General features: G+C 34.4%; 56 protein-coding genes and 1 tRNA gene. 8 read left to right on the top strand and 49 right to left on the bottom strand.

What is annotated here, in order from left to right; genetic code table 11:
• Positions 1-8: 8 nt before the first annotated feature.
• The 18 genes from HHH54_RS11285 to bshC form a co-directional block, all read right to left on the bottom strand.
• Positions 9-194 (bottom strand): hypothetical protein, encoded by a 186-nt coding sequence (locus tag HHH54_RS11285; protein ID WP_232796221.1) that lies wholly within the window; start codon positions 192-194, stop codon positions 9-11.
• Between the two features lie 464 nt (positions 195-658).
• Entirely contained in the window at positions 659-3406 is a 2748-nt protein-coding gene (gene ileS / locus HHH54_RS02865) for an isoleucine--tRNA ligase (RefSeq protein WP_198617332.1), read from the bottom strand.
• 188 nt (positions 3407-3594) lie between these two features.
• Positions 3595-4185 (bottom strand): DivIVA domain-containing protein, encoded by a 591-nt coding sequence (locus HHH54_RS02860; protein WP_198617331.1) that lies wholly within the window; start codon positions 4183-4185, stop codon positions 3595-3597.
• A 22-nt stretch (positions 4186-4207) separates the two neighbouring features.
• Positions 4208-4978 carry a YlmH family RNA-binding protein gene (locus tag HHH54_RS02855; protein ID WP_232796220.1) on the bottom strand — a complete coding sequence of 257 codons (771 nt, stop codon included), beginning with the start codon at positions 4976-4978 and terminating at the stop codon, positions 4208-4210.
• Between the two features lie 192 nt (positions 4979-5170).
• Complete coding sequence (locus tag HHH54_RS02850; protein WP_198617330.1) at positions 5171-5461, bottom strand: YggT family protein; 291 nt, start codon at positions 5459-5461, stop codon at positions 5171-5173.
• 10 nt (positions 5462-5471) lie between these two features.
• On the bottom strand, positions 5472-6050 hold the full coding sequence (locus HHH54_RS02845) for a cell division protein SepF (protein WP_198617329.1): 579 nt from the start codon (positions 6048-6050) through the stop codon (positions 5472-5474).
• 4 nt (positions 6051-6054) lie between these two features.
• A complete protein-coding gene (locus HHH54_RS02840) occupies positions 6055-6729 on the bottom strand; it encodes a YggS family pyridoxal phosphate-dependent enzyme (protein WP_198617328.1) in 675 nt (224 codons plus the stop codon).
• 18 nt (positions 6730-6747) lie between these two features.
• Positions 6748-7539, bottom strand: coding sequence for a purine nucleoside phosphorylase YfiH/LACC1 family protein (locus HHH54_RS02835; protein ID WP_198617327.1), 792 nt, complete (start codon positions 7537-7539; stop codon positions 6748-6750).
• Positions 7540-7670: 131 nt separating this feature from the next.
• Positions 7671-8840, bottom strand: coding sequence for a cell division protein FtsZ (gene ftsZ, locus HHH54_RS02830; protein ID WP_198617326.1), 1170 nt, complete (start codon positions 8838-8840; stop codon positions 7671-7673).
• Positions 8841-8869: 29 nt separating this feature from the next.
• The gene (gene ftsA, locus HHH54_RS02825) at positions 8870-10264 is read right to left on the bottom strand and encodes a cell division protein FtsA (RefSeq protein ID WP_198617325.1); all 1395 of its coding nucleotides are present in this window, start codon (positions 10262-10264) and stop codon (positions 8870-8872) included.
• 239 nt (positions 10265-10503) lie between these two features.
• A complete protein-coding gene (locus tag HHH54_RS02820) occupies positions 10504-11388 on the bottom strand; it encodes a cell division protein FtsQ/DivIB (protein ID WP_198617324.1) in 885 nt (294 codons plus the stop codon).
• Between the two features lie 14 nt (positions 11389-11402).
• Complete coding sequence (gene murD / locus HHH54_RS02815) at positions 11403-12752, bottom strand: UDP-N-acetylmuramoyl-L-alanine--D-glutamate ligase (protein WP_198617323.1); 1350 nt, start codon at positions 12750-12752, stop codon at positions 11403-11405.
• Entirely contained in the window at positions 12753-13718 is a 966-nt protein-coding gene (mraY, locus tag HHH54_RS02810) for a phospho-N-acetylmuramoyl-pentapeptide-transferase (protein ID WP_198617322.1), read from the bottom strand. It abuts the gene before it with no gap.
• A gap of 155 nt (positions 13719-13873) precedes the next feature.
• Positions 13874-16027 carry a penicillin-binding protein gene (locus tag HHH54_RS02805; protein WP_198617321.1) on the bottom strand — a complete coding sequence of 718 codons (2154 nt, stop codon included), beginning with the start codon at positions 16025-16027 and terminating at the stop codon, positions 13874-13876.
• Positions 16008-16409 (bottom strand): cell division protein FtsL, encoded by a 402-nt coding sequence (gene ftsL, locus HHH54_RS02800; RefSeq protein WP_198617320.1) that lies wholly within the window; start codon positions 16407-16409, stop codon positions 16008-16010. Before ftsL ends, HHH54_RS02805 begins: the two co-directional genes overlap by 20 nt.
• A 15-nt stretch (positions 16410-16424) precedes the next feature.
• Positions 16425-17360: a 16S rRNA (cytosine(1402)-N(4))-methyltransferase RsmH gene (rsmH, locus tag HHH54_RS02795; protein ID WP_198617319.1), complete on the bottom strand. Its 936-nt coding sequence runs from the start codon at positions 17358-17360 to the stop codon at positions 16425-16427.
• A 15-nt stretch (positions 17361-17375) separates the two neighbouring features.
• The gene (gene mraZ, locus HHH54_RS02790) at positions 17376-17807 is read right to left on the bottom strand and encodes a division/cell wall cluster transcriptional repressor MraZ (RefSeq protein WP_198617318.1); all 432 of its coding nucleotides are present in this window, start codon (positions 17805-17807) and stop codon (positions 17376-17378) included.
• Between the two features lie 144 nt (positions 17808-17951).
• Positions 17952-19565: a bacillithiol biosynthesis cysteine-adding enzyme BshC gene (gene bshC, locus HHH54_RS02785; RefSeq protein ID WP_198617317.1), complete on the bottom strand. Its 1614-nt coding sequence runs from the start codon at positions 19563-19565 to the stop codon at positions 17952-17954.
• Between the two features lie 132 nt (positions 19566-19697).
• Between bshC and HHH54_RS02780 the strand changes: the two genes are divergently transcribed.
• Entirely contained in the window at positions 19698-20156 is a 459-nt protein-coding gene (locus tag HHH54_RS02780; RefSeq protein ID WP_198617316.1) for an N-acetyltransferase, read from the top strand.
• Positions 20157-20288: 132 nt separating this feature from the next.
• On the opposite strand, the gene HHH54_RS02775 is transcribed toward HHH54_RS02780, so the two are convergent.
• The 3 genes from HHH54_RS02775 to HHH54_RS02765 all read right to left on the bottom strand — a co-directional run bounded on the left by HHH54_RS02775 (position 20289) and on the right by HHH54_RS02765 (position 21407).
• The gene (locus tag HHH54_RS02775) at positions 20289-20975 is read right to left on the bottom strand and encodes a YjjG family noncanonical pyrimidine nucleotidase (RefSeq protein WP_198617315.1); all 687 of its coding nucleotides are present in this window, start codon (positions 20973-20975) and stop codon (positions 20289-20291) included.
• 124 nt (positions 20976-21099) lie between these two features.
• A complete protein-coding gene (locus tag HHH54_RS02770; protein ID WP_198617314.1) occupies positions 21100-21231 on the bottom strand; it encodes a beta-class phenol-soluble modulin in 132 nt (43 codons plus the stop codon).
• A 44-nt stretch (positions 21232-21275) separates the two neighbouring features.
• A complete protein-coding gene (locus HHH54_RS02765) occupies positions 21276-21407 on the bottom strand; it encodes a beta-class phenol-soluble modulin (protein WP_198617313.1) in 132 nt (43 codons plus the stop codon).
• Between the two features lie 704 nt (positions 21408-22111).
• Between HHH54_RS02765 and HHH54_RS02760 the strand changes: the two genes are divergently transcribed.
• Both HHH54_RS02760 and HHH54_RS02755 read left to right on the top strand, forming a co-directional pair.
• Positions 22112-23416 (top strand): TrkH family potassium uptake protein, encoded by a 1305-nt coding sequence (locus tag HHH54_RS02760; RefSeq protein ID WP_198617312.1) that lies wholly within the window; start codon positions 22112-22114, stop codon positions 23414-23416.
• 306 nt (positions 23417-23722) lie between these two features.
• Positions 23723-23796 (top strand) — tRNA-Arg (locus HHH54_RS02755).
• 141 nt (positions 23797-23937) lie between these two features.
• Here the strand turns inward: HHH54_RS02755 and HHH54_RS02750 are convergent.
• The 15 genes from HHH54_RS02750 to zapA form a co-directional block, all read right to left on the bottom strand.
• Entirely contained in the window at positions 23938-24180 is a 243-nt protein-coding gene (locus HHH54_RS02750; RefSeq protein ID WP_198617311.1) for a hypothetical protein, read from the bottom strand.
• A gap of 21 nt (positions 24181-24201) precedes the next feature.
• Positions 24202-24291: a hypothetical protein gene (locus HHH54_RS11600; RefSeq protein WP_490707402.1), complete on the bottom strand. Its 90-nt coding sequence runs from the start codon at positions 24289-24291 to the stop codon at positions 24202-24204.
• Between the two features lie 729 nt (positions 24292-25020).
• Positions 25021-25332: a hypothetical protein gene (locus HHH54_RS02745; protein ID WP_198617310.1), complete on the bottom strand. Its 312-nt coding sequence runs from the start codon at positions 25330-25332 to the stop codon at positions 25021-25023.
• Between the two features lie 404 nt (positions 25333-25736).
• A complete protein-coding gene (locus HHH54_RS02740) occupies positions 25737-26240 on the bottom strand; it encodes a YfcE family phosphodiesterase (protein ID WP_198617309.1) in 504 nt (167 codons plus the stop codon).
• Complete coding sequence (locus HHH54_RS02735) at positions 26240-26821, bottom strand: XTP/dITP diphosphatase (protein ID WP_198617308.1); 582 nt, start codon at positions 26819-26821, stop codon at positions 26240-26242. The genes HHH54_RS02740 and HHH54_RS02735 overlap by 1 nt, the downstream gene beginning before the upstream one ends.
• The gene (racE, locus tag HHH54_RS02730; RefSeq protein WP_198617307.1) at positions 26814-27632 is read right to left on the bottom strand and encodes a glutamate racemase; all 819 of its coding nucleotides are present in this window, start codon (positions 27630-27632) and stop codon (positions 26814-26816) included. The genes HHH54_RS02735 and racE overlap by 8 nt, the downstream gene beginning before the upstream one ends.
• 214 nt (positions 27633-27846) lie before the next feature.
• Positions 27847-28662, bottom strand: coding sequence for a succinate dehydrogenase iron-sulfur subunit (sdhB, locus tag HHH54_RS02725; RefSeq protein WP_198617306.1), 816 nt, complete (start codon positions 28660-28662; stop codon positions 27847-27849).
• The gene (gene sdhA, locus HHH54_RS02720; protein WP_198617305.1) at positions 28662-30428 is read right to left on the bottom strand and encodes a succinate dehydrogenase flavoprotein subunit; all 1767 of its coding nucleotides are present in this window, start codon (positions 30426-30428) and stop codon (positions 28662-28664) included. The genes sdhB and sdhA overlap by 1 nt, the downstream gene beginning before the upstream one ends.
• Positions 30429-30460: 32 nt before the next feature.
• Complete coding sequence (locus tag HHH54_RS02715; RefSeq protein ID WP_198617304.1) at positions 30461-31072, bottom strand: succinate dehydrogenase cytochrome b558 subunit; 612 nt, start codon at positions 31070-31072, stop codon at positions 30461-30463.
• A 159-nt stretch (positions 31073-31231) separates the two neighbouring features.
• Complete coding sequence (gene uvrC, locus HHH54_RS02710) at positions 31232-33022, bottom strand: excinuclease ABC subunit UvrC (RefSeq protein ID WP_198617303.1); 1791 nt, start codon at positions 33020-33022, stop codon at positions 31232-31234.
• A 406-nt stretch (positions 33023-33428) separates the two neighbouring features.
• Positions 33429-33743, bottom strand: coding sequence for a thioredoxin (trxA, locus tag HHH54_RS02705; RefSeq protein WP_198617302.1), 315 nt, complete (start codon positions 33741-33743; stop codon positions 33429-33431).
• A gap of 81 nt (positions 33744-33824) precedes the next feature.
• The gene (locus tag HHH54_RS02700) at positions 33825-36173 is read right to left on the bottom strand and encodes an endonuclease MutS2 (protein ID WP_198617301.1); all 2349 of its coding nucleotides are present in this window, start codon (positions 36171-36173) and stop codon (positions 33825-33827) included.
• Between the two features lie 15 nt (positions 36174-36188).
• On the bottom strand, positions 36189-37898 hold the full coding sequence (gene polX / locus HHH54_RS02695) for a DNA polymerase/3'-5' exonuclease PolX (RefSeq protein ID WP_198617300.1): 1710 nt from the start codon (positions 37896-37898) through the stop codon (positions 36189-36191).
• 74 nt (positions 37899-37972) lie between these two features.
• Positions 37973-38491, bottom strand: coding sequence for a CvpA family protein (locus HHH54_RS02690; protein WP_198617299.1), 519 nt, complete (start codon positions 38489-38491; stop codon positions 37973-37975).
• A gap of 1 nt (position 38492) precedes the next feature.
• Positions 38493-38759, bottom strand: coding sequence for a cell division protein ZapA (zapA, locus tag HHH54_RS02685; RefSeq protein ID WP_198617298.1), 267 nt, complete (start codon positions 38757-38759; stop codon positions 38493-38495).
• 149 nt (positions 38760-38908) lie between these two features.
• On the opposite strand from zapA, the gene rnhC reads away from it, so the two are divergent.
• Positions 38909-39826, top strand: a complete 918-nt coding sequence (gene rnhC / locus HHH54_RS02680) for a ribonuclease HIII (protein ID WP_198617297.1) — start codon at positions 38909-38911, stop codon at positions 39824-39826.
• A gap of 56 nt (positions 39827-39882) precedes the next feature.
• On the opposite strand, the gene pheT is transcribed toward rnhC, so the two are convergent.
• The 5 genes from pheT to HHH54_RS02655 all read right to left on the bottom strand — a co-directional run bounded on the left by pheT (position 39883) and on the right by HHH54_RS02655 (position 45310).
• Positions 39883-42288, bottom strand: coding sequence for a phenylalanine--tRNA ligase subunit beta (gene pheT / locus HHH54_RS02675; RefSeq protein ID WP_198617296.1), 2406 nt, complete (start codon positions 42286-42288; stop codon positions 39883-39885).
• Entirely contained in the window at positions 42275-43345 is a 1071-nt protein-coding gene (gene pheS, locus HHH54_RS02670; RefSeq protein WP_198617295.1) for a phenylalanine--tRNA ligase subunit alpha, read from the bottom strand. Before pheS ends, pheT begins: the two co-directional genes overlap by 14 nt.
• A gap of 331 nt (positions 43346-43676) precedes the next feature.
• Positions 43677-44423: a TrmH family RNA methyltransferase gene (locus tag HHH54_RS02665; RefSeq protein ID WP_198617294.1), complete on the bottom strand. Its 747-nt coding sequence runs from the start codon at positions 44421-44423 to the stop codon at positions 43677-43679.
• A 128-nt stretch (positions 44424-44551) separates the two neighbouring features.
• Positions 44552-44725 (bottom strand): 50S ribosomal protein L32, encoded by a 174-nt coding sequence (gene rpmF, locus HHH54_RS02660; RefSeq protein WP_198617293.1) that lies wholly within the window; start codon positions 44723-44725, stop codon positions 44552-44554.
• Positions 44726-44779: 54 nt separating this feature from the next.
• Complete coding sequence (locus HHH54_RS02655) at positions 44780-45310, bottom strand: YceD family protein (protein WP_198617292.1); 531 nt, start codon at positions 45308-45310, stop codon at positions 44780-44782.
• Between the two features lie 126 nt (positions 45311-45436).
• Between HHH54_RS02655 and HHH54_RS02650 the strand changes: the two genes are divergently transcribed.
• Entirely contained in the window at positions 45437-46567 is a 1131-nt protein-coding gene (locus HHH54_RS02650; protein WP_198617379.1) for a nucleotidyltransferase, read from the top strand.
• A gap of 92 nt (positions 46568-46659) precedes the next feature.
• Here the strand turns inward: HHH54_RS02650 and coaD are convergent, their stop codons facing one another.
• Complete coding sequence (coaD, locus tag HHH54_RS02645) at positions 46660-47154, bottom strand: pantetheine-phosphate adenylyltransferase (RefSeq protein WP_198617291.1); 495 nt, start codon at positions 47152-47154, stop codon at positions 46660-46662.
• Complete coding sequence (rsmD, locus tag HHH54_RS02640) at positions 47147-47698, bottom strand: 16S rRNA (guanine(966)-N(2))-methyltransferase RsmD (protein WP_198617290.1); 552 nt, start codon at positions 47696-47698, stop codon at positions 47147-47149. Before rsmD ends, coaD begins: the two co-directional genes overlap by 8 nt.
• Positions 47699-47759: 61 nt before the next feature.
• Here rsmD and HHH54_RS02635 point away from each other — a divergent pair, with 61 nt between their 5' ends.
• Entirely contained in the window at positions 47760-48149 is a 390-nt protein-coding gene (locus HHH54_RS02635) for a DUF7147 family protein (protein WP_198617289.1), read from the top strand.
• On the opposite strand, the gene HHH54_RS02630 is transcribed toward HHH54_RS02635, so the two are convergent.
• On the bottom strand, positions 48141-48404 hold the full coding sequence (locus HHH54_RS02630; protein WP_198617288.1) for a DUF2129 domain-containing protein: 264 nt from the start codon (positions 48402-48404) through the stop codon (positions 48141-48143). The two genes, HHH54_RS02635 and HHH54_RS02630, sit on opposite strands and share 9 nt — an antisense overlap.
• 152 nt (positions 48405-48556) lie before the next feature.
• Between HHH54_RS02630 and HHH54_RS02625 the strand changes: the two genes are divergently transcribed.
• Entirely contained in the window at positions 48557-49495 is a 939-nt protein-coding gene (locus tag HHH54_RS02625; protein WP_198617287.1) for a lysophosphatidylglycerol phospholipase D, read from the top strand.
• An 88-nt stretch (positions 49496-49583) separates the two neighbouring features.
• Here the strand turns inward: HHH54_RS02625 and HHH54_RS02620 are convergent, their stop codons facing one another.
• The 4 genes from HHH54_RS02620 to cyoE form a co-directional block, all read right to left on the bottom strand.
• On the bottom strand, positions 49584-50024 hold the full coding sequence (locus HHH54_RS02620) for a YlbF/YmcA family competence regulator (protein WP_198617286.1): 441 nt from the start codon (positions 50022-50024) through the stop codon (positions 49584-49586).
• Entirely contained in the window at positions 50017-51090 is a 1074-nt protein-coding gene (locus HHH54_RS02615; protein ID WP_198617285.1) for a CAP domain-containing protein, read from the bottom strand. Before HHH54_RS02615 ends, HHH54_RS02620 begins: the two co-directional genes overlap by 8 nt.
• Before the next feature lie 202 nt (positions 51091-51292).
• On the bottom strand, positions 51293-51748 hold the full coding sequence (locus HHH54_RS02610; RefSeq protein WP_432813788.1) for a DUF420 domain-containing protein: 456 nt from the start codon (positions 51746-51748) through the stop codon (positions 51293-51295).
• Between the two features lie 34 nt (positions 51749-51782).
• Positions 51783-52694, bottom strand: coding sequence for a heme o synthase (gene cyoE / locus HHH54_RS02605; protein ID WP_198617283.1), 912 nt, complete (start codon positions 52692-52694; stop codon positions 51783-51785).
• A 207-nt stretch (positions 52695-52901) separates the two neighbouring features.
• On the opposite strand from cyoE, the gene HHH54_RS02600 reads away from it, so the two are divergent.
• Complete coding sequence (locus HHH54_RS02600; protein ID WP_198617282.1) at positions 52902-53810, top strand: COX15/CtaA family protein; 909 nt, start codon at positions 52902-52904, stop codon at positions 53808-53810.
• A gap of 76 nt (positions 53811-53886) precedes the next feature.
• Here HHH54_RS02600 and HHH54_RS02595 read toward each other — a convergent pair whose 3' ends face one another.
• Positions 53887-57330 carry a pyruvate carboxylase gene (locus HHH54_RS02595; RefSeq protein ID WP_198617281.1) on the bottom strand — a complete coding sequence of 1148 codons (3444 nt, stop codon included), beginning with the start codon at positions 57328-57330 and terminating at the stop codon, positions 53887-53889.
• Between the last annotated feature and the right edge of the window lie 341 nt (positions 57331-57671).

Below are 57671 nucleotides of genomic sequence, written 5' to 3'. Positions count from 1 at the left end.
CCAATTTGTCATTTCATCTTATCTTTATAATTATACACTAAAGACGCAATACCCATACTTACGATTAATAAAATCAATAAGTATATGGACATATCGTTAGATTTTAAATAAAACTTAAAAAGAAGAAAAGCTAGGAAAGCAACTATAAAATATACGGGAATAAATTTCTTTTTCCAAAACAATGAATTTTCCATTAAACCACCTCGTTCTCATTTAAAACTATGTTCTAATGTACTAGTTACTTCGTCATAACTCATCTCATTAATTGTGAAGCGATATAGTCAGTGCGTCATATCTATATAGTTTGTGCTTCACTTTAACTACTTAAATCGCACAGCTAGCACACCCATTTAAACTAAAATGCACGCTAATTTTTTATTTTATAAACACAACATTTTTAAACTTGTAACGTAATCCTAACACAACAAATAATATTTTTTAAGATTATCAACAAGTAATTCAAATGCTTTGTTAGGTACATTGACTCAATGTATTTATATCATGAATATGATGGAAATATAATTAGTTTACTGTATATTACATATGATCGAACATATTCTTTATCCTCTAATGATGTCTTTTCACATCATAAAAAAGGCGACACCAATATTCATATCTCTATGAATATTGCGTCACCTATTAGTTATATTCTATAAACTTAACTTAATGACTTCACAACTTCTTGACAGCGCGGACATAAATCTGTGAGTTCTCCTACTGAACCTAACGATTCACTATAATTCCAGCAACGAGCACATTTTTCACCATCTGCAAAAGTAATTTCGATATTTGCATGTTGATAATCCGTACCATTAGGCTGATCAACAAGCTCAACTTGAGAAACGATAAATAATTGATGTAAATCATTAAATGATTTTAAGAAAGATAATGTATCAAATGATGCACTATTTCCGATTTTCACTTTTGCTTCTAATGATTTACCAATCACTTTTTCATTACGTGCGACTTCTAATGCACGATTGACATCATCGCGTAATGCCATAAATGTCGACCATTTTTCAAGTAATTCCGTATCAACCTCTTCTTTTTCAGGTATATCAGAAAGATGAACACTTTCTTCTTCAACGTGATTAATATATGACCATACTTCATCAGCAGTATGCGGAATGATTGGTGCTAATAATTTTGTCATATTAACTAAAATACGATATAACACTGTTTGCATACTACGACGTTTATGTGCATCTTGTTTTTCAATGTATAGAATATCTTTACCATAGTCTAGGTAGAAGTTACTTAATTCTACATTGATAAAGTTTTGAACTTCTTGATAAATATCTAAGTAGTCATAATTGTCATAGTGTTCTAATGTACTATTTGTAAACTCACGTAAACGATTAAGTACATAACGATCTACTTCTAACAAGTCAGCTTCATCAATTTGATCTGTAGCTGGATTGTAATCATTGACATTTCCTAGCATAAAGCGCAACGTATTACGTATTTTACGATAAACATCAGCAACTTGTTTTAAGATATCATCTGAAATACGCACGTCAGCAAGATAATCTACAGAACTTACCCATAAGCGTGCAATATCTGCACCTTTTTGTTTAACAATCGTATCTGGCACAATCACGTTGCCTAGAGATTTACTCATTTTCTTACCTTCACCATCCATTACGAAACCATGGGATAGCAACATTTTGTATGGAGATACACCTCTCGTTGCCACTGCTGTCGTAATTGACGAGTTAAACCAACCACGATATTGGTCACTTCCCTCTAAGTAAAGGTCAGATGGGAAACTCAATTCTGGACGTGTTTCAAGCACACCACGGTGAGATGAACCAGAGTCAAACCATACATCCATAATGTCTTCTTCTTTAGTAAATTCTCCATTTGGACTACCAGGATGTGTGAAACCTTCTGGTAATAAATCTTTCGCTTCACGTTCAAACCATACATTAGAACCATGCTCTTCAAATAAATCTGCAATATGCATGATTGTTTCTCTAGTCATAACGATATCGCCATTTTCAGCGTAAAATACTGGAAGCGGTACGCCCCAAACACGTTGACGTGAAATAACCCATTCGCCACGGTCACGAATCATGTTATAAATACGTGTTTTTCCCCAGTCTACTTTGAAATGTGTTTTTGTAATCGCATCTAAAATATCTTGTCTTACTTTAGAAATTGATGCAAACCATTGAGGTGTAGCTCTAAAAATAACGGGTTTTTTCGTACGCCAATCATGCGGATAACTATGAGTAATAAAGTCTAGTTTTAAAAGCGCACCCTTCTCTTTTAATAAATCTGTAATCGGTTTATTCGCTTTATCATAAAACATACCTTCAAATTGACCCGCTTCTTCAGTAAATACCCCTTTCGCATTGACAGGACTGATGACATCAAGATCGTATTTTTGACCGACAATATAGTCATCTTCCCCGTGACCTGGTGCTGTATGAACACATCCTGTACCTGCATCTGTTGTAACATGTGTTCCGTTAATAACTAAAGAAATACGATCGATAAATGGATGTTGTGCTTCTACATATTCAAGTTCGTGACCTTTAAAGTCTTTTTCGCGAACTACAGCTTCTTTATCCCATTCTAATTGGTCAGCTACTGCATCCACTAGAGCCTCAGCAATGATATATTTTTTACCTTCCACATTCATTTGTACATAAGTTAAATCAGGGTGCACAGTAATTGCGACATTAGAAGGTAATGTCCATGGTGTTGTTGTCCAAATAATAAATTTGGCATCTTCATCTACAACACCTTTACCATCTTTTACATCAAACGCAACATATATTGATGCCGAACGTTTATCATGATATTCGATTTCTGCTTCTGCTAGTGAAGATTCACTTGATGGTGACCAATATACTGGTTTTTTACCTTTATATATTAAACCTTTTTCAGCCATTTCACCAAAGACTCTAATTTGAGCTGCTTCATACTCAGGTTTTAATGTAATATATGGATTTTCAAAATCACCATTAACACCTAAACGTTGGAAATCTCGCTTTTGATTTTCAATTTGTTCCATCGCAAAAGCTTTACATTTATCACGAAACGCTGCAACAGACATTTCTTTACGTTTAACACCTTTTTTTGTTAATGCTTGTTCGATAGGTAATCCATGTGTATCCCATCCAGGTACGTAAGGGGTATAAAAACCAGACATTGTTTTATAACGCACAATAAAGTCTTTTAATATTTTATTAAGTGCGTGCCCCATATGTAAGTTACCATTAGCATAAGGGGGACCATCATGTAAAATAAATGGGGTATTCCCTTCATTTTTAGCTAACATTTTTCGATATAAATCTTTATCACGCCATTCTTGTTGAATTTGTGGCTCTTTATTTGGCAATCCACCACGCATTGGAAATTTTGTTTTTGGCATGAGTAACGTTTCTTTGTAATCCATTTTTTAACACTCCTTTAACTGAAAAGAACTCTAAGCTCAGATAATAGGGACGGCGAACAACCGCGGTACCACCCTACTTAACTCAGCTTAGAGTTCTCTCATAAATTAATATATTAATGATGAGGCAGTGATACAAGAAAATGCATTCATTAGGCTCTCACTATCCCTAAATCGCTGTGTCCTGACTTTTATTTTTCTTGCGTGTCTGTCTCATTAATTTGTTTAGATTCATTAGCTTCCTGCTTTTCAGTAGCTGTAATATCTTTTTCATTAAGATGCTTGAAATTTTCCTCTGTAACTTGTTGTGCATCGAGATCGTAATTTAATAGGTAATCCCAATCGTCATTTTTCAATAAATCCAGTTGCGCTTCCACAAGCATACGAAAACGTGAACGGAAAATTTTAGATTGACGCTTCATATCTTCAGTTTGGAAAGATAAACGTCTCGCTTTTTCAATCCCATCGTTAAGAATTTGATCAGCTTCAGCTCTGGCTTTAGCAATAATCGCATCATGCTCTTTTTGAGCTGCTACTTTAGTTTCATCAGCTGCACGTTGAGCACTTACAATTGCTTCGCCTACTGATTTTTCAACTTCTTTAAAGTTTTGAATGTGTCCGTCTCTTTCTTCAAGCACTTTTTCAAGTTGTCTTTTATCTTCTCTTAATCGTTGCACTTCTTGACTTAACTGCTCTAAGTATTGCTCTACTTCTTTAGGTTCAAAACCATTTTTGATATACGTAAACGACTTATTTTTTATTTCACTGGGTGTAAATGCCATAAATACACTCCTCCATCATACACTATTTGAATAAAGTTTGATAGCTTATCTTTAATTTATCTTTTTTTGTTCGCTCACCAATATGTGTAATTTTCGCTCTGCCATAACCTTGAATCGATAGCAAATCTCCTTCTTCCAGTTGAAAATCATACGCTTCGATAACAGTATGATTCACTTTAACCCGCTTTCGATTAATATATGTTTTAGCAATCTCTCTCGATTTACGAATCATTTCTTTAAGAACGACATCGAGTCTTAATGCACTCACTGTTGCATTAAAACTTTGCCACTGTTCTTCTGATTGTATCATATCTTCAATAGATAAAACATGGTGTTGTACAGTAGCACCTTTTATTTTAGTTAATTCCATTATAATATATGATTCTAACTGCTTTGTCAAAACAAATTGAATACGCTCACCAGCAATAATATCGCCAACTTGTTCACGATGAATTCCTAATGACATGAGCGTACCTAAAACATGTTGATGTTGGATTGTCACAAACTTTTTAGGATATTTAAGTTCAATTAATGATAATTCATAGTCTTCAGTTGTAGGCACGAAATATTCTGGTGCGATAATCGCGCGTTGTCTTTCAGCATTGGGTCCCCCGTAAAAATGTACAGTTAAGTCCGGGTATCGTCCAACAAGTGTTTTCAAAATATATTGTGCTCGTGGATCTAAGAAGTAGGTCAATATTGGGGCATATTGCTGTTCTGCCATTCTCAATTTATCTAAAAGTTGATCAATCAATTCTTGCTCTTCTTTTCGAAAATGTTGATATAACTCCAATATATCACCTCTTTTAAATCATCAAATTTTTATCGTATAAAAGATGAGACAGCTTAAAATTGTTGATTCTAGAAATTATTGCTAATTTCAAATCACATTCATTCTAAAACTCGTCTCACCTAGAACTTACTTATAAAATTAAGGATCTTTTAAACATTCACAGATAAAAGGTAATACTTTCAAATACGATTCCTAGACCAAATGCGGCACAATGAGTTGATAAATCGCGATAAGTCCACGTTGAAATAAGTTTAATACGATAAATGCAACAATTGGAGATAAATCAACCATCCCTAATGGCGGGATTATTTTACGAAATGGTTCTAAGAAAGGTTCGTATATTTTAGCCATAAATTGTCCAATTGCACTTCCTCTTGCTCCGGGAAGCCAAGACATAAAAATATAAATAATCATTCCAAATGTATATGCTTGCACTAAAAATAGAATGATATTAAAGATTGTAGAAATTAATTGTATGCTCACTTATGTCACCTTATTCATATTGGTTTTCCATTGTTTCGATATGTTCTGTAATACTACCGGCTACTTCAACATTATCAGGCGTACATAAAAATATGTCTGCACCCACACGTTGAATATCGCCACCAATCGCATACACCGTTCCGCTTAAGAAATCGATAATACGTTTAGCTGAAATTGGGTCAATACGTTGCAAATTGACCAAAGTTGCACGTCTATTTTTAAGTTCGTCTGCAATGTCTTGTGTATCTGAGAAGACACGTGGTTCAAATAAACACATTTTTGAACTGCCGTTCTGATACGTATTTTGATCTTGTGTCATACTAATCACATTCCCTTGATTATGATGCTCTGATGGTTGTGATGCCACTTGAAATCGACGTTCTTGTTGGGATTGCTTAGTACGTGTCGATTGTTTTTTTGGCACTGATTGGATTGCACGTGGTTGTGATTTAGGTTGTTGTGAAGCTGATGTATTACGTACTTCAGCTTCTTTTTCTTTACGCTCTTCTTCAAGACGTTCTTCTTCAATTAAATCTTCATCATCTTCTTCAATTGTAAAAAAACCATTAAATAAATCTTTAATAGCCATTAACTCACTCCTCTTTTCCAACTAAACGTGTACCAATTCTAATATATGTCGCACCTTCTTCTACCGCAATTGGATAATCATTACTCATTCCCATTGATAGTTCCGTGCAAGGTGCATAAGGTAAATTTAATGCTTGAACTTCATCACGCTTAGTTCGTAATTGTTTAAATATGGATTTAAGTTGTGTTTCATCTTCTGTAAGTGGTGCCATAGTCATCAGTCCTACTACTTCGATGTTTTGATAGTTTTCAAGTTCTTTTACAAATGGAATGAGTTCTTCGACTGATATCCCATGTTTTGAAGATTCACCAGATACATTTACTTGAACAAAACACTTAATTGTATGTGTTGCACGTTTGCTGATTTCTTTTGCTAGACTTTTTCTGTCTAATGCATGTAAATAATCAATGTCATTAATAACTTCTTTGACTTTTCGTGATTGTAAAGAACCTATGAAGTGCATTGTAACGTCATTAGGTAAAGCTTTTTTCTTTTCTAAAAAGCCTTCTAGTCGATTTTCACCAAAGTGACGAATACCTGCATCATATGCTTCTTTAGCTCGCTCTATTGTAACATATTTTGTGACAGCAATCACGTGAGGTAAGGTTGATGCATGTGTTTTATCGATGTGTGCCTCAATTTGTTCGTTGATGTCTTTTAGATTTTCTTTTACAGACATTTAAATACGCCTCCTAATTTATTTTTGCCCGATAAACGCTAACATACGACCTGTTTGTCCTTTTTCAATACGGTAAGAAAAGAATAAATCTAAATGTTCTGAAGTCGTATAATTTGTCATGGTAATATTTTGAGCAGGAACACCGTAATGTTCAAAGAGTAATTGATTGGCAACCTTTAAATCTATGCCATGACGATTCTCTTCTCTTTGTTCAATATATTGATTAGTATCAATTGGTAATTCTTGAAATTGTCGATAAATATCATTATTAATTTCGTATGAATTTGAGGTTGCAGGCCCAATAACAACTTTTAAATCTTTATAATCATATGGATACTTTAATAATAATTGATGTACGATTTGTTGCACTGTCCCACGCCATCCTGCATGCAAGAGTGCAATAAAATGATGTTTAACACTATAGACATAAATGGGTACACAGTCTGCGTAACACATTGTTAACAATGTATCTTTATCAAATGTATACATCCCATCGATCCCATAAAGTTCGTTATCTGAAAGTGTATCTATATTTGTGCCTTGATCTTGAGTGGAAACTTCGATGACATTATGACCATGTGTTTGAATTGGAAACACCCAGTGTGATTTAGGGATTCCTATTTCATGAGCAAGTGTATCTTGATGTGCTGTAATATGATTGGGTTCATCTTTAATATAACGTGCCATATTAAATGCATTTTTCGGAAATGGACTAACACCATCATTTCGAGTTGTAATTCCAATTGTAATATCTTCTTTACGACTAGGTTCATAATACATATGATGTGCTGCTTTTCTAAATGTTTCCATAACAAAGACCTCCAATATTAGTCGCTATAAAATAAAAAAAGCTAGGACAATGAAGCGATGACTTTTGTCCTAGCGTATCATACGTAGGTCCAAGTAGACTACGTAAAATCAACAATCCAAATATTTATGAATTAACGACGTGTTCTTCTTGAACGACGCTCTTCTCTATTACGAATAAAGCTTGGGATATCATCATCAGCTGTACTGTGACTTCTACCACCTTCTACATCTCTATCGTGTGTTGGGAATGAAGTAGATCCAGTGTTCATTCCAGAATCTTTTGATGCTGGTTGTGATGCACTTGAACCAAACCCAGTGCTACTTTGTTTACGAGCTTGAGGTGAAGGTTTATCTTCAAAACCAGTTGCAATAACGGTTACAACAATCTCATCTTGTAACTCTGGATTGATAACTGTACCAAAAATCATGTTAACATCTTCATCAGCTGCATCTTGAACAATGTCTGCAGCTTCTTGTGCTTCAAATAATGATAATGATTCGCCACCAGTAATGTTCATTAAAACACCTTGCGCCCCAACAATAGATGTTTCAAGAAGAGGAGATGAAATTGCTTTTTTAGCTGCTTCAACTGCTCTATTTTCACCAGATGATACGCCAATACCCATTAATGCAGAACCTTGGTTAGACATAATTGTTTTTACGTCTGCAAAGTCTAAGTTCACTTCACCAGACACTGCAATTAAGTCTGAGATACCTTGTACACCTTGACGTAACACGTTATCTGCTTCTTTAAATGCTTCCATCATCGGTGTAGACTTATCAACAATATCTAATAAGCGGTCATTCGGAATTACGATTAAAGTATCTACTGCAGCTTTCATCGATTCTACACCCGCTGCTGCTTGAGTTTGACGCTTACGACCTTCAAAACCGAATGGACGCGTTACAACACCTACTGTTAAAGCACCCATTTCTTTCGCGATTTTGGCTACAACTGGTGCTGCTCCAGTACCAGTACCGCCACCCATACCTGCAGTTACAAATACCATATCTGCACCTTGAATAGCGTCTTCAATTTGCTCACGAGATTCTTCAGCCGCTTTTTTACCAATTTCTGGGTTCGCACCTGCACCTAATCCACGTGTTAATTTTTCCCCAATTTGAATTTTAGACTCAGCTTTTGAAAGGTTTAAAGCTTGTCCATCTGTATTTATCGCAATGAACTCAACATTATTCATGCCATGGTCGATCATGCGGTTAACAGCATTGTTACCGCCGCCACCGACACCGATAACTTTGAGTGTCGCTAAATGATTAAATCCTTGTTCAAATTCTAACATTTAATTTTCCTCCTAATCTTTGTAGCCAATCAATCAAACAGAGACTTCATTATCTTTTTGAATTTGCTTTCTTCTTGTTTTGGTTCTTGTACTTGTTCATGTTCATAATCTTCAAATTCATGATGATCATAATCTTCTTCTGAAGTATATGCATCTTCTTCTTCGATTTGCTTTTTAGGTTTTTTCTTGAAGAATGATTCAAAACCTCCTACTTTCTGATCATGACGTTTTGCATCATCTTCAATAACTTCTTCCTCTACATCATCGTAATCATGATTACTAATTGTAACATAATCTAATAACTCATCAAAAATAATACTGCTAGAAATAGTCGAAATTGCAGATGAGAATTCTGGTTTTCTCACACCCATTTGTGAAGGAGTATGAATTCTCACTTTTTCATTAACTAAGTCTTGTAAAAGTTCTTTAACACCTAATAAATTAGCTGATCCACCTGTTACGACAAAACCACCATTTACTTTTGTCAAATCTAATTCTTGTAATACATCAAAAACTTCAAAAAAGATATCTTCAACACGTGCTTCAATCGCGTCACTTAATTCTTTTTGAGTGAATTGTGCTGGTTCTTCTTGGTCTAATTGCTCAACTGTAAAGACATCTTGATCAGATGCTGAGTCGTAAAAAGCATGACCATATTGTTGTTTGATTTTTTCAGCAGATTCATATGTAGTGTTTAAAAATTGTGCAATATCCTCAGTAATATGACGTCCAGCCATTAATACTACATCGGCATCAACGAGTTCTCCACGTTCATAGAATGCAATCTGTGTTAAGTCTTCACCAATATCTATCACACATGCACCAAGTTCTCTTTCAGTAGGTGTTAATATTGAACGATAATTGTAAGAATCAGAATAGACATCAAGCACATCGACTCCTGCTGATTCTACACATTTAATCATATTAATTAAAATAGATTTGTGAATCGCGATAACACCCGCATCAACATGTAGAGAATGACGCGCAACTAATTCTTTAGGATCAGTAACTTCATTCTCATCATCTACTACAAAACGAAGTGGAAACGTATTCACAACTTCAGTATCTGAAACTGTATTCTTTTCACGGATACCTTCTAAAACATCTTCTATATGTGAACCATTAATTTCTGTATCTTGATGAAACTCTATTGTATTAGACTCATCAAAAACTTCTGTACCAACAATTGGTAGTTTTAAGAAAACCTCTTTAATATCCACACCAGAAGCGATAGATGCTTTCTTGATTGTATCCTTAATAGCTTGTTTAGCGACATCGAAATCATCAATTAAGCCATTTTTAATACCAGTTGTATAGGTTTGCCCTGTACCTATCACATTAATACCATTATGAAATTTTTCTCCAACGATAGCCTTTACGCTTGATGAGCCGATATCTATACTAACATAGTAATGCTCTTCCATAGATAGGCACCTCCGACATTATTTACATATCTACACTATTATAAGTTTACAATAACACACTATCAATGTGAACTATAAACACATTGATATTTTAACTTTTTTCGTGAAATTAGATTAATTCTTACTATTTCGATAGGAACGATATTCCGAATATTGACCACAACACTTATAAAATATTTATTATAAATTTAAAACGGTTACTATTTAGCATTGTTATGTGTAATGATTTTATTCATGTATCATTTTTCTTCTTCTTTAATCTTATTTAATGCTTTTTGTAACGCTTCTTTTGCTTCATTTGTTGAAACAGAACTTTTTTGTACATCTTTAGCACTAGCTGAGTTCATTTCATCATTTTTAACGTTTTCATATGGAATAAACGTCGCTCCCACAGATAAATCGATATATCCTGATTTTTTGAGTTCACCTGTTTCATCTCTTTCAAGTGCTTTAGACATACTAGGATAGTATTTTAACTTTTGATTGATAGAGTTTATATTGCCTAGAACTTCAATACCATCTTTCATAAACAATTGTATTAAATGACTTTCATTTTTTTGCGGCGCATATACAATTTCTGAAATTTGAGCACGTGTTTGATTATCCATTTTACTCAATGCTTTGACCATTTCCCTTTTAGTTGAACCTTTAAAACCTGATAAAAATGGTGCATCATTTGGAAGTGTCCCTCTAAATTGCGTTAATGCTTTACCAGTTTCTAAAATGGGTACGTCTTTATTTTTCTGAGCGCTTATTCCTACAATTTTGTATTCATCAATTTCGACTGTTATATGGTTAAATAAACCTTTCTTAACTTGAGCCGATTGAATTAGATCATGAGACTCCAATCTTTTTTCTGCCTTTCTGGATGAGTAGGCATAAGTTCGCGGCTGTTTTTCAATGTTTAACGCTTTTTTTATCTCACTTTCTGATACATTGTGATTCCCTTTTACTGTAACCGAAGTAATTTTACTTACAGGTGTAAACATATATAACAAAATAAATATAACTAATAGGATGAGTAGGGCAATCACATTTCTTTGAATACGACGTCGTTTACGCAATTGTTTTTTACGTTTTTCTTTAAGATATTCATTTTGTATTTGTGGAATCTCTTCACTCATGAACGACACATCCTTTAATGAGATGGTAAATGTTTACGGAAAGCATTTATAAACATTTCACCGCGTTGTTCAAAGGTATCATATTGGTCCCAACTTGCGCAGGCTGGCGATAAAAGTACAACGTCATTGGGTTCAATGACTTCTTGAACTTGATCGACTGCATCTACAACGTCTTTTGCGCGTATTACGTATTTACCTTGGCTCTCACCTAGTTTCACAAACTTTTCTTGAGTTTGTCCAAACGCCACGACCACTCGCACATGTTCCATATAAGGAATAAGTTCATCAAAACCATTTCCACGATCTAGACCACCACATAACCAAATAATAGGTTGTTGGAATGCGTTTAAAGCAAATTGTGTGGCTAGAACGTTTGTAGCCTTTGAATCGTTGTAATATTTATTTGTTTTATTATTACCAATGTATTGTAATCGATGTTCAATGCCTGAAAATGTTGTAAGTGATTGAATAATTGCACTAATAGACACGCCAGCTAAAATTGCTGCAAGTACTGATGCTAAAATATTTTCAAGATTATGTTGACCTGGAAGTACAATGTCGTCTAAATGTATAATCCGAACGTCATTATATACTATATAATTATTTTCAACATAAATACCCTCAACAGGATGTTCTGTCGAGAAATATAATACTTTAGACTTAATCTCAGACGTATCAATTAAGTGACGTTGATGATAGTTGAAAATAAGATAATCACTTTCAGTTTGGTTTTGATAAATTCTTTTTTTCGCATTTTGATAGTTTTCTAAAGTTTCATGGTAGTCGAGGTGTGCAGAATAAATATTAGTGATAATCGCAATATGTGGTCTAAATTGTTGTATTCCTAATAATTGAAAAGAAGATAGCTCTGTAACTAAATATTCATTCGCTTTGACCTCTGATGCTACTTTTGAAGCAACATAACCGATATTTCCTGCTAGGCGACCATTTTCTCGGCTTTTATCGAACATATCTCCTATTAAAGATGTCACTGTTGTCTTCCCATTTGTTCCAGTAATACCAATAATTGGCGCTTCTGATACGAGATAGCTTAATTCAACTTCTGTCAAAATAGTTAGATCTCTGTTTTGTGCTTCCTGAATAATCGGCACTGTATATGGGATACCTGGATTTTTAAAAATCACGGGACTTTCATCTAATAAAGCGAGTGGATGTGATCCACCAACAACTGTAATGCCCATAGCTTCTAAATCTTTAGCATGCGGATCATTTGAGAGGTCTTTGCCATCATTAACTGTGACCTCTGCACCTAGACGATGCAATAACTTTGCTGATTCATAACCACTTTTAGCTAAACCAATAACAAGTACTTTTCGGTCTTTCAAACCAGTATAATTAATCAATTAATTCACTCCAATCCATAATCCAATAAGTCCAGTAATCAGTCCCACTGTCCAAAATACTGTAACCACTTTCCATTCACTCCATCCGACTAACTCAAAATGATGATGGAGCGGACTCATTTTGAAAATACGTTTACCTGTTAATTTAAATGAAGTTACTTGAATCATGACTGATAATGTTTCTAATACAAAAACAAGTCCAACAAACAGTAATGATAGCTCTTGATTTAGCATGATTGAGATTGTTGCAAAAATACCACCTAATGCTAAACTTCCCGTATCTCCCATAAATACTTTTGCAGGATTTAAATTGTATGGTAAAAAGCCAGCTAAAGCAGCAATCATGATAATACAGAAAATACCAATAGCAGGTTGATCAAGCACAAAACTCATAATCGCGTACATTGTAAATCCGATAATGGATAAACCTGTCGCTAATCCATCAAGACCATCCGTTAAATTCACTGCATTTGAAAATCCAACTTGCCAGAAAATAATAAAAATTACGTAAGCAAATGACAATGGAATGCCAGCATCAGTGAATGGAATGTTGATATTCGTTGAGAAATCAAAAGCATTTAACCCTTTAGCTACAAAGAAGAAAATAACAGCTATTAAAATTTGCGCAAGTAACTTTTGTTTACTCGTTAAACCCTGATTATTCTTTTTAACAACAATAATATAGTCGTCGATAAATCCTATTAAGCCAAAACCAATTGTTACAAAGAGTAGCAATAACAATGGACTTGCTGGTTCAACAAATAAACTTGCTATAATCGTTGTAACAATTGCACCAATTAAGAATGTTAATCCTCCCATAGTTGGTGTGCCTGTCTTTTTCATATGACTTTTCGGACCTTCTTCACGAATACTCTGTCCAAATTTCATTTTCTTCAAAGTCGGTATTAAAATCGGAACTAAAATAACTGTGATTAAAAATGCGATAATTGCACTAAAGATACCCATAATTTACTCCTTTAAACTCTGTTTTATTTTTAGACCTAAAATCTATCCCTCATTTAAGGTATCAAACGATAGTTATGATAAGACCCTAGAGGCATGAAGTACTTAAATCGCCTTTCACTCCTCCAGGTTTATCATTTTAACTAAGAATCATTCATTTAAGAACTATTCGTTTGGTCTGAACTCATTTTAATTTGAATATTTGTTTTTGAATCAATAGGTGTTTGAGCTGAAACACTTTGAGAGGTCACGAATCCATTACCTTCAACTTGTACTTTAACCCCTGTTAAACCTTCAAAAGCAATAACATCATCGCGTGTCCAACCTGTCATATCAGGCATTGTCAAGTCACCATCAGTCATAAGTAAGACGTTACTATTTGGTAATCTTTCACCTGAAACTGGTGATTGTTGAACGATTTTGTTTCCACTACCAATAACAACTGGATTAAATTGTTTGCCTTTTAGCGTGTCTTCTCCACTATCAACACTTTTATTTGTAACGTCTGGAACTTTATGAATCGTTGCGCCTGTATCTACTTTATCACTACCAATGTTAAGGTACTGTAGTGTATTTTGCATAATCGATGTAAAAGCTAATCCTGGCCCTAACTCATAAGCTTCTTGGTCATTTTTTTGAGCCAAGCTCATACCTGAATAAACGAGAACTTTAGGGTTTTTACTTGGTGCATGTCCAATAAAGCTTACAAAATAAGGATTCGCACCTTGAACATATCCGCCATTTTCAGGGTCAGCAACTTGTGCTGTACCTGTTTTACCACCAATACGATAACCATCAATACGGAAGTTCTGCGCATGACTGTCTTTACTATTTACAACTTGATCAAGTTGCTCTAAAACTTTGTTAGCCGTTTTTTCTGTAACAGGTTTACCTACTACTTGACGTTCACCTTTATAAAACGTTTTTTTATGCACTGGATCCGTGATAGATTGTACAAAATAAGGTTTTAACATGTTACCTTTATTGAAGAACGCTGATTGCGCTTGAATCATTTGAGCTGGTGTGACAGTTGTCGATTGTCCAAATGCGGAAGTTTTTTGCATTAACTCATTATCCCATGCAATATGGCCAGGTTGTTCTCCATCAAACAAGCTCCCTGTCGTTTTACCAAAACCAAACTTTTCATACCATGATTGCATTTTATCGGCACCAACAAGGTCTTGAAGTTTCATCATTAATGTATTTGAAGAATAGGTAAAACCTAATCCCATAGTGATTTTGCCCCAGCCTTTTTTATTCCAGTCATAAATACGAGACCCTTGAATGTCACGATAACCTGATTGATATTTTTTCTTAGGATCAAATACACCTTCTTGAATTGCAGCAGCTAAACCATATGTTTTAAATGTAGATCCTGGCTCATATGTGTTTTGATATAAGTCATTCGCCCACTTCTCACCAAAGTTTTCTCCGGTATCTGGGTTAAACGTTGGACGTTGACTGTAAGCTAGAATTTCGCCTGTCTTAGCATCCATAACCACCGTAAACAAATCTTTTGGTTTATATCGCTCAACCATTTTGTCTAACGCTTCTTCGACAAAAACTTGGATATTTGAGTCGATTGTTAAATGAACATCGTCACCTCTTTGTGGTGCTTTCTCGTTTTTTGAATTTGGAACGATATAGCCCCATATATCTTTAACGAAAGAAGCTTGACCATTTTCACCTGATAAGTAACTATCAAATATCTTTTCAACACCTAGAGCTCCTTTAAGTTCTCTCGTATCTGGATCTTTTTGTGCCATACCTATGAGATGGGAGGCAAAGTTACCATTTGGATAAAAACGTTGCACTTCTGGATACATCGTAATACCTGGTAATTTCATTTCTTCTATTTTTTCTTTATCTTGATAAGTTAAGTTTTGGCCTGCTTTACCAAATTCGACCTGAAATGCCTTTTTCATATTTAACCTTTTTTTAATATCTGCTTCAGACATATCGATAACAGTTGCAAGTTTTTTAGCTGTTTTATCTTTATCAACGACATGTCTAGGCTTATCAGTATCTTGACTTGCTCTTTTGTCAATTACAGCTGCTAAACGGAAACGGTCTACATCTTCAGCTAACACCTTGCCATTTCGGTCATAAATTGTTCCCCGTTGCGCCTGTTCTTCTAAATTCGATAAATACTTTTCATTTGCTTTTGTAATGAGGTTTTGGCCAGAAGATTGACCTGTAATCATTACAAAACTGTATCGTAAAACCAATAGAAAAAAGAGCAGTCCGAAAAAGCTGATCAGGAGGACTGCTCCTAGTTTATTTTTTTTGATTTTAATTTTTCGTCTCGCCATTATTACGCACTACCTTTACATTGTCGTTCTTGAGACTCATGCCTTGTTCTTCAGCTTTTTTATAGATGCGTTCATATGAAGCGTTTTTCATAGTTTCAGATTTTAATGCGCTATTTTGACTAGATTGTTGTTCAATTTTATAATCCAAATCTGCAATTTTACCTCGTGTATCATATGCATCCATCTTTAATGACAGGAGATAAATGCTAACCACCGCAATCAACGTAACAAGCGTTATGTATAACATTTTTTCAAATTTAGTTAACTTAACTACAATTTGCTTTTTTATCGGCTTTTGATCTACTTTTGGTTGTTGCTTAGGTGCTACTTGAGGCTCTGTTTCGTGTAAATGATAAGGTTCGTATATCTTTTCAACAGCCATTTTATTTTCTCCCCTTTACTTCAATATTTCTGCTACTCTTAACTTTGCACTTCTCGCTCTATTATTTTGATCCAAGTCATCTTGACTCGCTATGATCGGCTTACGATTTACACGTTTAAGCTTAGGTGTATACGCTTCAGGGATCACTGGCAAACCTCTAGGAACCTCAGGACCTTTCTCATATTCTTGAAACATTTGCTTACATAAGCGATCTTCAAGTGAATGGAAAGTAATCACTGAAATTCTTCCATGAATATTAACACGTTGGATTGCTTGTTCTAGTGAATCTTCAAACGCTTTAAGCTCATCATTTACAGCAATACGTATAGCTTGAAAGACACGTTTAGCAGGATGACCACCTGTTCTACGTGCTTTAGCTGGTATTCCTTCTTTAATACACTCTACTAATTCAAAGGTTGTCTCAATTGGGTGTTCACGGCGTTTCGCTTCAATACGACGTGCAATTTGTTTAGAGAATTTCTCTTCGCCATAGCGGAAAAAAATCTTGACTAGTGCTTCATAGGACCACTCATTGACCACTTCATACGCAGATAATGATTGCGTTTGATCCATTCGCATATCAAGTTTTGCGTCATAATGGTAACTAAAACCTCTTTCAGGCACGTCTAATTGAGGACTTGAAACACCTAAGTCGTATAAAATGCCATCAACCTTATCAATATTTAACTCGTCTAAAACTTGACTTAAATTTCTAAAATTTTGGTGTATAAATGTCACTTGGTGATGATGTGCTTTCAACTTTTCTTGTGCATGTTCAATTGCAGTTATATCTTGATCAAAAGCAATTAAGCGTCCTTCATCTGACAATTTACTTAATAAATAAGATGAGTGCCCTGCACCACCTAACGTGCAATCGATATAAATACCGTCTGGCTTAATATTAAGTTGGTCGACGGTTTCCTTTAACAACACGCTAATGTGATGAAACACTGCTATCCCTCCATTTTAAAAATCGAAATCAATTAAATCTTCAGCGATCTCTTCAAAATTATCTTCAGATTCATCATAAAAATCATTCCAAGCTGCTCTATCCCATATTTCGATACGATTCGAAACACCGATTACGGTACAATCCTTATCTAGATTGGCATATTGCCTTAATGTACTTGGAATATTTATTCGTCCTTGTTTGTCTAACTCAACTTCAGTCGCACCTGAGAAAAACATACGTGTGAACTTCCGTGCATCACGTTTTGTCATTGGTAAGGTTTTGAGTTTTTCTTCAATAGTTTGCCACTCTTCAATTGTATAGCCAAACAAACATTTATCTAGGCCTCTGGTGATAATAAAACGTTCATTCAATTGTTGTCTGAACTTAGCTGGTACAATCATTCGACCTTTTGCGTCGAGTTTATTTTCGTACTCTCCCATGAACATCCTATGTCACCTCACCATATTTATAATTTACCACATCTCCCCACTATCCTCCACTAATTATGTAAAATTGATATAAAATTTTTCTTTCAAGTTAAAAAAAGAGCAATCCGTCATTTAACGAATTGCTCTAAACTGTGTTTATATCTATATTTGTATAACGATTTGATCGAAAGTATAACGAAGTGGAGGATATGTGGTGGAGGTAAATATATCCATTCCGTAAATATTAAGTAATTGTAGTGGGTTCCACACTCTTTCTTGTAACCCTCCCATAGGATGAAGCGTATGTGTTAGCTGTGCGAAATGACGCATACTAACCTCATTCTCTCTCTCAATATTACGTAAATAACGACGTTTTAGAAATTGATACTGATGTAATTGGATTTCATGATTTTTCTTAAGTAAACGACGATTGTCTTCTGTTTTAGACATTTCTGTTTCAAGCTGTTGATAAAAAAGATTTTGTTGCTCAATCATATTATCAATGTCATCTAAAACTTGATCTGAAGCTTGTGCTCTTATGAAAGCGTCTTTTGCATCGTCAATTCCACTTTGTATAACTTGACTTGCTTCAATTTGATACTGATGTAATAGTTTTTGTGCTTTTGAAGTAATATAAGTCATACGCATCCTTGGTAATACGATAGGCATCTCAATATCAAATAAACGAAATACACCTTTAAGTTCTGCCCAATATTTTATTTCACTAGGACCTCCCACAAATGCTACTGTATTAAATAACCATTCTTGCATAAGTGGTCTAGTAACGACATTATTAGAAAATCGTTCAGGATTCGTTTCGATAAGATGCTCTAATTCCGCTTTGGAATATGTGTCATCTGTTTTATTTACTCGATACACTCCATTTTCATATTTAAGGAGTTGTCTTTGCCCATCAACTTCTAAAAATAAATGCACATTTGTATCTGTCATAATCATCGCGTCTAAACCCTGTCCTTGGGTTTGAACTTGCATATCACGAAATGCATCATCAATTTTTTGATGTTGCTCGACAATTTGATTTAGCAACGGTTTTTCAATCGTACGTAATGGTCCATACTGAGAATCTATCAACAAAAGCCCTTTACTTTTAAAACATTCATGTACCATTTTCTTAAACAGTTCTGTCCAATTTGTTACAGTTTCAATCATTTGCTTTAATTGAGTATATAATGTTTTTGAATATTTCGTTTCTGGAAGCATTTTAAAGTAGTGTGTTAATGCTTCATGTAGTGCTTCTTGATCTGGTTTATAATGAGAAACTGATGTCGTCGGCGGTGTCATCGTGTGATATTTAACCTTCTCTAAAAGCCCATCGCGTTCTCTCATTACATAAGTATGATTGACTTCATCAAAATCGTGATCTTCTCCCGCTATCCAGAACACCGGAACAACTGGTTTTTGGAACTTTTCTTCAAGTTCATTAGATTTAATAATAATAGACACAATTTTATGAAATGTATATAAAGGCCCTGTAAATAAGCCGGCTTGTTGTCCACCTATAACAACCTTTGCACCTGTTTCTAATGCCTGTAGCGATTGCTCTTGCTCAGGTGTTAATTCAAGATCCGACATATATTGTCGAATCACATTTGCAATAGCTTCTTCTCTACTGTTACTCGGTTGATCCATACGTTTTTCAAAACTAGTCATCACATTAGGATCATAATCAAAAAATTGTAAAACAGACGGTTCTTGGTTCATTAATTTCAAAATAAATTGATCTTTTTCGTCTATTTTTATATTTAAACACTCCATGTATAAATTCTCCTTAAAACATATTCGTTATAAGTATAATTGTTCCTCCTAAATCTGACAATCTAACGGCTTACTTCATATAATTAGATAAATAAGTTATAATTATAGTAATACAAATAAGGGGGGATTGAAATGACTAAAGTGAAACATCTTGACATTAATTACAAAACTGAGGAACTTTTTGAAGCTTTTCGTAAAAACTTTGGTAATAAAGATCTGTATATGGTTGATGAATTACATGGAGAAATGATTGATGCAAGTTCTGAATCTCCTTTTTACGGTATTTACGTAGGAGAAACAATTGGCGCACGCATGGCACTATACCGTAAAGGAGAAGTAGAAGAAACATTCTTCCCAGATTATGATGATTATTTAGTAGTTTGGAAGTTAGAGGTTTTAAGTAAGTATCAAAATAAAGGGTATGGCTCCCAGTTATTAGACTTCGCCAAATCTTTTAATCTACCTATTAAAGCGATTGCGCGCTTCGAATCTAAAGACTTTTTCATTCGAAATGGATTCAAAGACCTTGAAGCTAAAAATGATGATGGGCATGACATTTTAATTTGGGATCCTCAACATTTGAACTCTTAATAATATATTAAAACTTGCAATTTAACTTTAGTTTAGGGCAGTTTTAAACATTAATTTTGATTTCATTACATAGTTAGACGCCTTATAAACTGCCCTTCTAAAGCAGGTACAAACTTTGCCTTATTACAATCTCTAATAAATTATATGATGTAACTCTTTGATGTGTGTAATGGTGTATGTAGGTTGTATAAAAGTTTGATTATCTTGCAGACGATGGTTATACCAACATGTATCAATTCCAGCATTGATACCCCCTTGAATATCTGATGTTAACGAGTCCCCAACAATTAAAAAATCACTTCGCTCGTATTCAGGCATCGCCTCAAATACTTTTTCGAAAAACTCCACTTTAGGCTTTTGGACACCAAGCTCATCTGAAATAAATATATGGCTTATCATATCTTGTATTGCCATTTGACTTATTCGTCTTTCTTGAGTATCTTTAACACCATTCGTCACAATTGCTATTGTAACTTTATGTTTCATATCATCAAGTAAGCGATCCATACCTTCTAACAATTTTATAGGTGCTTTGGCTAAGCCATCTCTGAAAATAACATCTGCTTCTTCGCCATCTACAGTCATACCGTAATGTTTAAACGTTTCAATAAATCTGAAACTTAAAACTTCCCGACGAGATAGTTCTCCACGTTGAAATGCTTCCCAATGAGCTTGATTAATTACTTTAAACTGATCATAATCTCTCAAATTTAATGGCACATTGTAATAATCCATTAAATATTCATATGCTTTTACTTCAGCATCATGAAAATCTACAATTGTGTCATCAAAATCTAGTAAAATAACTTTATAACGCATGTACTCATCTCCAAAGTATTATATGTATCGATTTAGTGTATCAAATCCTGAAGACGATGTCATTCCCTCAACAACAATTCAATAAAAAAAGACCGCAGCTATTGCCACGGTCCAATTAATTATATTATCCGAAAAGACCTGAGATTGCTTCGATACCTTTTGCTACGATATCTGCAATACCGAATCCCATATCTGTCCATTCTCCGTTAAGTCCTGCTTCTACTGTTGATTTGATTGCACTGATTAAGTCTGACATTTTCTACACCTCTTTTTTATATTTTATTTATAATGATTATCAAATTATCCGAAAAGACCTGAGATTGCTTCGATACCTTTACCTACGATATCTGCAATACCGAATCCCATATCTGTCCATTCTCCGTTAAGTCCTGCTTCTACTGTTGATTTGATTGCACTAATTAAATCTGACATTTTACGACACTCCTTAACTTTAATTTCAATTAAATTAAGATTGAAACAAAACATTGCGTTTGTTGTTTGCTTTGTTTTGTTGACTCTAATATACCGAATATTGATGTTTTTGTGTTGTATAATTCTAAACTCAACATATTTCATACATAACTGTTAGTTTTGTACTAAAATTTAAACACTTATGATGCCTAAGTGTTATACACAAGTGAGTCATACAACGCTTATTAACTTATCATGCATATGGAATTCCTGAGATAAAGTGCTTAATAGCAATATTTCAAGAGATGTTTATATACTTTTTAATCATATGTAAATTTAAAATTTCTTTTAACTACTTAACATATAGTGATGCCTAACTGTTAAAAACATGAGTAGAGACTAACAGTTAAGCATAAGAAAGAATGAAATAGGGATTCATCAACTCTAAATCAACTTTGTATTGTATAATGCAGTTAAATCAATTACAGAGGAGGCGTTAAACATGTTTTGGGCAGACTTAGTAATGGGTATCATTAAATTAATCAAAGGTTTAGTTGATACATTCGCAAAATAATCAATAAATAGTAGATATAACTATGAACATTGAGATTGTAATTTCTATTAAAAAATAGAGTAGAAATTACAATCTCTTTTTTTATAAAAAAGCTTGCCTTTCTATTTTAACGTGGTATGATACTATCAAAAAAAGAACCGAGGCTTAAAAAATGTATAGTAAAAAGCAACCTATTGTCTTTTATATTGCACTTTTTTTATCTACAACTCTAATTGGTAGTCTTCTTTTATATCTTCCTTGGACCGGTCAAAAACACACTTCTTTCATTGACGCGCTTTATGTTGCTACTAGCGCATTTACAGTGACCGGCTTATCTACTGTCGATATATCAACACAATTTAATATATTCGGACAAACTGTTATCATGCTTTTAATTCAAATTGGTGGGATAGGTATTGTTGCAGTATCAATGTTTGCATTAATGATTTCACAAAAGCATGTCTCTATTCAAGGTCATCAATTGTTACAACTTGAAATGAATACTGATGATATCAATAGTGTCACTGATTTTGCTAAATTCATCCTATTTTTTAATGTTTTGTTTGAATCATTAGGTACATTTGTACTTTCTTTTGTTTTTGTACCTAAATTAGGTTGGTCAGATGGTCTATTCACAAGTTTATTTACCTCAATATCAGCTTTAAACAACGCTGGATTTTCGCTTTTCTCTGATAACTTGATCAGCTATGCCCAAGATCCTGTTGTGAATTTGATGATTGCTTTTTTAATCATAGCTGGTGGGATAGGATATGTCGTGTTGATCGATATCGTTACAACACATAAAATTAAGCATTTGCAACTCCATAGTAAAGTTACGATACTTATGACTTTCATACTCATCGTTGCTGGTTTCATTGTTTTTCTAATTTTAGAACAACAGCATTCACTTAAAGGCATGTCATTATCAGACCAAGTGTTAGCATCCTTTTTTCAATCTGTTACTACACGTACAGCTGGCTTTAATACCATTGACTTTAGTCAAGTTGCGCCAGGTACACTGATGTTTACAATGATTCTAATGTTTATTGGTGCCGGCCCAATTAGTGCGGCTGGTGGGATTAAGATTACAACATTTGCATTAATTATTATTTACATTATCACTTCTTTAAAAGGTCATGAACATGCACATTTATTCAAACGTTCTATTCCGAATAAACAAATGCAAAAGGCAATTGCCATCACATTATCTGCCCTTTCATTTACAATGGTAATTACATTTTTTATTGCCACTTTACAACCAAATTTAAATTTTGAAGATATCTCGTTTGAAGTTATATCAGCATTTGGAACAGTTGGTTTATCAACAGGAATCTCAGCAGAATACGGTCTTTTATCAAAATTGCTTATTATCGTTACGATGATTGTCGGTAAAATTGGTATCATTACATTACTCGGTTTATTACAAAGAAAAACAAGAGAGACATTTCATTATGCAAAAGGAAATTTATATCTTTAATACATTGCAAGCATAATGAAAATGACAATCCAATCCAGAAAGAAAAAGTTTTTTAATAAAAACTATCATAGAACTAGAGATTAAGGTGAAAAGAATATGCTTTAAATTAATGCCTTAATCTCTAATTTATGTATGTAGATTCGCACTTCAAAACTCTAAATGCTTTTCGTTCCATTATTGAAGTACAATTAATTTTTCATTATAGCGCATTTTTTCAAAGTACGTGTTAAATGTTTATATTTTTTCGTTGAACATTATTGATTTATAGCATGATATTAGGTATAATTATTTTTGTGTTGTTAATATGTCCTGGTAGCTCAGCTGGATAGAGCAATGGCCTTCTAAGCCATCGGTCGGGGGTTCGAATCCCTCCCAGGACGTAAACTAGCTATATTTCGTATTTATACCGTTATATCTCGTAACCTAAACGTTGATATAACGGTATTTTGTTATCTTTCGTTAATTATCGTTAAAACTCGTATTTTACTATAAACGTCCACAAAAATTAAAAAGCGACCGTTTTATTGGTCGCTATGTTGTCGTATTAACTCATCATCTTTTTTAAGTTTGCCTGCGCGTTCCAATTCATCATATAGTTTTGATAAGCGCATACCAGTGCCAATTGTCAAACCTGTTATTTTTCTATCTCCCTTTTTAATATGGGCAAATGTCGAATGTGATATGCCACTTCTTCTTTGTAATTCTCTAAACGACAATCCATGATTTCCATAAACTAGCATTGTTATTTTTTCAATCATATTCATTTGTCTTTACCTACTTTCTTATCATTTCCAACTTTTACTAAACTCTTTGCCTTTAAACATTGACGCTAAACCACTGATTTGTTTTAATCTTAACAGTTCGTCCGCGTCCATACCAGACGTTCAAAAGCCCATTTAACCATTAGTGTTAGAGAGAATTTTTATGTATCAGCATTACTTTATCGATCATAAGCATGTGTTGATATTCCTGTTTTTAGCATATTTGTATCTCTTAAAAGTTAAGCTAGGGATTTACCCTAGTCCTTATTTTTTATTCTATTTTGTTTTCCTACTCGATTTCTACAAAGACTAGTGATAACTATTGTTGTCGCTAAAGTTAACGCTGTACTTGTAAAAGTATTTCCAATAAACAAGTTTAACCATAGTAGTATTATTAAGATTATAGAAGTTGTTTTCATAATTTTTAAAAGCTAAAATTTAATTAGGTAAGATGCCACATTCAGGGCGAAACCTCATTTCTTATTATCGTCTTTCAGTGCTTTGATAACTGCTATTGTCGACACTACTGTGAAGACGATATTTTCTTCTAGCATTCTTTCCTCCTTTTTCTACATATAATTTTATTAATTTGCTTATACTCTCTCATTATATTGTGATTATCTTAATTATACCATTTTTTTAATGAAGCATTGTTCAGTATCACATATGTATAAACTTTTTGGTATCCGTTCGTATACAAGAAAGATCTTATAACACTTTATATCTATTTTATTTTCAAGTTCATTCAAATAGAAAAGGACTAAGCCACTTATATGGCTTAGCCCCTCCTAATGACATAGATAACTTTACCTTAATAGAAGTTAAATTATGCGCACTCTATAATTATTCAGCTGGGTAGCTTGTTTGTACTCTTTCATATTGTGACATCACGTTTTCATTTGAATAACTTACAGCTTTGTTTTCTGTTGTTTCATTTGCTGGATAGCTTGTTTGTACTCTTTCGTATGGTGAAATTACGTTTTCGTTTGAGTAACTTACAGCTTTATTAGCTGTTGTTTCAGTTACTGGATAACTTGTTTGTACTCTTTCATATTGTGACATCACGTTTTCATTTGCTGCTTGAACTTGTGTACCCGCTAAACCAACTAAACCAAGTGAAATAGAAAGTGCTGAAACTTTTAATAATTTTTTCATTTTCTAATACCTCCTCGATTTGATATAAAAAGTATACCAAAGAAATCTCAGTTTGTAAAATTTAAAGCTTCTACATAAAAACTTTCTTATTTAAACTCATATCGTTCAATTGAATTGTAGGGCTTTAACATATTTATTTCTTTTTGGAATACTAATTATGAAAACAAATAGTTAATATAAAAATGATACCCGATGTGTTTCAAATTAAACATCTCAATATAAAATAATTTTTAAAGAGTCATTTATCGAAATATAAGAACATCAGTTAACAATGATACGTATAATCTATAATGTTGTAATATTAAATGCATAGACTCACAACTGAATCTTTTTTCATAACTTAATAAAAATCACCTTCAAAATGTATACATTTTAAAGGTGTAAAAATATAAAACATATTAATACTAATATTCAATTTGCTGCGTTTTGATAATTTGATGTTCTCGATTTCTAAAATTAATAATACCTACACGGTCTTCTAGTTTAAATTCACAGTATGTCTCTTCAATATTGCTTCTTGATTGAGAAATACTCCCTGGACTAATTACATGCACACCGTCAATATTTTCATATCGTGCAACATGTGTGTGTCCATAAAGTGCAAATTGAGCTTCTTCTGCTTTTGCTTGTTGTGCAAGTTGATCGCGAGAAGTATTTACACCAAATAAATGTCCATGCGTCAAAAATATTGTAATATCATCATAATGTACAACTTGAGATTCAGGAAACTCTGGATAAAAGTCCATATTTCCTTTCACACGTATAAAATGGCTCAGTTCTGTATCATCATATTTAAATTCAGAGTCTCCTAAATGAAATAATGCATCTGCATCATCATGCTTATCAAAAATATCATACAGGACTCCTGGCTCTGTGTGATTATCACTCACTACTATAAATTTATACATTAACCTTCACCTTCAATAAATTTTTGTAATTGATCAATAGCTTTACGACGGTGACTAATTTTAGACTTTTCTTCTGCTGTTAATTGTGCCATCGTTTTTTGGTGTGATGGAACATAAAAAATAGGATCATAACCAAATCCATTTTCACCGATACGATTTAATGTAATCTCACCATCAACAGTGCCTTTAAAAGTATGCGTTTCGCCATCTGCATTTGTCATACTAATTACGCATACGAAACGCGCTGTGCGATCCGTTTCATCTCCAAGTTTTTCTAGTACTTTATCAATATTATCTTCGTCATTCTTTTGTGGCCCAGCATATCGTGCAGAATAAATTCCAGGTTCGCCATTTAAAGTTGCTACTTCAAGACCACTATCATCCGCAATAACAGTTTTCTTTAGTAATCGAGCTGCAGCTTCAGATTTTAAACGAGCATTTTCTTCAAAGGTACTCCCTGTCTCTTCAACATCAAAATCATTCAATAATTCATTAATTCCTATCACATTATAATCAGAAAAAATAACCTTAAAATCATTTATTTTTCCTTTATTTGAAGATGCTATTACGATATCATTCATGTGTTATTGTCTCCTTGCCTAAAAATATTCTTTCGACATCTGTATCTATATTTAGCCATTCCTTAATAATATATGTCATTTGTTCAACTTGCCCATTCGCAAAAAAGCGATGCTTGGGCTTTGGTGTATAACTCGCGTGTTCATGACTAAATGTTAATAATGCACTCACTTCACGAGCAGTTTCTAGACCAGAAGAAATGACAGTTTTGCTTTTCCCAAAATAATCATAAATAGGTTGATAAAGTAATGGATAGTGCGTACATCCTAATATCACAGTATCCGCATCAACTTGACGCCACGCTTTTAACGTCTGATGAATTACAATACTAGTAACTGTTGGGTCTTGATATTTCATCTCTTCAACAAGTGGCACAAATCCTGGACACGCAACTCCGCGCACTTCAACACTAGGATTAATTTTTTGAATATGCTTACGATAGGCTCCTGATTTAATTGTGCCCTCTGTTCCAAGTACTAGCACACTTTGATTTTTAGTAGTCATAATAGCAGTTCGTGCTCCTGGTTCGATAACACCAATCACAGGTATCTTCAGCGATTTTTGTAATGCATCTAATGCTACTGCTGTTGCCGTATTACATGCAATCACTAGCATTTTAATATCAAATTGAGTTAAAAACGAAGCCATTTCAATGGTAAATTGCTTAACTTCTTCAGGGTCTCTTGGACCATATGGACATCTACCAACATCACCTAAATAATAGATGGTTTCATTAGGAAGTTGTCTCATAATTTCTTTTGCAACAGTCAATCCTCCAACGCCAGAGTCCATGACACCAATCGGTCTATCCATATCATTCATCCTATTCTATGATTGATTCTTAATATTTATTTTATCACATCTAATTTAATAGAGAAATTCTTAATGACACGAGGTGTGTTTCTACCTATAATACACTATCCTCACTTATTGAGACAATTCCGATACTCTTTTAACTTATACTTATTTCCCTAATAAATAAAATAGAGCCAAAACACTATTGTGTTCTAGCTCTATTTAAAATATATTAATGCACTTTGTGATCAGAACCAAAGAATGATTTAAACATATGGAATGATGTTTCTCTATTTAATGCTGCAATCGATGTTGTTAGTGGGATACCTTTCGGACAAGCTTGTACACAGTTTTGTGAGTTACCACATGCTTGTAATCCACCATGTAACATTAGAGCATCAAGACGTTCATCTTTAGTCATTGAACCTGTTGGATGTAAGTTGAATAAACGCACTTGCGAAATTGCTTGAGCACCCACGAAATCGTTTTTAGGTGTAACGTTTGGACACACTTCTAAACATACACCACAAGTCATACATTTAGATAATTCGTATGCCGTTTGACGTTTTTTCTCAGGCATGCGTGGTCCTGGTCCTAAATCATATGTACCATCAATTGGTACCCATGCTTTCATTCGTTTTAAGTTATCAAACATACGTGTACGGTCAACTTGTAAATCACGAACAACTGGGAATGTTGACATTGGCTCTAAACGAATTGGTTGTTCAAGCTGATCAATAATTGCTGAACATGACTGACGTGCACGTCCATTGATTACCATTGAGCAAGCACCACAAACCTCTTCTAAACAGTTCATATCCCAAGTTACTGGCGTTGTTTTTTCGCCACTTTCTGTAATAGGATTACGACGAATCTCCATTAATGCTGCAATGACATTCATATTTTCACGATATGGAATGACAAATGTTTCCTCATATGGAGAAGATTTTGGATCTTTTTGTCTTTTTACGATAATTTTTACTGTTTTATCTTTCTTTGGTGATTCTGTATGTTGTTCAGTTGTTTGTTTTTCTTGTGTTTCAGCCATTATTTTTTACCCCCTTTTGACTTACTAGTGTAGTCACGTTTACGAGGTTCGATTAAGCTCACATCTACAGGTTTGTAAGTGAATTCAGGTTTTTCATAACGTCCTTTGTATTCAGCTAACGTATGCTTTAACCATTCTTCATCGTTACGATTTGGAAATTCAGGTTTATAGTGTGCACCACGTGATTCATTACGATTATATGCACCAATAGTGATTACGCGAGCTAATACAAGCATATTCCACAGTTGACGTGTAAAGAATACTGCTTGGTTACTCCATTGTGAAGTATCTTCCATATCAATGTCTTCATAACGTTTCATCAGTTCAACAATTTTCTTGTCTGTCTCTAGTAATTTATCATTATGACGTACAACTGTAACGTTAGCTGTCATAATTTCACCAAGTTCACGATGTAGCTTATAAGCGTTTTCCGTACCCTTCATATTGAGTAATTGTTCGAAGCGTTCTTGCTCTTCATCTTCACGCTTACGATAGATATCTTCATTTAAATCAACATAAGATGTTTCAATATCTTCTACATATTTCACAGCATTTGGTCCTGCAACACTACCACCATAGATGGCAGATAATAATGAGTTCGCACCTAAACGGTTACCACCATGTTGTGAGAAGTCACATTCTCCTGCTGCAAATAATCCCTTAATATTTGTCATTTGATCATAATCCACATATAGTCCACCCATTGAATAGTGAACCGCTGGGAATATCTTCATAGGTACTTTACGTGGGTCATCACCAGTAAATTTTTCATAAATTTCAATGATACCACCAAGTTTAACATCAAGTTCATGTGGATCTTTATGTGATAAATCAAGATACACCATGTTTTCACCATTAATACCTAGTTTTTGGTTTACACACACGTCAAAAATTTCACGTGTAGCAATATCACGAGGTACTAAGTTTCCGTAATCCGGATATTTTTCCTCTAAGAAATACCATGGTTTACCATCTTTATATGTCCAAATACGTCCACCTTCACCACGAGCTGATTCACTCATTAAGCGAAGTTTATCATCACCTGGAATTGCCGTTGGATGGATTTGAATAAACTCACCATTCGCATATTTAACACCTTGTTGATATGCGATAGATGCGGCAGAACCAGTATTAATCATAGAGTTTGTTGTTTTACCGAAAATAATACCTGGGCCACCAGTAGCCATAATTACAGCATCTGAACCGAATGATTGAATTTCTGATGTCGTAATATTTTGAGCTACGATACCACGAGCAGCATTTTCATCATCTTTAACGATACCTAAAAATTCCCAACCTTCATATTTAGTCACCAAGCCATCAACTTCGAAGCTACGCACTTGTTCATCTAAGGCATATAATAACTGTTGACCTGTTGTTGCCCCAGCAAATGCAGTTCTATGATGAAGTGTACCACCGAAACGACGGAAATCTAATAAACCTTCTTTTGTTCTATTAAACATAACACCCATACGGTCTAATAAGTGAATAATTTTCGGTGCAGCTTCAGTCATTTTTTGAACTGGTGGTTGGTCTGCTAAGAAGTCTCCTCCATACACCGTATCATCAAAATGAATCCATGGGGAATCTCCTTCACCTTTAGTATTAACTGCTCCATTAATTCCACCCTGTGCACAAACTGAGTGAGAGCGCTTAACAGGAACGATTGAGAATAAATCAACATGTGCACCCTGTTCTGCTGCTTTAATTGTTGCCATCAGACCGGCAAGTCCTCCACCGACAACAATAATTTTCTTCTCTGCCATAGAAATTTCACTCCCCTAAAATGATTTGACGCTTATACAAATGCTAAAATCGCGCTTACGCCAATATAAGAAACTACGATGAAGACAATCAATGATACCCAAGTAAACACTCGTTGTGATTTTGGAGATTGTAAAATTCCCCAAGTCACTAAGAATGACCATAAACCATTAGCAAAGTGGAATACTACAGCGATAATACAAACGATGTAGAAAATAAGCCATAATGGGTTTGTAACAATGTCATGAATCATATCATAGTTTACTTCTTGTCCAAATAACTTTTGAATACGTGTTTGCCACATATGAATCATAATAAACAAGAACGAAAGCAATCCAGAAATGCGTTGGAACAAGAAAAGCCAGTTACGCATATATGAATAGTGCCCGATATTATGAGTTGCAGTAAATGCAATATAAATACCATAAATCGCATGATATAAAATTGGTATGTAAATCATAATAATTTCTAAGGCGTATAAAAATGGTAGTGAATCCATAAAACCAGCCGCTTTGTTAAATGCTTCTACCCCTTTAGTTGCTTGATGGTTTACCATCAAATGCATAACCAAAAACGCACCTAACGGAATGACACCAAGTAAAGAATGTAACCTTCTAAGGTAGAATTGATTCTGAGATTGTGCCAAAAGGAAGTCCCCCCTGTATTACTATAATTTTTTTGATTTCTTTTTATTGCCCTATCAAGAAAACGTTTGCATGTCTGAATAAAAAAGAAATCATCTTAATCACATTGTAACACTAATTGTGACAAATTTGGGTATGAGAATGATTCTCATCCCAAATTTTTATATTTCTTCCTTGCTTAAAACTTCTGCTAATGCTTTTGCTGTTTTTTCTGGCAGTCCCGCTTGTTTGAGTTCATCGACAGAAGCTTGTCTCATTTTTCTAATTGATCCGAAGGTACGCAATAATTTTGTCTTACGTTTGGGTCCAATACCTTCAACATTATCTAAAACAGATCGCATACCAGACTTTGCTCTTGTCTGACGATGAAAAGTTATCGCAAACCGATGCACTTCATCTTGAATCCGTTGTAATAAATAAAAAGCTTGGCTGTTTTTCTTCAATGGTATAACTTGAGCGTTTTCACCATATAATAACTCTGAAGTTTGATGTTTCTCGTTTTTTGCTAATCCAGCTACCGGGATATCTAACCCGAGTTCATTTTCAAGTACATCTAAAACACTAGACATATGCCCTTTACCTCCATCAACAATGATTAAGTCTGGTAGAGGTAGTCCTTCATTCAACACCCTCGTATATCGTCGTCTTACAGCTTCTTGCATTGACTTGTAATCATCAGGGCCTTCTACTGTTTTAATTTTATACTTGCGATACGCTTTCTTGTCTGGTTTACCATCAACAAACGTAACCATAGCTGAAACCGGGTCAACACCTTGTATATTTGAATTATCAAATGCTTCAATACGAATTGGTGTTTGAATCCCCATTGCATCGCCTAACTGTTCTATCGCTTTAATTGTTCTCGATTCGTCTCGTGCAATGATTTCAAATTTGTTTTCAAGCGAAATATAGGCGTTTTTATTTGCCATATCAATTAATTGTTTTTTCTCTCCACGTTGTGGTGTCATTATTTTTGTATCCACCACTGAAGCTACCATCGTTTTATCTAAATTTTTTGGAACATGTACTTCTTTAGGAAGAAAATGTTGATTTAATTGATAAAATTGGCCAATAAATGTATAAAACTCCTCTTCTGGAGTTTGTTGAAGCGGAAACATTGTAGCTTCTCGTTCAATTAGATTACCTCGTCTAATAAAGAAAACTTGGATACACATCCATCCCTTGTAAACACTATAACCAAAAACATCTCGTGTTGTTTGGTCAGCAGACATAATTTTTTGTTTTTTAGTAAGGTTATGAATGTGCTCAATTAAATCTCGATATTCTTTCGCTTGTTCAAATTCTAAATTCTCACTCGCAGATAACATACGCTGCTCCAAATGGTTCAAAATAGTACGATCTTCACCATTTAAAAAGTCACTTATTTCTTTTGTCATACGTTCGTATTCAGATTTATCTACCTGATACACACATGGACCTAAACATTGGCCAATATGGTAATACAAACACAAACGATCTGGCATTTTATCACATTTTCGAAATGGATAAATACGATCTAATAACTTTTTCGTTTCATGTGCAGAATATGCATTTGGATAAGGCCCAAAATACTTTCCGCTTCCTTTCTTAACTTTACGTGTCACAATCAACCTAGGATGACGTTCATTTGTTATTTTAATAAAAGGATAACTTTTGTCATCTTTTAAAAGGATATTATACCTTGGTTGATACTTTTTAATTAAATTAAGCTCCAGCAACAACGACTCAGTCTCACTGGATGTAACAATAAATTCGAAATCAACAATTTCTTTAACTAGGCGCGTCGTTTTAGTATCGTGTGCACCAGTAAAATACGATCTCACACGATTTCTTAACCGTTTCGCCTTACCTACATAAATCACCTGATCTTGCCTATCTTTCATTAAATAACATCCAGGCTCCATAGGCAAAACAGATAACTTTTGACGTATTTTAGATTGAACATCCTCCATCAAATCACCTACTATCATCAAGGTCATTGAGGAAGCGCTTAGCGTTTGAGCAGAACGACAGCAACGCTCAAAACTGTTTTTTAGTTTTGAAGCGGAGCGAAAGTTCTGACGAAAACGCTGCTTCCGAAATGCCGTTTATCATCAAGGTTGTTGCGAGAGCGTTTTGAATTTGAGCAGAACCATAGCAATTCGAGAAATTGTTTACAATTTTGAAGTATTGCGAAGTTCTGATGAAAATTCAGCTCTCAAAACACCGTTCATCATCAAGGTCATTGCGGAACACTCAGGATTGAAGCAAATTAAATCTGAATATGTTCCTAGCAATAGAATAGTTATGAGCAAATTCCAAAACAATAGGGTTGAGACAAGAAGTCTCAACCCTATTGTTTAAAGTATCGTATCACGATTATAAGTGATTATTAAGTACTTGTGCTAAGTTTTCTTTAGGTTGGAATCCAACAACTTTATCAACAGGTTGCCCATCTTTAAATAAGATAAGGGTTGGAATACTCATTACTTCATATTTAGCTGCCGTTGCTTGGTTTTGGTCAACATCTAATTTTAAAATGTCTGCTTTACCATCGTATTCTTCAGCTAAATCTTCAAGCACTGGCGCAATCATTTTACAAGGTCCGCACCAAGTTGCCCAGAAATCCACTAATTTAACACCACTATTTATTTGTTCATTAAAATTTGAATCATTTACTTCAATAATTGCCATAGGAAGTTGCCTCCTTAATAATCTATGATAAACGAATTATATCAAAAGGTATGATAGATTTCATTTTTAATGCTTACGATATTATTTAATTTTAGCAACTGTAACACCAAATCCACCTTCACCAGGTAACCCCATTCTAAAATCAGCAATATTTTTATGTTGTTTTAAATGTTTTTGCACACCTTTTTGTAGTGCTCCTGTTCCTTTACCGTGGATAATATAGACTTCTTCATAATTACTTAATACTGCTTGATCAAGATATTGATCTAACTCCACCATCGCTTCGTCGTAACGATATCCTCTTAAATCCAGTTCCATTTTCACAGAAGAGCGATTAGTACGCGTAACCACCTTACTTTGAACCGTTTTAGCCTTTTCTTTCTTTTCAAGATCTTCAATAGGTAACTTCATTTTAATAATACCCATTTGTACTACCGCTTCAGTGTCATCTAATACTTCGAGTACTTCACCTTTTTGACCATATGACAATACCTTCACTTCGTCCCCTGCTCTGATTTTATCCCATTTTTGTTTCTTCACATTTTGTTTAATCGATTTTGCTTCGTACTGATCGTCGAGTTGTTTTTTCTTATCAATAAGTTCATGTTCTTTAACTTCAGCACCCTTTTGATCACGCATTTGACGTAAATCTTTTAAAATTTCATCCGCTTCTTGCGTGGCAGCTTTAACTTTTTGATTTGCTTTATCTTTCGCTTCATCCATTAAACGATTTTCGAAGTTTTGATATTTTTGGTAAGCATCAGTTAAATCATCATGAAGTGTTTGTGCTTCTCTTACTAAACGGTCTAATTCAATTTTTTGATCATCAACACGTTTGGCATTACGTTCTAATGATGCAATCATCTCATTGATTTCTTGTTCATCCTGACCAACCATAGATTTTGCATGGTTTATGATTTTCAAATCTAAGCCAAGCCTTTTAGAGATTTCAAATGCGTTTGATCTCCCAGGCACACCCATAAGTAATTTGTAAGTTGGACTAAGTGTATCCACGTCAAATTCGACACTTGCATTCATGACGCCTGCTCTATTGTAACTATATGCCTTTAATTCCGGATAATGAGTAGAAGCCATGACAAGCGCTCCAATATCCTTAACGTAATCTAAGATACTCATCGCTAAAGCTGCGCCTTCACTAGGATCTGTCCCTGCACCTAGCTCATCAAATAAAATCAGACTGCGTGCATTTGCGTGATCTAATATATTTACAATCGTTTTCATATGAGAAGAGAACGTTGAAAGTGATTGTTCGATAGATTGTTCATCTCCAATATCACAAAATACATTTTCAAATACACCTAATTGACTGCCATCTAATGTAGGAATGAGTAGTCCGGATTGGGCCATTAAGATAATTAGTCCTAATGTTTTTAACGTAACTGTTTTTCCTCCAGTATTAGGTCCAGTAATAATCACAGTTTGAATATCTTCTTCAAATTCAATGGTATTCGCAACTACCGTTTCTAAATCAAGTAGTGGGTGAAAGGCTTTAGGTAAATATACAGAGCGATGTTCTGTAAATGAGGGCTTGGTTGCTTTAATTTGTGAAGCGTAACGTGCTTTGGCGATTAAAAAGTCTAAATGCCCCATAATGTCTTCAGAAACTAAGCATGCATCCGCGTGTTCAGCAACTTCTCCTGTTAATTCAGCCAATATACGATTTCTTTCTGTAGCTTCTTCACTGCGATAACGACTAATTTGATTGTTAAGTTCTACTACTGACGATGGTTCGATATAAAGTGTCTGTCCTGATGCAGATTGATCATGTACGATACCATTGAAATCTTGTCGATACTCTGCTTTAACAGGGATTACGTTACGCTCGTTTCTTACCGTTACTATAGTATCTGATAGTTTCTTTTGATTTCCTGTAGATTTGACAATGCGATCGAGTTGGGCTTTGACTTTCTGAGTTGTTTTAGAAATTCGACTTCGAATCGCTTGTAACTCATGACTTGCGTTATCGTATAAATCATATTGATCACATTTTTGATGAATGGATTGATACAATGCAGATAAAACAGGTAAACGCGTCATACGTTCATCTAAAATAGGGTAATTAATACCTTCATCCTCTTCAACAAGTTGGCTGTAAAAAGTCTTAAATTGATTTTGAACTTGAATTAATTGTTTAATTGAATTTAATTCTTGAACATTTAGTGTTCCACCGATTTGTGACCGTTTAATATAAGGCTTGATTTCAGTTAATCCACTTAAACTTGGTAAACGTTGTTGATTATAAATTTGTGATATTTCATCTACTTCATCAATCTGGAATACTACTGTTTCAAAATCAGTTGCCGGTTTCAATTGTTCAACTTTTCGCTCTGCTAGATTACTGATTACCTCTTTTTTTATTAATGCTTTAATTTTATTAAACTCTAAAACTTCTAAGGTTTTCGGTTCCATTAAATCCCTCATTTTCTATTTAGATTGCTTAGATTGTTGCACGAATGCTTTAAATGCCTCTCTCGACAACGTATTAATCACTTGTTCTTTTCGTACAAATCCCTTTTGAGCTGTTGCAACCCCGTACTTCATAAAATCTAAATGCTCTTGATGATGCGCGTCTGTATTTATCGTTAATTTTAAATCTGGATATTGACGTAAAACTTGAGCGTTTAAATCTAAACGATGTGGATTTGCATTAATTTCAAGCACAGTACCTGTTTCACGACACATTTGGATCAATTGTTCCATATTTACTTGATAACCTTCACGACGTCCAATAATCCGTCCGGTAGGGTGAGCAATATGTCTGACATAAGGGTTATGACATGCACTTTCAAGTCGATGCATAATTTCTTGCTCAGATTGATTGAAATTTTGGTGGATAGCCGCAATAACATAATCTAGCTCTTTTAACACATCATCTGGATAATCTAGCGTACCATCTGAAAGAATGTCCATTTCTGTACCGGAATAAATGTCAATCTCTTGATATTCTTGGTTTAATGCTTTGATTTCTTCATTTTGCTTTAATAATCGTTCAATCGATAATCCATTCGCAACACGTAAACTTTTTGAATGATCAGTAATACACATAAAGTGATATCCTTTTTGAATATTCGCTTCAACCATTTCACGTAAGCTTAATGCGCCATCACTTGCGGTTGTATGCATATGGATGTCACCTTGAATATCATCAATCGTAATGATTTGCGATAAATCTTTGTCAAATTCAGAACCATCTTCTCGCATCGCTGGTTCAATCCATTCAACATTGAAGTGATGATAGATTGCTTTTTCACTATCCAATTGTAAAAGCGAACCATCTGATTGCTCAATACCATACTCACTGACTTTTTCTTTTCGAGCTTTCGCAATTTGTCGTATTTTGACATTATGCTCTTTGGATCCTGTAAAGTGCTGCAAGGTATGATGAAAACTTTCAGGTTCAACAATTCTAAAATCAACACCAATAACTTCATCATCATATTCTAAATCTAAAGAAACTTTAGTAGCACCTACTGCAACATCCTCTACTTTATGAGGCACATCTAATAAATGGGATTGAACAGAGGATGGTTCACGAGTGCTAATGATAAAATCTAAATCTTTACTCGTTTCTTTCATACGTCGAAAACTACCTGCAACGTGATATTGTTCAATCTCGCTGCATTCACTTAAATAATCAGATATGATTTTTTCAAGTTGAATCATTAAATTAATAGGATATTTTTCTTTTCTTGTTCCTAAAGCTTTTACAGCTTCCAAATAATTTTGTTCTGTTTTTTTGCCAAATCCACTTAATGCGCTGACTTCGTTATTTTCAAGCGCTTTTTGAAATGATGCTTTGTCTGTAATATTAAGCGTCTGATACAATTTAGCAATACGCTTACTTCCGAGGCCTTTAATTTTCAATAATGGAATTAAACCACTTGGCACTTCTTCTTTTAATTCGTCAAGAACCGGTGATTCACCCGTTTCAATGTAAGTATTAATCACTTCTCCAACGCCTTTTCCGATATTTTTAAGCGTTGTGACATCTTCAATTTGTTCTAAGGTACGTTCATCTACTTCTAAACTTTGTGCTGCTTTTCGATAAGCAGACACTTTAAATGTATTTTCACCTTTCAATTCCATATATGTTGCTATGGTTTCTAATAATCGAATCACATCTTTTTTTGTCACTTCATCCACCTCATTAAAAAGAGGTTGAAACGTCTTATTTGAACCACGTTCCAGCCCCTAGCTATTATCATTCACTATAAATTCAATGTAATATCCGATAAAAAAGGAATATAAAGTACTATCCACTGACCTACTATGGATGTTTTCAATGACGATTGTAGCAAGTGATTTGGATATAACGCAAATACATAAAACATGAAATGTAAAACGATAAGACCTGAACCCATTCCAACAATAGCACCAACGATTCTCGAAAGCATGTGTCGTGATATCGTCTCAAGAAAATGGTTCATACTACTCATCACAAATCGTAATAAAATTTTCACTACAATCACTATTAAAATAAAACCTATTAGTTTTACAAAGTGCACACTAGGTTGATCAAAAGGAAGGGCATAGTGTATATCAAACGCAACTGTTTTTGGAAAAGGAATAAATAATTGTAATCGTTCGCTAAATGGTTGATATAATTGGTGTGCAGACCATATTGCAAACACAGTTCCTAGAAAATAAAGGGTTGTCGTTAACCCCCCTTTATAAAAACCTGTTAAAATAAATGCAATTATTACGATAACACCAATGAACTCGTACACGTTAGTCTCCCTTATATTTCAAACGTTGGATTTCTTCTCTTAAGCGCGCATTTTCCTCTTCAAGTAATACAAGTTCATGCATCACGTTAACTGCTGTCAATACAGACTTACGCACAGAATCTAATCCAGCATTTCGACGACCTAAGTCAGAAATTTTTCGATCAACTAAGTCAGCAACATAGCGGATATGTTCAGGATCATCTTCGCCAACGATCGTATAATTTTGATCGTTTATCGTGACGTTAATTCGGTTTTTAAATTCGCCCATCTTTACTCACCTAGCCTTTTCTAATAATTAGTATCATGCTTCATTATACACGAGAAAACTCTATTTGTGTATGTTTCATAACATAATTAAAAATCTAAATTAAATATGTTAATCTTAGAAAGGAATTTAAGAAAAGAGGTCATAATTTAATGGCGAATATTGTAAAAAAATTAACATTAGATGAAATTGAAAAACTTGAAAGCACTTTAAATTTTGAAATAACACATTTAGGTCCTGGTATGCGAGGGCGCGTCAAATATAACGGTACTATGATAACCATATACCACTCTCACAAAGTCATGTTTCAAGGTCAAAATGCAGAGTCGGTTGTTGCAATGTTACTAGGTATAGAACATCACACATCAGACACTTCGTCATCACCAAATCAACATATCCCTTACAATCAATTCAATTGTATTGGTAGTGACGAAGCGGGAAGCGGTGATTACTTTGGCCCACTCACTGCCTGTGCTTGTTATGTTTCTAAAAAACATGCTCAAGTCCTAAAAGAACTTGGTGTAGATGATTCTAAGCGATTAACAGATGACAAAATTGTAGAACTTGCAGAACAGATTGTTTCTTTTTTACCACATTCTTTACTTGTATTAAATAATCCAAAGTACAATGACAAGCAACAAACTGGGTGGTCCCAAGTCAAAATGAAATCAGTACTTCATAATGAATGTATTAAAAACGTGCTCAAAAAAATAGATGCATCTGAATTGGATTATATTGTTATCGATCAATTTGCGGAACGTGAAGTATATCAACACTACGCACTAGACGATGTCCCTTTAATGCAGCAAACTCAATTTGAAACTAAAGGAGAATCTAAATCAATTGCGATTGCAGCTGCAAGTATTATTTCAAGATATGCTTTTGTGAAACATATGGATCAATTGTCGCAACGTTATCATATCGATATTCCAAAAGGTGCAAGCAAAAAAGTGGATTTAGTTGCTGCTCAAATTATAGAAAAACATGGGCTGACTACGTTAGATAATATAACGAAACAACACTTTGCCAATCGAAAAAAAGCACGTAAATTAGTAGATCGGAAAATATAAATCAATTTAAAAAGAATGAGGTTGGATTATGGTTTGTCCAACCTCATTTATATCAATTATCCTCTTAACGAAGCACCTTCACGCTCTAATGCTTCTAAAATTGCTTCATGAACTTCAGCTACTCTTTCTTCTGTTAGTGTATTTTCGGCATCTAAATATTCTAAATGAATCGCAACTGATTTTTTACCACTTTCAATATGTGATCCTTCATACACATCAAATACTTGAGCATCTTTAAGTAAATGCCCACCATTCGCTTTAATAATTTGAATTAGTTGACGTGCTGGTACTTCAGAATCCACAACAAGCGCAATGTCACGTGCTACACCTGGAAATTTTGGTATTTGTGTATAATTAATATATCCCACTGATTGTTGCATTAATTTTTCATAATTTAATTCAAACACATACGTACGTGATAAATCATAGTCCTTAGCAACTAATGGATGCAGTTCTCCAATAAAGCCAATAGGTTCATTGTTCAGTAAAACTTTTGCAGTACGTCCTGGATGTAATCCATCGATTTCGCTAGCTTCGTAATCAAACGTTAACGCTAACTTGTCAGCAATACGCTCAACAACACCTTTGACCACATAAAAATCTACGTCTTCTTTTTTACCTTGCCATACGTTTGACATAAAAGTACCTGTCATGATACCACTTAAATATTCCGTCTCATCAGGCAACTCATTTTCACCATTGCCTAAAAAGACATTGCCGATTTCATAAAGTGCAATATCTTGATTTTTTCTAGCAACATTATATTGTGTTGCATCGATTAAATGTGGTATTAAACTTTGACGTAATGTAGAATATGATTCACTCATCGGCATAAGGACTTGAACTGTCGAACGAGATTCAGTCGTAAATGCTGTAGCACGATTTTGATCTACTAAAGCATACGTTATCGCTTGAGACAAACCTGCACCTTCTAAAGCGGACTTAACGACACGTGTTTTATATTGACGATCTGTTAATTGACCATTTGTGACTGTTTCAAATACAGGCAACGTTGATGGAATATTATCATAACCGTAAATTCTAGCAACTTCCTCAATTAAATCTGCCTGAATTGTAATATCTCTACGACGAGATGGAACACTTACTGTGATAATGTCATCTTTTGTCGTTGTTTCGAATCCAAGTTGATTAAAAATATTAATGATTTCATCTTCAGTTAATTCAAATCCGATGGTACGATTAATTTTATCTGCTGTAATATCAATTTCTGTCATACGTGCACCTAATTGCCCCACAGCAACACGGTCAGTTAAGACCTTACCTGACGCTAATGTTTCAAGTAAATGACAAGCACGATCTACTGCTTCATCTAAAAATTCTGTCGCAATTCCTTTTTCGAAGCGACTTGATGATTCACTACGTAAATTATGACGACGTGAAGTGTGTCGAATGGATACAGGGTCAAAAATGGCGCCTTCTACGACTACATTTTGTGTCTTTTCGCTCACCTCAGAAAAATCGCCACCCATTACACCACCTAATGCGATAGGTGTTTGACCATTTGTAATGACAATATCTGAAGCATCTAATTTACGTTCTTCATTGTCTAGTGTTGTCATTATTTCATCAGCTTCTGCATGACGAACAACAATTTCTTTAGAACCAATTTGGTCTTGATCGAAAATATGAAGTGGTTGACCATATTCTAATAAAACATAGTTTGAAATATCGACGACATTATTAATTGGTCGAATACCTGCCTTCATTAATCGTGATTGCATCCATTCAGGAGAAGGTTCAATAGTTACATTTTTTACTACACGTACACTATAATATGGAACCTTATCTTTATTATTTACTGTAACTTTAATTTCATCACTTGCAGAAGCCTTTTCTTCATTAAATTCAACACTTGGCTTTTGAACCTTTTTTTGATAAAGTGTCGCTACTTCATACGCAGTACCAAGCATACTTAAAGCATCTGCACGGTTTGGCGTTAAGTCAAACTCCATTAATTGATCGTCTAGATAAAGTGCTTTTAATGCATCTGTGCCAGGTTCAATCGCATTTTTAAATTGATAGATGCCAGATTCAAATACTTTTGGTACAACTTGATTTGAAATACCAATTTCTTGAAGTGAACAAATCATACCTTCAGAAACAGTACCACGTAGTTTCGCACGCTTAATTTTGACACCACCTGGTAAACGGCCCCCGACCTTAGCTACAATCACAGTTTGTCCTTTATCAATATTTGGTGCACCACAAACTATTTGCACATTTTCTGCTTCACCAATATCAACTTGGCACACTTTTAATTTGTCTGCATTTGGATGTTGTTCAATGTCTTCCACATAGCCCACAACGAGATTTTTGATATTTTGAGTGAGATCAATCACATCATCTACTTCAATACCTGTTCTCGTAATACGTTCAGCCAATGCTTCGATCGAAACATCAATATCTACATATTCTTCTAACCATTCCTTAGAGATTAGCATTATCTTCACCTCTATCTTCTACAGCTTTAAATTGATCTAAAAATCGCACATCATTTGTATAAAAATGACGTATATCTTCAATACCATATTTCAACATTGCGATACGGTCTGGTCCCATCCCAAACGCAAATCCTGAATACTGATTCGGATCAAATCCAGCCATTTCTAAAACATTTGGATGTACCATACCAGCGCCTAAAATTTCAATCCATCCTGTATGTTTACATACGTTACACCCCTTACCTTTACATTTAAAACAAGAGACATCTACTTCTACTGAAGGTTCAGTGAATGGAAAATAACTTGGGCGTAAACGTATTTCACGATCTTCACCAAATAATGATTTTGCAAGGAGCTCTAAAGTTCCTTTTAGATCACTCATTTTGATATTTTCATCTACAACTAAGCCCTCGATTTGTGTAAATTGATGACTATGTGTCGCATCATCAGAGTCGCGACGATACACTTTACCTGGACAAACAATTTTAACAGGTCCTTTACCATTACGTTGTTCCATTGTACGTGCTTGTACTGGTGATGTATGCGTACGTAATAATGTATCTTCAGAAATATAAAAACTATCCTGCATATCTCGTGCTGGGTGTGATTTAGGAAGGTTTAATGCTTCAAAGTTATAATAATCTTTTTCAACCTCGTAACCCGTCACAATTTCATAACCTAACCCTAAAAATAGGTCTTCGATTTCTTCTACCGTACGCGTTAAAGGGTGTTTGGCACCATTTGCCATAGGTCGTGCTGGTAACGTCACATCAATAGACTCTTCAGCTAATTGTTGATTAAGACGTGCTTCAGCAAGTAGCTGTTGGCGTTCGCCAATTACACTTTCAATTGCTTGTCTTACTTCATTAACCTGTTGACCATACGCTGGTTTTTCTTCTTTAGGTAAATCTTTCATGTGTTTCATTAAACCAGTGACTAATCCTTTTTTACCTAAGTACTTCACTTTAACATCTTGTAGTGCTTTTTCATCTTGTGCTTCATTAGCATCAATGAGTGCCTGTTGTTGAATATTGGCCATTTCCTCGTTTTGTGCCATGTCCATTCCTCCTTGATTTATTATTTATGAACTTACGAACCTTTAAAAGTAAAAAAGACTCCTTCCCATACAATTTGGGACGAAGTCTTTCCGTGGTACCACCCAGTTTTACGCATCACAAAATACGCACACTTTCATATATAATGATAACGGTCATAAATCCGACTTAAATCTCTTTAAGTAGCTAAAAAAGTGAACAAACTATGTAAGTAGAGATTTACTCTCAGTTACTGTAAACCTTCCCTTAACTACTCCGATAATAGTTTTTGTCTTTTTATAAGCAAATATGAAACTGTTAATACTGCTATTATATAGAGACTTTACAAAAGATTCAACCTCTAAGATGAAACATGAGAATACCTGCTGCAATCGCTACATTTAAACTTTCAGCTTTGCCATAAATCGGAATTGTAATATTTTGCGTTGTCTGTTGAAGTAAATTGGAGTCAATGCCTTCTCCTTCATTCCCAAGAATTAAAGCAAATCGTGATTGCTTCGCTTCAATTTGATGGTAAGGTGTTGCATTGATTAATGCAGTACCATATACCGGTCCCTCAAAATCAGAAACATACTGTACCACATCATCAACGACTTGAGTAGGAATATGAAAAACGCTACCTTGACTTGCTCTTAGCACTTTATCTTGATAGACATCAGCTGTACCTTTTGCTAAAATCACTAAATCTAATCCGGCTGCATCAGCTGTACGAATAATCGTCCCTAAATTACCTGGATCTTGAATACGATCTAGCACTAATACACGTTTTGCATCTTTTATTTGTACATCTGGTTTCTCAATCACTGCAAAAATACCTTGAGGCGTCACAGTCCCTGATAATGACTCAGCTACTTTTTGTGTGATTTGAAAACAAAATTCTGCCGCACTCTTAATCCCTTCCGACACTCGATCAGGTTCAATCATGAAAAGTTGTTTAATCTTAATATCACTTGCCAAAGCTTCTTCAATTAAATGGAAACCTTCAATTATTGCTTCATGTTGTTGATCTCTAACGCGCTTTTTCTTAAGTTTATTAAAATTTTTAATTTTATTATTTTGAACTGATGTAATTTGTTCCATAATTCTCCTCACTCATGGATTATTTCGCATAAAACAATTAACGTTTCTACCTAAACAAAAATCGTTTTAACATCTAAATGTAAGAAGTCAAAACGATTTTGAATAGCTATTCAATTACCAAATTACACTTATTTAGAAACGACTTCTTCGCCTTTATAAGTTCCGCAATTTGGGCATACACGGTGAGATAATTTATATTCACCACAGTTTGGGCATTCTTGCATGCCTGGTACTGCTAATTTGAAGTGTGTACGACGTTTGTTTTTTCTAGTTTTAGAAGTTCTTCTTTTTGGTACTGCCATGATAAATCCTCCCTTTTACTCGATTGTTATGACGTTACGCAAACACGTGCGCGTCTAATCATTATCATCGTATAATTGTTGTAATTTTTGAAGCCTTGGATCGACTGCTTTTTCTGAATCATCTTGAGATGGGTCATTATCCAAATCATCTTCGTCAATAACTTGCCAACCTTGTCCACCACTTAACATGTTGTCACTATCTTCAGCAACAACGCGCATTGGTTTCTCAAGCATGACAACTTCTTCTGCAATATCACGAAGATTGATCATGCCATCTGTAACAAGATGATAATGTTCATCATCTTCATCCTCGTACAACCCATCTAAATCAAACACTTCTGTTGTTGATGTATCAAAAGGTACTTCAACTGGAACTAAAGTTCGTGCACAAGGCATTGTGTAAGTTCCACTTAGATGTAAGTCTGCAACAACTTCATTATCTTTAATATGCAACTCACCATCCGCTTCAACTGGTGAAATATCAATCAAGTCGAGCTTTTTGATTAGTGCACTTAAGTCTAGTGTTTGACTAAATTCAAAAGGTTGTCCTTGGTATTTTCTTAATTGTGTTATTGACCATTTCATATGGCTTCACCTCTAACAAGCACAAAATTTATTTTAACTTTTGATGGGAAACTTGTCAAGATTTTTTCTTAACAAGTTATCTTCTGTTACAATACTCATAATGAGACACGAAAGGATAGAATGCAAATGAAAAGCGTTGCACTTATAACTGAATATAATCCCTTTCACAACGGCCATAAATATCATGCAGAACAGGCTAAAAAAGTCACTCAAGCTGATATATCTATCGCAATTATGAGTGGCCAGTTTGTCATGCGTGGAATGCCTGCATTATATAGTAAATTTCAACGGGCAAAAATGGCAAGTACAGAAATCGATTTAGTTGTAGAGCTACCATTGATAGGATCATTGTCATCAAGTGATACATTCGCAGAAATGGGCATTAAAGTCGCAGAATACCTAGACGCAGATTCATTATGTTTTGGCAGTGAGTCAGGCGATATCTCAACGTTGCAAAAGGTCGCTCAAAAGCTTGTTGCGATTGAAAAAACACCAGAGTTTAAAACTTTACTGAAAGAAGGAAAAAGTTACGCTCGAATTATTTCGGAGCAAACAAACGAGTCAGTTTTAAAATACCCTAATAATACTTTAGGTATCAGTTATCTTAAACAACTGATTAACTCACATTCTTCCATCCAACCTTACACAATTAAGCGAGTACATTCAGAACATCACCAACATGCACTCACCCATGACTCGTTTGCAAGTGGATCAGCCATTCGACAAGACATTATCAATAATGGTAAAGAATGGATGAGTATGGTTCCAAACGAAAGTCACCCATTCTTCATTCATCCTTTTACAAATCAAAATCGTCTTTTTCGAATGTTGCAACTGTCAATATATCAACGTTCCAAGTCCGAACTACAAAACATTTATACAATGAGTGAAGGGTTTGAAAACCGTCTACATCAAGCTATCCGTAATTCAACTGATTATGAAAATTTAATGCAAAATTTAAAAACAAAACGCTATACCTACACACATATTCAACGTTTACTGATGAATATCTTGTTAAATGTAAAATACAGCGATGTCGATAAAACGATTCAAGGTGTACGTATACTTGCGATGACATCACAAGGCCGTCAATATCTTAAAACACTTAAACAACGCTATACCAATCGCTTTTTTATTACGAATGTGAATAAACAAAATGCCCATTTCTTTCATGATGAGATTAAAGCGACTCACGTTTATAATCTGCTCACAGATAATGAGCAAGACGATTTTAATACTCCTGTATTTCTATATTAGACGCACCGTGTAATCAAGAAAAGGCTAGGTCATCATTTAAAACACTTCAGATGTCCTAACCTTAAATTACACGCTTTCTTAATTATATACTTTTAAGAGTTAAGGTGCTTAAACTTTTGGAGCAGTGCCTTTTCAACATTGGGGGGCACAAATTCAGATATATCAGCATCATATTGAGCTACTTCTTTAACAACACTTGAACTAATAAATGAATAATCTGTAGAAGTCATCATATAAAGCGTCTCTACTTTTTCATTCAACTTTTTATTCATGGATGTTAGACGCAATTCATACTCAAAGTCACTCACTGCACGCAATCCACGAATGATTGTCGTCGCTCCCATTTTGTCGCAAAAATCGACAAGTAACCCACCAAATGAGTGGACAGATACATTTGGAAGATGCGCCACTGAATCTTTAATTAATTTAATACGTTCTTCTGGCGTAAATGTCCCCTTTTTATTACTGTTTCTGAGAACACAAACCAATAGCTCATCAAAACGATCGGCACTTCGTTCTATAATGTCTATATGTCCGTTTGTAATTGGATCAAAGCTTCCTGGTATGACAGCTTTCGTATTAACCATGTTGTTCTCCTCTTTTCAAAATACAAGTATCTGTTAAGCCATAGTGATATCGTTTCACTTCTACAAAAGGTGCAATTTCTATTGATTCACGATGACTAAACTCACACACGATAATACCATCATTTTTTAATAAATCAAATTCACCAATTTTTACTAACGCTTTATCAATAAGCCCTTTTTCGTATGGCGGGTCTAAAAATATAATATCAAATTGAACATCTCGTTTACTGAGTGCCTTCAAAGCGCGATCGGCATTAGTTTTATACACTTCAGATTGAGACGTTAAGTTGAGATTTTTAAGGTTTTGTTGAATCACTTGAACTGCGCGAATGTTTTGGTCGACAAAAATCACTTTATCCATTCCACGAGATAATGCTTCAATACCAAGTCCGCCACTTCCAGCAAATAAATCAAGTCCTATACCTTCAACTTCAAATAAGCTGTTAAAAATCCCTTCCTTCACCTTGTCCATCGTCGGCCTTGTATTTCGACCTGATAATGTTTCTAAAGGTTTACTTTTATGTTTTCCAGAAATCACACGCATTCACAAACACTTCCATTCCGATATCATTTTTTATATACTTTACTAAAAAGGAGGTCATCTGATGCAACAATCGTTTATCGTTCTAGGCCATGGTTTAACTGATTTATTCGAGTTTAAAACGTTAATTGCCTATAATCATCAGAGAATCGCTCGTATTATTTACTTTCATACACCAAAATCTGAAAAGTTATTGTCTTCCGTAGCTATTATTATGAACCCTACAGAAGGCAGAAAATTCCAAGCGATGTATATCATGTTAAATGCATTACCTTATCCTTATCCAAACACAAATCGCAAATATGAACTCATCCAATCATTTATCGAGCCTTACCATATTGAAACAGTAGGTATAGACGTTCACCCTCCAGAAGATTATCCAGAGCTAGATTTATACTTTAACTATTTAAAAAGCGTCTTACGCCTTCAACATTGGATACCTGCTTTAGAGTAATCCATGCGTTTGTTCATGTGATTCTTTTTCATAAATTTGTTTTAAATATTTATAAGGTGAGCCTTCTATTTTTTCAACGTACTTTAATTTCATTAATTTATTTACAACGTCATCAACCTTATCTTGAGTGACATACATCATAATATATTTTTCTTTTTTATTTGCATAAACAATATGACCATATTTACGAATATGTCGCTCATGCTTCATATTTTTCAGGTAAATGATTAGTTTTTCACGTTGGACTATCTCCATATTTTCACCTCACCTTTAATTTAATATTATCATACATAAGCATTGAAGCGGTACGTCCCTATTAACAGGAAAATATTTCACTACTTTAGTACTGTTATTTCAAATATTATAGTAAAATAAAATCATCAATGCATGTTAAAGGAGTGCTCAAAATGACTAAGATGAATAAGTTCGTCTCTCGTACTATTGTGGGAATATCAGGAATTGTAGGTAGTGCAATGCTACTTAAGAAATTTAAGACACCACCGTCAACACGTGAAATAAAACCATTCTTCAAACACCCCACGCCCTATCTATTCAGTCATAGAGGCGGTATGTATGAAAGACCAGAACAAACTTTTTTAGCCTTTGATCATTCTGTAGAGATGGGCTTAAATGGATTTGAAACTGACATTCGTATGAGTAAGGACGAAAATGTCATTGTCTTTCACGATGCAGATGTGACTCGTACAACAAATGGCTCAGGTCTTGTCGCAAATCATACACTTGAAGAACTCAAAAGTTTAGATGCTGGGTACCATTTTAAAGACATCAACGGTAATACACCCTATCGCAATCACCCGGATGCTAAGATAATTACATTAGACGAATTACTTCAACGTTATCCTAAACAACTCGTAAATATAGATATTAAGGATCATCCTGATAGTTATGAAGGCAGTATTGCAGCGAAACGTTTATACGATGTTATCAAACGTAATCATGCAGAAGATCGTGTGCTCGTTACTAGCTTTTATAAGTCACAAATTGAACGTTTTAATTTATATCAAGATCAATCTATTGCAATTGGTGCAAGTCAAGCAGAAGTAACAGATGCAATTTTAAAACTCTATACCGGTTTAAGTCATCTATATGACGGCAATGCAGATACTTTTCAACTTCCTACGACTTTCAAAGGTATTTCACTAGTACAACCTATATTAATTAAATGGTTAAATAAACGTCATATTATACCAGGCTTTTATGGTATCAATAGCGTTGATTTAATGCATGATTTATACCAAATGGGTGTCCATACAATCGTAACAGATCGACCAGAATTAGGTCGTCAATTTTTAAATAGTATTGATACCCATTCATCATTCCATTAATTTCGAAGTTTTGAGATTGAGTTAAATTTAAGAGGTTGAGATAGTTTCTATAACTCCCTCAACCTCTTAACTGCTCTTTATAATTCATTTATCCAACACTACATCCACATTGTCCACCTGAACCACAACCGCAACCGATTTGATTCTTTGCAAACGGTGAACCCGCATCTACTTTAACATGTGATGAGATGCTTGAAGCAATAATTGAAGCAACTTCATCTAATAATTTTTGAAGTTCTGTTTCTTTTTGTTTAAATTGTACAACTGTATCATGCATTTCATAAGCTCTTTTTTTACGTCTTGTTTCTAGCATAATCTTTTGATAATCCGGGTGGTATCGACCAAAACGTTGTACATCTGTATATTGATCTCTAATCTTCATAAAATCACGATATAAAGCTTTTGCTTCCGTATCATTCTCGAGTGTTTCTTTTGCCTTTTCATACTGTTGAAAAATCTGAGAATCTTGTATCATATCAGCAAGATTATCTACTTCATCAAGAATCTGCATCACTTCAGAATCAAACATTTTTATCCTCCCCTTTTCCCAAGAATATTAACATATAATACTGCCGATCAACTTCTCCGCCCATTTCATCATACTCTGCATTTAACATTCTAGAGCGGTGTGTATCTGAATTTATCCATCCATGAACCACAGTTGGGACATCATTAAAATTGTAGCCGACATTTTGTGTAACAGAGTCATAATCCAATCGTGTTTGATTGATTAAATCGATCAAGTGACCTTCTCTAAAATCAGCATTAGCACGGTCTACTACATCAAATAAATCAACTGTTGCTACATTTTCAAGCGTCGAATTTACTTCTAAGGGCGCTCTTTGATTTAACTTTCTCATTTCATTTGTTAAGTCATACATTGTTAAAAGTTGGTTTTTGGTTTGATCCGGAGTTTGTTTCTTATCTTCTTGTTCCAGAGCTTCATCTGTCAAAGGCTCATTAATTTTATCCGAGTAAGGATTAATATCTACTAATGCTTCCTTATCTAAGAAACGAACACCTAATATACGATTGCTTTGTTGATCAATAAACACTTGCGTATAGGTGTTTTCTAATTGAATTAAAGCTTGTGTTTTGATATCAAAATCAGATAACTCAAAGTGATATTTTTTGTGATTTAATTCAAATTGAGGCTCGGTGTTCATTGAATACGAATTATATAACTTTGTAGCATCATCATTAACTTTAATTGGTCCTGACAAGTCACGAGATCCTTGGCCAGTTAAATAAATCGATTTTACTTTCTGTTTTTCTGATAACACAATGATATATGCGTCTTTTTTTTGATAAATTGATGTTTTATATTTTTTTAAGTAATGATATGTGCGATCCGGTTCACCTAATTTTTCGGTAACTTTGCCAATAGGTTGGCCAATCATCGTGCCTAAGCCAGATGTTAATTTAGGATTCATGTTTTGCTCGAGATGCTTCGTAGGTGTACTATTGCTTTTTTCCGTCTTAGATTGATTTGGATTTTCTAAAACATCAAATTCGAGTTGAGGGGAATAAAATAAATAAACTAAAAATACAACAAGTAACATAACGCCTAATATTTTAATTAAAATACCTTTCAAAGTCGTCCCCTCCTCTTTTCAAAACTCTTATAAACTTTATTGTCGCATGTTTATAAATTTTTTTAAACGGAAGAATGTAAAAAGTTTCAATTCTTAATTCAAATACTATTTAGTATCTAAATAAAAAGATGGCTAAACACAACGTCTATTGCGCTTAACCACCTTAATGTACACTCATATTCAATTCATTATTAAATCTGATTTAATAACCGAATGTTGCACGTAATAATGAAGTTGTTTCGCCACCTGGGTACAATACATAAAGTAAAATATTCGTAACAAGACCTGTAATTGCAGTTGCAAACCATACAACTGATGCAGTTGGTCCAACTTTTCGATGAATATGATACTTTTCTTTTAACCCTGTTGTAATTTGAATAATACCAAATACCGCACCAACTGTAGCTAATACAATATGAAAAATTAAGAATATCGTATAAAAAGGCTTAATTGCATCTGGTCCACCGAAAGCTGTATTCCCTAAAAAGATTGTACGGCTTGCATAAATGATAAAGAAAATAACAGCTAATGTTGCTGCGATTAACATATTTTTTTTATGTTTTTCGATGCGGCGCATATAGATATGACGCCATCCAATTGCAACAAATATAGCACTAATTGATATACATGCTGTACTAATCATGGGTAAGATTCTCATTAAATCCATTATTTCATCCTCACTCTTTTCAAAATTAAATCATCTTAATCAAAGAAACTACCACAACAAGTGCGAAAAACAAGACAAGGTAATTAAGTGAGTAAACAAACATTAAAGTTGCCCATTTTACTTCTTTTGTTGAGGCTTTGAAGCTTGTAAAACCTAAAATTATCCAACCAATATTTAGTAAAGTAGCTAAAACCATGAAAGTAATGCCCAAATCTTGCATTAAAAATGGCAGTGGTAATAAAGCTACTAACCATATAAACATACCAATACGAGTACGTTTAAATCCTTTTACAGAAGGTAACATCGGTATGCTTGCCATAGCATATTCTTCTTTACGTTTAATCGCCAATGCATAAAAATGAACAGGCTGCCAACAAAATACCACTAAAAATAATGCCCAAGCCATAACACTTAAGTGACCATCTATAGCTACCCATCCAATCAGTGGCGGTACTGCACCTGGGAAGCTACCTACGACAGTATTCCAAGTTGTATGACGTTTTGACCATATTGAATATAATGAAATATAGCCAACTACACCCGCTAATCCAATAACACCTGCTGGAATGTTAATCATGAAAAGTAAAACTTCTCCAAGAATAATCATACCAAAGCTTAATACAACTAAATGACGCCCGGATATACGATCGTTCACTGTAGGTCTATTTTGTTTACTTGGCATAATTTTATCAATATCTTGGTCATAATAATTATTAACCGCACACGCACCACCCATAATCAGTGCTGAGCCTATTAGTGTAATGATAATCTGCAGAATTGACGACAAAAAGGCATGTTGTGTCATAACTACTGCTAACCAAGCTCCCGCAAATGCTGGAATTAAGTTGCCTTGAACAAGACCTAACTTAATAATTTCTTTGAACTCTCTATATGTTAAACGTCCCGTAGCTGGACTTGCTACATCCGCTTTTGACATTCAATACCCCCCTTTAGATTGTCATATACTATATATGATAGCTTAAAGAAACCAACTTGACTAGATGAAATAAGGAGAATTTATGACACTTTAACGACATTCTTCAAACATTCAAATTTTTACATATCAATAGATATTTTTTCTGTTATAATAAGCCTGAATGTATATTCAAAATAATATTAATTTATGATAATGGGGTGTTTAGCATTGTTTAGTAAGCGCAACCTAAAATGGCTATCAGTAGTGGCTACGCTCATTATGACTTGGGTTCAGCTTGGCGGTGCATTGGTTACAAAAACAGGTTCTGAAGATGGTTGTGGTACTGATTGGCCTTTATGTCATGGCGCTCTTTTACCTCAAAACTTACCAATCGAAACAATAATTGAATTAAGTCATAGAGCTGTATCTGGTCTATCCTTAATCATTGTATTATGGTTGGTCATTACAGCATGGAAAAATATCGGTCACGTAAAAGAAGTTAAGCCTTTAAGTATCATTAGCGTAGCATTTTTAATTATTCAAGCTTTAGTTGGAGCTGCTGCAGTTGTTTGGCAACAAAATGATTACGTACTTGCACTCCACTTTGGTATCTCTTTAATTAGTTTTTCATCAGTATTTTTACTGACATTGATTATTTTTGGTTTAGATCAAAAATATGAAGCGAATATCGTACATATTCATAAGCCGCTTCAAGTTTTAACTTGGTTAATGGCTATCATTACATATGTAGGTATTTATACAGGGGCTCTTGTAAGACATGCAGATGCGAGTCTAGCATATGGTTCTTGGCCTCTACCGTTTGGTGATCTCGTGCCACATACGACTCAAGATTGGGTACAACTTGCGCATCGCTTTTTAGCGGGATGTGTATTTATAATTGTACTCGTTGCTTATATACACGCTGTTAAAAACTACTCTAATATTAGAACAATTCACTATGGTTATACAGCTACATTTATTCTCGTATTACTGCAAGCTTTAACAGGTGCATTATCTATATTTACAGAAGTAAATATCATTATTGCTTTATTCCACGCTTTATTTATCACATATCTATTCGGAATGATTGCTTATTTCCTTCTATTGATACTAAGATCAAACCGTGGAGAACAATAATACAACTTAAATTAAAAGCTATGAAACATAAGACTTCATGTCCATCCATGTTTCATAGCTTTTTTGTATGCCTTAATTATGTTGTCATTTCAATCAACAAATCTTGCGTTTCAATCGTATCGCCTGTTATCACGTGAATACGTTTGACCTTGCCATCAAAAGGCGCTTGAACTGTCGTTTCCATTTTCATTGCTTCAGTAATTAATAATGATTGACCTGCTGATACACTTTCTCCCTCTTGAACTTTAACTTCTATTACAGTCCCAGGCATTTGTGCACCGATGTGATTAGTATTAGAAGCATCTGCTTTTATTTTAGATAAATGCGCCGTCTTGATATTTTCATCCTTAACTTGAATACGACGTGCTTGACCATTCATATCAAAAAATACAGTTCTAAACCCTTTTTCATCTGGTTGTGTAATTGTTTTTAATGTAATAATTAATATTTTCCCTTTATCTATTTCAATTTCGATTGTTTCGTTTTCTCGCATACCAAAGAAAAATGTCGGTGTATCTAAAAGAGCAACTTGGCCAAATTGTTGGTAAGTCTTAATATACTGTTCATAAACTTTTGGATACAATACATAACTGATTAAATCTTGCTCTGTAATCGCTTCGTCCTGTAATGTTTTTAATGAGCTTCTCATAGCTTCAAAATCAATAGGTTTCAAGTATTCCCCGGGTCTTTCTGTTAAAGGCGTTTGACCTTTTAACACTTTTTCTTGAAGTTGTGGATTAAATCCATTTACAGGTTGACCAATTTCACCTTTAAAAAAGGACACTACTGATTCCGGAAAATCTAATTTATGACCCTCTTCAATAACCCTTCCTTCATCTAAGTCATTTTGTACCATGTATAATGCCATATCACCAACTACTTTAGATGATGGGGTTACTTTTATAATATCTCCAAATAGTATATTGACACGTTGATACATGTCTTTAACTTCATTAAAACGTTCACCAAGTCCCAAACTCTTTGCTTGTTGACGCAAGTTTGAATATTGTCCTCCTGGCATTTCATGTTGATAGACTTCAGTGTGAGGTGATTTCATATCACTTTCAAAATCACTATAAAAAGGACGTACTGTATCCCAATAATGCGATAATGCTTCATGTCCTTCGATATCCATACGTATAGGGCGATCAAATCCACTCATTGCATAATAAAGTGAGTTGCTACTTGGTTGACTCGTCAACCCCGACATTGCAGCAACCGCCGTATCAATAACATCAACTCCAGCATCTATTGCTTGCTTATAAGTTAAAATACCATTTCCACTTGTATCATGCGTATGCAAATGTATCGGAATATCAACGGCCTTTTTCAATTCTCCAATAAGTTCAAAAGCAGCACGTGGCTTTAATAAACCTGCCATATCTTTAATCGCTAGCATATGAAAACCTTCACGCTCTAGTGTTTTTGCAAGTTGAACATAATAATCTATTGTATAAATATTAGAACGTTGTACGTTTAAAATATCACCTGTATAACAAATCGTACCTTCAGAAATTTTTCCCGCCTGTTGAACCGCTTCATTCGCTACTTTCATTTGTTCTACCCAATTCAACGCATCAAAAATTCTAAATACATCAATACCGGCTTGAGCGCTTTCAGATACAAATTTCTGAATAACATTATCTGGATAATTCTTGTAACCTACAGCATTAGAAGCCCTTAATAACATTTGGAATAACACATTAGGGATAGCTTTTCTTAAAGACTTTAAGCGTTCCCATGGATTTTCTTTTAAAAAGTTGAACGCAACATCAAACGTTGCACCACCCCACATTTCAAGTGAAAAATTATCATGCATCACCTGAGCAGTTTGGGGAGCAATATTTAATAAATCGTGTGTACGCACTCGTGTTGCGAGTAACGATTGATGTGCATCTCTAAAAGTTGTATCTGTAATTAATACTTCATCTTGATCTTTTACCCAGCCTGATACAGCTTTCGGTCCATTTGTATCTAGAATACGTTTCGCATTTTCTTGATAGTTACCTTCAATAGACTTTACATGTGGAATTACAGTTTTTTCAAAATGCGGCTTTGTTCTTTTTTCCACACTAGGAAAACCGTTGACAGTGACATTGGCTATATATTCTAATGTCTTGGTTCCTCTATCTCTTGAAGGTGTAATGATGAAAAGTTCTGGTGTTTGATCTAGAAAATGTGTTGTATAGTCTCCTGAAATAAATTGGCTATGATTAATTACGTTACTTAAAAAGCGAATATTAGTTTTGACACCACGAATTCTCATCTCACGTAATGAACGATCCATCTTTTCACGTGCTTCTTTGTAAGTTAATGCGTGTGTAGAGATTTTGACGAGTAGTGAATCATAATATGGTGAAATCACTGCACCTTGAAATGCATCTCCAGCATCTAAACGTACACCAAATCCCCCTGTTGATCGATAAGCAACGATACGTCCTGTATCTGGCATGAAATCTTGTGTGGGGTCTTCTGTCGTGATTCTACATTGAATCGCATAACCTAACGTTTGAATCTCTTGTTGCAATGGAATACCAATTGCATCTTGATGCAAGTCCTCTCCATCTGCTATTAAAATTTGACTCTTTACAATATCCACACCTGTAATCATCTCTGTAATTGTATGTTCAACTTGTACACGCGGATTCACTTCAATAAAATAAAACGCATCCTCAGCAACTAAAAACTCAACAGTTCCTGCATTAACGTAACCAATTTGCGTCATGAGGTCTACTGCACTTTTACATATCTGCTCACGTAACTCTTGCTTTAAACTGACGGATGGAGCGACTTCAACAACTTTTTGATGACGTCTTTGAACAGAACAATCACGTTCATAGAGATGCACAACATGTCCATGTGTATCTCCAATAATCTGAACTTCAATATGCTTAGGAGATTCAATATACTTTTCAATATAAACCTCACTACTTCCAAATGATTTTTTAGCTTCGGATTGTGCACGTTCAAATGCTTCTTCAAGTTCCTGTTCATGTCGAACAATACGCATCCCCTTACCGCCGCCTCCGTTAGTCGCCTTTACCATTAAAGGATAGCCTGCCGAATCTGCAAATGCTTGTGCTTCTCGGTAATCTTGTATCGGACCATTTGTACCTGGAATCACAGGAAGGCCAGCATTTATCGCAGTTGTACGCGCTTTAACTTTATCGCCAAACATCTCTAAGTGACGTGTCTCAGGACCTATAAAAATAATCCCCTCTTCTTGACATCGCTCTGCAAATGTTTTGTTCTCACTTAAAAATCCATACCCTGGATGAATCGCATCGACATTAGCGTCTAAAGCAATACGTATAATACTTTCAATGTCTAAATAGCTTTCTCCTGGCTTTAACGTTTCTCCTACTAAATATGATTCATCCGCTTTATAGCGATGCAATGCCCCTTTATCTTCTGTAGAATAAATCGCTACAGTTTCTATGCCTAATTCGCTTGCTGCCCTGAAAATACGAATCGCAATTTCTCCACGATTTGCAACAAGTATTTTATGTATTTTGTTCATGGACATAGCCTCCTGTCATTCTGAATTTTTAGAAAATACACATTAAATTATATCCCATTATTTTCAAAGTTAATAATAGATGTTTATAATCATTTTTTTAGCTATGTTATAAGTTAAAGTTATTGCTTATAATAATATTTTAAAAACGATAGTCTATTTTCATTTTAAAAGGCACATGTCTGTTTATCAAAACAATAACGGTTAGTGAAATAATGGTTCTATACTTTTAACGGTTGGTGAAATATTCACTAGCCGTTATTTTTTAGTTTTTAATATAAAAACGGCACAAATACCTCTATAATTGTAAGTACCAACAAACTAATTAAGGAGAGATATTTATG

Origin of the sequence: Staphylococcus canis (assembly GCF_016238445.1) — a bacterium.
In the GTDB taxonomy this organism is placed as follows: domain Bacteria; phylum Bacillota; class Bacilli; order Staphylococcales; family Staphylococcaceae; genus Staphylococcus; species Staphylococcus canis.
Note: the sequence above shows the minus strand (reverse complement) of the source record. Positions and strands in the feature narration are given on the sequence as shown.

What these genes read in the sequence shown, in the direction of transcription:
- HHH54_RS11285 (WP_232796221.1), bottom strand. Translation starts at nt 194, where the DNA reads ATGGAAAATTCATTGTTTTGGAAAAAGAAATTTATTCCCGTATATTTT.
- ileS (WP_198617332.1), bottom strand. Translation starts at nt 3,406, where the DNA reads ATGGATTACAAAGAAACGTTACTCATGCCAAAAACAAAATTTCCAATG.
- HHH54_RS02860 (WP_198617331.1), bottom strand. Translation starts at nt 4,185, where the DNA reads ATGGCATTTACACCCAGTGAAATAAAAAATAAGTCGTTTACGTATATC.
- HHH54_RS02845 (WP_198617329.1), bottom strand. Translation starts at nt 6,050, where the DNA reads ATGGCTATTAAAGATTTATTTAATGGTTTTTTTACAATTGAAGAAGAT.
- HHH54_RS02840 (WP_198617328.1), bottom strand. Translation starts at nt 6,729, where the DNA reads ATGTCTGTAAAAGAAAATCTAAAAGACATCAACGAACAAATTGAGGCA.
- HHH54_RS02835 (WP_198617327.1), bottom strand. Translation starts at nt 7,539, where the DNA reads ATGGAAACATTTAGAAAAGCAGCACATCATATGTATTATGAACCTAGT.
- ftsZ (WP_198617326.1), bottom strand. Translation starts at nt 8,840, where the DNA reads ATGTTAGAATTTGAACAAGGATTTAATCATTTAGCGACACTCAAAGTT.
- ftsA (WP_198617325.1), bottom strand. Translation starts at nt 10,264, where the DNA reads ATGGAAGAGCATTACTATGTTAGTATAGATATCGGCTCATCAAGCGTA.
- HHH54_RS02820 (WP_198617324.1), bottom strand. Translation starts at nt 11,388, where the DNA reads ATGAGTGAAGAGATTCCACAAATACAAAATGAATATCTTAAAGAAAAA.
- mraY (WP_198617322.1), bottom strand. Translation starts at nt 13,718, where the DNA reads ATGGGTATCTTTAGTGCAATTATCGCATTTTTAATCACAGTTATTTTA.
- HHH54_RS02805 (WP_198617321.1), bottom strand. Translation starts at nt 16,027, where the DNA reads ATGGCGAGACGAAAAATTAAAATCAAAAAAAATAAACTAGGAGCAGTC.
- ftsL (WP_198617320.1), bottom strand. Translation starts at nt 16,409, where the DNA reads ATGGCTGTTGAAAAGATATACGAACCTTATCATTTACACGAAACAGAG.
- mraZ (WP_198617318.1), bottom strand. Translation starts at nt 17,807, where the DNA reads ATGTTCATGGGAGAGTACGAAAATAAACTCGACGCAAAAGGTCGAATG.
- bshC (WP_198617317.1), bottom strand. Translation starts at nt 19,565, where the DNA reads ATGGAGTGTTTAAATATAAAAATAGACGAAAAAGATCAATTTATTTTG.
- HHH54_RS02780 (WP_198617316.1), top strand. Translation starts at nt 19,698, where the DNA reads ATGACTAAAGTGAAACATCTTGACATTAATTACAAAACTGAGGAACTT.
- HHH54_RS02775 (WP_198617315.1), bottom strand. Translation starts at nt 20,975, where the DNA reads ATGCGTTATAAAGTTATTTTACTAGATTTTGATGACACAATTGTAGAT.
- HHH54_RS02770 (WP_198617314.1), bottom strand. Translation starts at nt 21,231, where the DNA reads ATGTCAGACTTAATCAGTGCAATCAAATCAACAGTAGAAGCAGGACTT.
- HHH54_RS02765 (WP_198617313.1), bottom strand. Translation starts at nt 21,407, where the DNA reads ATGTCAGATTTAATTAGTGCAATCAAATCAACAGTAGAAGCAGGACTT.
- HHH54_RS02760 (WP_198617312.1), top strand. Translation starts at nt 22,112, where the DNA reads ATGTATAGTAAAAAGCAACCTATTGTCTTTTATATTGCACTTTTTTTA.
- HHH54_RS02750 (WP_198617311.1), bottom strand. Translation starts at nt 24,180, where the DNA reads ATGAATATGATTGAAAAAATAACAATGCTAGTTTATGGAAATCATGGA.
- HHH54_RS11600 (WP_490707402.1), bottom strand. Translation starts at nt 24,291, where the DNA reads ATGGACGCGGACGAACTGTTAAGATTAAAACAAATCAGTGGTTTAGCG.
- HHH54_RS02745 (WP_198617310.1), bottom strand. Translation starts at nt 25,332, where the DNA reads ATGAAAAAATTATTAAAAGTTTCAGCACTTTCTATTTCACTTGGTTTA.
- HHH54_RS02740 (WP_198617309.1), bottom strand. Translation starts at nt 26,240, where the DNA reads ATGTATAAATTTATAGTAGTGAGTGATAATCACACAGAGCCAGGAGTC.
- HHH54_RS02735 (WP_198617308.1), bottom strand. Translation starts at nt 26,821, where the DNA reads ATGAATGATATCGTAATAGCATCTTCAAATAAAGGAAAAATAAATGAT.
- racE (WP_198617307.1), bottom strand. Translation starts at nt 27,632, where the DNA reads ATGGATAGACCGATTGGTGTCATGGACTCTGGCGTTGGAGGATTGACT.
- sdhB (WP_198617306.1), bottom strand. Translation starts at nt 28,662, where the DNA reads ATGGCTGAAACACAAGAAAAACAAACAACTGAACAACATACAGAATCA.
- sdhA (WP_198617305.1), bottom strand. Translation starts at nt 30,428, where the DNA reads ATGGCAGAGAAGAAAATTATTGTTGTCGGTGGAGGACTTGCCGGTCTG.
- uvrC (WP_198617303.1), bottom strand. Translation starts at nt 33,022, where the DNA reads ATGGAGGATGTTCAATCTAAAATACGTCAAAAGTTATCTGTTTTGCCT.
- trxA (WP_198617302.1), bottom strand. Translation starts at nt 33,743, where the DNA reads ATGGCAATTATTGAAGTAAATGATTCAAATTTTAATGAACAAATAAAT.
- HHH54_RS02700 (WP_198617301.1), bottom strand. Translation starts at nt 36,173, where the DNA reads ATGGAACCGAAAACCTTAGAAGTTTTAGAGTTTAATAAAATTAAAGCA.
- zapA (WP_198617298.1), bottom strand. Translation starts at nt 38,759, where the DNA reads ATGGGCGAATTTAAAAACCGAATTAACGTCACGATAAACGATCAAAAT.
- rnhC (WP_198617297.1), top strand. Translation starts at nt 38,909, where the DNA reads ATGGCGAATATTGTAAAAAAATTAACATTAGATGAAATTGAAAAACTT.
- pheT (WP_198617296.1), bottom strand. Translation starts at nt 42,288, where the DNA reads ATGCTAATCTCTAAGGAATGGTTAGAAGAATATGTAGATATTGATGTT.
- pheS (WP_198617295.1), bottom strand. Translation starts at nt 43,345, where the DNA reads ATGGCACAAAACGAGGAAATGGCCAATATTCAACAACAGGCACTCATT.
- HHH54_RS02665 (WP_198617294.1), bottom strand. Translation starts at nt 44,423, where the DNA reads ATGGAACAAATTACATCAGTTCAAAATAATAAAATTAAAAATTTTAAT.
- rpmF (WP_198617293.1), bottom strand. Translation starts at nt 44,725, where the DNA reads ATGGCAGTACCAAAAAGAAGAACTTCTAAAACTAGAAAAAACAAACGT.
- HHH54_RS02655 (WP_198617292.1), bottom strand. Translation starts at nt 45,310, where the DNA reads ATGAAATGGTCAATAACACAATTAAGAAAATACCAAGGACAACCTTTT.
- HHH54_RS02650 (WP_198617379.1), top strand. Translation starts at nt 45,437, where the DNA reads ATGAAAAGCGTTGCACTTATAACTGAATATAATCCCTTTCACAACGGC.
- coaD (WP_198617291.1), bottom strand. Translation starts at nt 47,154, where the DNA reads ATGGTTAATACGAAAGCTGTCATACCAGGAAGCTTTGATCCAATTACA.
- rsmD (WP_198617290.1), bottom strand. Translation starts at nt 47,698, where the DNA reads ATGCGTGTGATTTCTGGAAAACATAAAAGTAAACCTTTAGAAACATTA.
- HHH54_RS02635 (WP_198617289.1), top strand. Translation starts at nt 47,760, where the DNA reads ATGCAACAATCGTTTATCGTTCTAGGCCATGGTTTAACTGATTTATTC.
- HHH54_RS02630 (WP_198617288.1), bottom strand. Translation starts at nt 48,404, where the DNA reads ATGGAGATAGTCCAACGTGAAAAACTAATCATTTACCTGAAAAATATG.
- HHH54_RS02625 (WP_198617287.1), top strand. Translation starts at nt 48,557, where the DNA reads ATGACTAAGATGAATAAGTTCGTCTCTCGTACTATTGTGGGAATATCA.
- HHH54_RS02620 (WP_198617286.1), bottom strand. Translation starts at nt 50,024, where the DNA reads ATGTTTGATTCTGAAGTGATGCAGATTCTTGATGAAGTAGATAATCTT.
- HHH54_RS02610 (WP_432813788.1), bottom strand. Translation starts at nt 51,748, where the DNA reads ATGAGAATCTTACCCATGATTAGTACAGCATGTATATCAATTAGTGCT.
- cyoE (WP_198617283.1), bottom strand. Translation starts at nt 52,694, where the DNA reads ATGTCAAAAGCGGATGTAGCAAGTCCAGCTACGGGACGTTTAACATAT.
- HHH54_RS02595 (WP_198617281.1), bottom strand. Translation starts at nt 57,330, where the DNA reads ATGAACAAAATACATAAAATACTTGTTGCAAATCGTGGAGAAATTGCG.